Below are 56,164 nucleotides of genomic sequence, written 5' to 3' on the forward strand. Positions count from 1 at the left end.
CGAACGCCAGCAGCAGCTTCGCGACCACCGTGTGCCCACCCATCGCCCCGGCCAGCGACATCCAGCCCCGCGCCAACTCGGCGGTGACCAGCGCATAGCAGGGCATCGACACCGGGGCCTCGCCCCACGGCTCCGGGATCGCGAGCCCGTAGATCCCGAGCTCCTTCATCTGCTCGATGAGCTTCTCGGGGTACTCGTTCGCGTGCTCGAGGTCCCGGACGACGGGCTTCACCTCGCGGTCGACCCAGTCCCGCACCGTCTCGACGACGGCCCGCTCCTCGGTGCTCAACGTGCTCATGCTCGGACCCCTCGTCGCGCCTCTCAGGATTCTGCAGAATATAGAAGCCGGTGCCGCAGCCCGGCCAGGCCGTGCCGGTGTGAGACCGTCCACCCTGCCCCCGCCCGCGGACGTCCGCACCCGCTGGGCCCGGGCCGCCCCTCGACCGTGCGGCCCCGACCCGCGATCATGGCGGCGTTCCGGCGACCGGAGGTGCCCGTGCCCGAACCCCAGGCGGTCCTCGCCCCGCTGACCGAGAGCGCCGTGTTTCCCACGCTCGTGGTCGAGCCGGGCGGCGAGGCCGCCCGCCCGGCGCACCCTGCACCCCTTCCGCGAGCTCACCGGCGAGCGGCACCACGCGCCGGCCACCCCGGCGACCTGTTCCTGCACATCCGGGCCCGGCGCACCTACCTGCTTCGAGCTGGCCCGGCGGATCGTCGCGCTGTCGGAGCGTGCTCGAACAGCCCTGGAGTCCCGCTCAGTCCTGCGCGGCCGCGCCGGCGAACTGGGCCTGGTAGAGCCGGTGGTACGCGCCGCCCGCGGCGAGCAGCTCCTCGTGCGTGCCCTGCTCGACGATCGAGCCCTCCTCCATGACCAGGATCAGGTCCGCGTCGCGGATCGTGGAGAGCCGGTGGGCGATCACGAAGCTGGTGCGCTCGGCGCGCAGCGCCGCCATGGCCCGCTGCACCAGCAGCTCGGTGCGGGTGTCGACGGAGCTGGTGGCCTCGTCGAGGATCAGCAGCGAGGGATCGGCGAGGAAGGCCCGTGCGATCGTGATCAGCTGCTTCTCCCCCGCGCTGACGCCGGTGCCCTCCTCGTCGATCACCGTGTCGTAGCCCCCGGGCAGGCTGCGGACGAACCGGTCGACGTAGGTGGCGCGGGCCGCGGCGAGGATCTCCTCCTCGGTGGCGCCCGGGCGGCCGTAGGCGATGTTGTCCCGGATCGTGCCGTGGAAGAGCCACGTGTCCTGCAGGACCATGCCGATCCCGGAGCGCAGGTCGGCGCGCGCCATGCGGGCGGTGTCGACGCCGTCGAGCGTGATCCGGCCGGCGTCGAGCTCGTAGAACCGCAGCACCAGGTTCACCAGCGTGGTCTTGCCCGCGCCGGTGGGCCCGACGATCGCGACGGTCTGGCCGGGCTCGGCGACCAGCGAGAGGTCCGTGATCAGCGGGCGGTCGGGCTCGTACCGGAACGAGACGTGCTCGAACGCGACCCGGCCGCGGCGCTCGGTGCGCACCTCGGGCACCGCCGGGTCCGGGGTCTGCTCCTCGGCGTCGAGCAGCTCGAACACCCGCTCGGCCGACGCCACCCCGGACTGCAGCAGGTTGGCCATCGACGCGGCCTGGGTGAGCGGCTGGGTGAACTGCCGGGAGTACTGGACGAACGCCTGGACGTCCCCCAGCGTGAGCGAGCCCGAGGCCACCCGCAGCCCGCCGATCACGGCCACGAGCACGTAGTTCAGGTTCCCGACGAACATCATCGACGGCATGATGATCCCGGAGATGAACTGGGCCCGGAAGCTCGCGCCGAAGAGGTTCGCGTTCTTCTCCTCGAACTGCGCCTCGACCTCGGCCCGCCGGCCGAACACCCGCACCAGCTCGTGCCCGGTGAAGGCCTCCTCGATGTGCCCGTTGAGGATGCCGGTGTTGCGCCACTGCGCCACGAACTGCGTCTGTGAGCGCCGCCCGATGGCCCGGGTGAGCCAGATCGACACCGGCACGGTGATCAGCGCGATCAGCGCGAGCAGCGGCGAGATCACGAGCATCATGGCCAGCACGCCGACGATCGTGAGCAGCGAGGTCAGCAGCTGGCTCAACGTCTGCTGCAGCGACTGCTGCACGTTGTCGATGTCGTTGGTGACCCGGCTGAGCACCTCGCCGCGCTGCCGGCCGTCGAAGTACCGCAACGGCAGCCGGTGGATCTTGTCCTCGACCTCGCGGCGCAGCTGGAACACCGTGCGCTGCACGATCCCGTTGAGCAGGTAGCCCTGCGCGTAGGAGAACGCCGACGCCGCCAGGTAGATCGCGAGCACGGCGAGCAGCACCAGGCCGAGCGCACCGAAGTCGATCCCCTGCCCCGGCACGACGCCCTGGCTCTCGATGAGCGTGGCGACGGTGTCGTTGCCGGCCAGGCGCGCCTGCTCGGCGGCCTCGGCCGCGGTGAGCCCCGCGGGCAGCTGCGCGCCGATCACGCCCGCGAAGATCACGTCCGTGGCGTGCCCGAGGATCCGCGGCCCGACGACGTTGAGCGTCACGCTGATCACGCCCAGCGCGACGACGAGCAGCACGCCGAGCCGCTCCGGCGCGAGCCGGCCGATCAGCCGCCTGGCCGACGGCCCGAACGTCGCGGCCTTCTCGGCGGGCTGGCCGATGCCGGCCCAGGGCGGTCCGCCGCCGCGGCGCTGGGCGGCCATGCCGCGGGCGGCGGAGACGGTGTCCGCGTCCTGCCGGGGGCGGCCGCCGGGGGCGGTGGTGGTCACGCGGCCTCCTCGACACCGAGCTGGGACTCGACGATCTCGGCGTAGGTGGGGCAGTCCGCCAGCAGCTCCTCGTGCCGTCCGACGCCGACGACCACGCCGTCGTCGAGCACGACGATCCGGTCCGCCGCCGCCACCGTGGACACCCGCTGGGCCACGACCACCACGGTCGCCGCGGCCGTGACCGGGACCAGCGCGGCCCGCAGCCGGGCGTCCGTGGCGAGGTCGAGGGCGGAGAACGAGTCGTCGAACAGGTAGATCGGCGGCCGCTTGACCAGGGCCCGGGCGATGGCGAGCCGCTGCCGCTGACCGCCGGAGACGTTCGTGCCGCCCTGCGAGATCGGCGAGTCCAGACCCTCCGGCATGGCGCGCACGAAGTCCTCGGCCTGCGCGATCCGCAGTGCCTCCCACAGCTGCTCGTCCGTGGCCGCCGGGTCGCCGTACCGCAGGTTGCTCGCGACCGTGCCGGAGAACAGGTAGGGCTTCTGCGGCACCAGCCCGATCCGCCGCCAGAGCTCCTCGGGGTCGAGGTCGCGCACGTCGACCCCGTCGACCAGCACCGCGCCCTCGGTGACGTCGAACAGCCGCGGGACCAGCGAGAGCAGCGTGGTCTTGCCCGCGCCGGTGCTGCCGATGATCGCCGTGGTCTCTCCCGGCCGCGCGACCAGGTCGATCCCGCGCAGGACCGGCTCGGCCGCCCCGGGGTAGCGGAAGGTGGCCGCGCGGAACTCCAGCACGCCCTCGACGGCCTCCGGGACGACCGGCTGCGGCGGCGGCGAGACCGACGACTCCGTGTCGAGCACCTCGGTGATCCGCTCGGCGCAGACGGCGGCGCGCGGCACCATGATCGCCATGAACGTGGCCATCATGACGGCCATGAGGATCTGCAGCAGGTAGGCCAGGAACGCCGTGAGGGCCCCGATCTGCATCTCCCCCGCGTCGATCCGGATCGCCCCGAACCAGAGCACGGCCACGCTCGACGCGTTGAGCACCAGCATCACGATCGGGAAGATCAGCGCCTGGAGCCGGCCCGCGGCCGTGGCCACCGCCGTGACCTCGCGGTTGACCACGCCGAACCGGGCCCGCTCGTGCGGCTCGCGGACGAAGGCCCGCACCACGCGGATGCCGGTGATCTGCTCGCGGAGCACGCGGTTGACGGCGTCGATCCGCTCCTGCAGCAGCCGGAACTTCGGCACCATCCGCACCACGACCGCGCCGATGCTCAGGGCCAGCACGGGCACCGAGACCGCGACCAGCCACGACAGGCCGGCGTCCTCCTGCAGCGCCATGACCACGCCGCCGACGCACATGATCGGCGCCGACACGAGCATGGTGCAGCTCACCAGCACCAGCATCTGCACCTGTTGCACGTCGTTCGTGCTGCGGGTGATCAGCGACGGCGCCCCGAAGCGGTTCACCTCGCGCACCGAGAACTCGCCGACCCGGTGGAAGACGGCCGCCCGCACGTCCCGCCCGAAGCCCATCGCCGTGTGGGAGCCGAACCAGACCGCGGCGATCGAGCAGACGACCTGGATCAGCGAGACCACGAGCATCCAGCCGCCGGTGCCGAGGATGTGGCCGGTGTCGCCGCGGGCGATCCCGCGGTCGATGATGTCCGCGTTGAGGCTGGGCAGGTAGAGCGCCGCCATCGTCCCGATCAGCTGCAGGACGACGACGAGGGCGAGCGGCCTGCGGAAGGGTTGCAGGTACCGCCGCAGCAGGCGCAGCAACATGCGTCGACACACCCCTGTCGTGAGTGGCCCGCCGCGGGCGGACGTGTGGTGGGGAGGCCGACGATAGCCGCGGGGTCCGACGGTTCCGGCGGACGATCGTCGCGCCGTGCAACAGTAGTCCGTCCGGGGCAGCGGGCCGACCGGATTTCCCGACCATGGACTTCCGGACTACGTAGTTGTCGCACTGGCCGGGGCCGCCGGGCGGGCGGGACCCTCGGGGGCAGTGATCGGAACGGCGCTGATCGGGCACCGTTCGGGACCGGGGAGGTCGGATGCGTCGGCTCGTGGTGTGCTGCGACGGCACCTGGCAGAACGTCGCCGCGGACAGCAACGTGGCCCGGCTGCACCGGGCGCACCGCCCCGGGCCGGGCTCGCCGCCGGCGAAGTACGTGCCCGGCGTCGGCACGGCGTCGCTCGACCCGGTCGGCAACCTGCGGGCCGGGCTGACCGGCGCCGGCCTCGACCGGTCGATCACGGACGGGTACCGGTTCCTGGTCGACACCTACCGGCCCGGCGACCGGATCTCGCTGTTCGGCTTCAGCCGCGGCGCCTACACCGCGCGCAGCCTGAGCGGGATGGTCGGCCGGGTCGGCATCGTCGACGGGACCGGGCTCGACCCCGCCGCCCGCGACGACGCCGTCCGGCGCGCCTACCGGCGGTACCGGGACCTGCGGAACCATTCGGACGACCCGGACTGGAGCACGGGGCTCGTCCTGGCCTACGAGCCGGACGAGCCGACGTCGCCGATCGAGTTCGTGGGCGTCTGGGACACCGTCGGCGCGCTCGGCATCCCGGTCTACGTGGGGATCCCCGACCTGGTGCACTCCCGCGAGCACTACACGTTCCTCGACGTCACGCTGGACCGCCGGATCCCGGTCGCCCGGCACGCCGTGTCGCTCGACGAGCTCCGCGGCCCGTTCCGCCCCACGCTGTGGGACCCGCCCGCGCCGGGGCAGGACATGAAGCAGGTCTGGTTCCCGGGCGACCACGGGGACGTCGGCGGCGGGTACCGCGAGAAGGGGCTCAGCGACACCGCGCTGGCCTGGATGGCGGCCGAGGCCGCGCACCTGACCTTCGACCTGGCGGCGGTGACCGGGTTCGCCCCGTCGGCCACGGCGCCGTCGCACACGATGGCGGACGGGCTGGTGGGCGCGGCACTGGAGATCGCCTTCCAGCCGCGCCCGCGGACCGTGCCGCGGGTCGACGCGGCCCGGCCCGAGCCTGCCGTGTCGGACGTGGCGCTGCAGCGGCAGGCCGCGCAGGGCTACCGCAGCACGACGACCCTCGCCGCCGGGCAGTCGGCCCGGCTCACCGTCCCCGCGGACTGCGCATGGACCGCGACCGGCCTGTGGCTGGAGAAGGGCGAGTACCGGTTCACCGCGGAGGGCCGCTGGACGAGCGCGGGGCGGTCGTGCGGGCCGGAGGGCGGCCCGGGGCGTTCCGGGGCGCTGGGCGGGGTGTTCTCCGGGCTGGAGCGGGTCCTGCGGCGGGTGTCGGGCAACGACCGCGCGGAGCTCGCCTTCACCCGCCGGCACGACGACCTGCCGTGGCTCTGCCTGGTCGGGTCGGTGGCGGACGCCCCGAGCCCGGACGCCGACGACACGGTGATCGCGATCGGGGCGGGCACGACGGCCGAGGTCCCGGCCGAGGGCTACCTGTACGCCTACCCGAACGACGCCCTGGGCTGCTACGGCAACAACTCCGGCGAGATCACGGTCGAGGTGGAGCGGCTGTCCTGATCGGACGGGCGCGCTACCGTGCCTCCTCGTGACCGACATCGACCTCACCGCGCGGGCCGCGGCGACCGGCGGCTCCCCCACCCTCCGCGGGTACCTGGCGACACCGGAGGGCGAGGGGCCGTGGCCGGGCGTGGTCGTGGTGCACGAGGCCTTCGGGCTCGACGACGAGATGCGCCGGCACGCCGACCGGCTCGCCGCCCGGGGCTACCTGGCGCTGGCGCCGGACCTGTTCAGCGCGGGCGGCGCCCGGAAGTGCCTGGTCTCGACCTTCCGCGCCCTGTTCTCCGGTCGGGGTCGCGCGTTCGCCGACATCGAGGCCGCCCGGGCCGAGCTGACCGCGCGGGACGACTGCACCGGCAAGGTCGGTGTGATCGGCTTCTGCATGGGCGGCGGGTTCGCGCTGCTCACGGCCTCGCGGGGGTTCGACGCGTCCTCGGTCAACTACGGCCAGCTGCCCAAGGACCTCGACGCCGCGGTGGCCGGGGCGTGCCCGATCGTGGGCAGCTTCGGGGCGAAGGACATCTCGCTCAAGGGCGCCGCCGGGAAGCTGGAGGCGGCCCTGACCCGGGCCGGTGTGCCGCACGACGTCGCCGAGTACCCGGCCGCCAACCACTCGTTCCTCAACGAGCGGCAGAACGGGCCCCGCGCCCTGCGCCCGCTGCTGCGGGTCACGGGCATGGGGCCCGAGCCGGAGAGCGCCGCCGACGCGTGGCGGCGCATCGACGCCTTCTTCCGGCAGCACCTGGCTTGATCAGGCGGCGGCGAAGGAGCGCTTGGACAGGCCCCACCAGAACCCGTCGATCGTCGCCTCGCGCGGCGCCTCGGGATCGGTGGAGGCGCCGAGGGTCACGAAGAGCGGGGTGAAGTGCTCGACGGTCGGGTGCGCGTAGGGCATGCCGGGCGCCTTGGCGCGGTAGGCCGCCAGCTCGTCGACGTCGCCGCGGCGCAGGGCCTCCGCGGCCCACGCGTCGAACTGGCGCGACCATCCGGGCGCGGCGCCGCCGGTGATCGCCTGGCGGGTGAGGAAGGGCAGCCCGTGCGTGGTGAAGCCGGAGCCGATCACCAGCACGCCCTCCTCGCGCAGCGCGCGCAGCTTCCCGCCGAGGCCCAGCAAGGTCGTCGGGTCGGCGGTGGGCAGGCTCAGCTGCAGCACCGGGATGTCCGCCTCGGGGTACATGACCTTGAGCGGCACCCAGGCCCCGTGGTCGAGCCCGCGGCCGGTCTCGTGGACGTTCTCGCTGCTCAGCGCGCCGACGACCCGCCGGGCGAGCGCACTCGCCTCCGGGGTGTCGTAGCGCATCCGGTAGTACGTCGGGTCGAAGCCGCCGAAGTCGTAGACCGGAGTGACGTGCGCGGCGCTGCTGGAGATCGCGAGCGGTGCCTCCTCCCAGTGCGCCGACACGATGAGCACGGACTTCGGCCGCGGCATCGAGCGCGCCCAGCTGAACAGCTCCGCCATCCACGCCGGGTCCTCGAACAGCGGCGGGGCGCCGTGGCTCAGGTAGAGGGCGGGCAGCGGCCCGTCGGCCGGCGTCCACGCGGCGTGCTCGCCGGCCCGCGCGACCCGGGCGAGGTGCGTCTCGTAGGGGTGCACGGGCATCTCGCACTCCGTTCGTACCTTTTATTCAATGTTCAACTGAACTCTCAACCAAGATAGGTCGCGCCGGGACGACTGTCAAAGGCCGAGATCGGGAAGGCCTGGGGAGACAGCCGGGAGGAGGACGTATGCAGTACGTGAAGCTGGGATCGACCGGCCTGGACGTCTCGCGCATCTGTCTGGGGGCGATGAGCTTCGGCGAGCCCGGGCGCGGTCGGCACGACTGGACGCTCGGCGAGGACGACGCGCGACCGATCATCCTGCGCGCGTTCGAGGCCGGGGTGAACTTCGTCGACACCGCCAACGTGTACTCCGCGGGCGGCAGCGAGGAGATCCTCGGGAAGGTCCTGGCCGAGTACGGGCACCGGGACGAGATCGTGCTGGCCACCAAGGTCAACGGCCGGATGCGGCCCGGGCCCAACGGGCAGGGCCTGTCGCGCAAGGCGATCCTCAGCGAGCTCGACGCCAGCCTGCGCCGGCTCGGCGTGGACCACGTGGACCTCTACCAGATCCACCGGTGGGACCCGCACACGCCGATCGAGGTCACGATGGAGGCGCTGCACGACGTCGTGAAGGCGGGCAAGGCGCTGCACATCGGGGCGTCGTCGATGTGGGCCTGGCAGTTCGCGAAGGCCCAGCACACCGCCGAGCGGCACGGCTGGACGCCCTTCGCGACCATGCAGAACCACTACAACCTGCTCTACCGCGAGGAGGAGCGGGAGATGCTGCCGCTGTGCGTCGACCAGGGCGTCGGCGTGATCCCGTGGAGCCCGCTGGCCCGCGGGCGGCTGACCCGGGCCTGGGACGCGACCACGGCGCGCACCGAGACGGACGAGTTCGGCCGCAGCCTCTACCGGGACGAGGACCGCGAGATCGTGGACCGGGTCCTGGAGCTCGCGGAGCGCCGGGGGTTACTGCCGGCGCAGATCGGGCTGGCGTGGCTGCTGAGCAAGCCCACGGTGACCGCGCCGATCGTCGGGGCCACCAAGCGGCAGCACCTCGAGGACGCGCTCTCCGCCGTCGACGTCACGCTGTCGGCGGAGGAGGTCGCGTTCCTCGAGGAGCCGTACCGGCCGCACGAGGTGGCCGGCTTCGCGTGAGCGCTCACGCGGCGAGGGTGGCGTAGCGGCCGCGGTCGGCCACCAGCGCGTCGTGCGTCCCCCGCTCGACGACGCGGCCGTGGTCCAGCACGGCGATCTCGTCGGCGTCGCGGACCGTGGAGAGCCGGTGCGCGATGGTGATGGTGGTGCGGCCCTTCGCCAGCTCGGTGAAGGCGCGCTGAACCGCCCGCTCGGTCTCCGTGTCGAGGGCGCTGGTGGCCTCGTCGAGGACCAGCACCTTCGGGTCGCGCAGCAGCGTGCGGGCGATCGCGATCCGCTGCTTCTCGCCGCCGGAGAACCGGTACCCGCGGGAGCCGACGACCGTGTCGTAGCCCTCGGGCAGGCTCGCGATCAGGTCGTGGACTTGGGCGGCCCGGGCGGCGGCCTCGATCTCGGCGTCCGTGGCCTCGGGCCTGGCGTGCCGCAGGTTCTCCCGCACGGTGGAGTGCAGCAGGTAGGCCTCCTGGCTCACCACGCCGACGATCCGGGCGAGGTCGGCCAGGCGCAGGTCCCGGACGTCGACACCGTCGATCGTGATCCGTCCGGCATCGGGGTCGCGCAGCCGCGGGACCAGCGAGGCCAGGGTCGACTTGCCGGAGCCGGTCTCCCCCACCAGGGCGAGGGTGGTGCCGGCGGGCACGTCGAGGTTCACGCCCGCGACGGCCGCGGTGTCGCTGCCCGGGTAGGCGAAGGTCACGTCCTCGAAGCGGACGTGCCCGCGCACCCGGGCGGGGTCGACGGCGACGGGCTCGGCCGGGTCGTCGACCTCGACCGGCAGATCCAGGTACTCGAAGATCCGGGCGAACAGGGCCAGCGAGCCGACCAGCGAGACGCCGACGTCGAGCAGGCCCGTGAGCGGCCGGAACAGGCTGCCCTGCAGGCTCGTGAAGGCGATCAATGTGCCGACGGTCATCGCGCCCGCGGTGATCGGCAGGCCGGCGGACAGGTAGATCACCGCGGGGATCGCGGCGAAGATGATGCTCATCGTGGCCATCCGCCAGCGGCCGGCCAGCTGGCTGCGCAGCTCGAGGTCGACCAGCCGCTCGGACGACGCGGTGAAGCGGTCGACGAGGGCCGGGCCGGCGCCGAGGGTCTTGCTCAGCTGGATGCCGGAGATCGAGAGGCCCTCCTCGATCGTCACGTTGAGGTCGGCGAGCTCGCGCTGCTGGCGCGCGGTGATGCTGCGGCGCATCCGGGCGACACGGCGGGACAGCAGGATCGCGGGCGGCAGCACGAGCAGCGAGATCAGCGTGAGCTGCCAGGACAGGGCGACCATCGCGACCAGGGTGGCGACGGTCGTGGTCAGGTTCGACGCGATCGACGTGGCCGTGGAGGTGACCACGGACTGCATGCCGCCGATGTCGTTGGTGATGCGGGACTGCACCTCGCCGGTACGGGTGCGAGTGAAGAAGCCGAGCGACTGGCGCTGCAGGTGCGCGAAGACGTCCGTGCGCAGCCGGTGCATCACCTGCTGGCCGACCCGCGTCGAGATCCAGGTCTGGACCACACCGAAGGCGGCGGTCACGGCAGCGACGGCGACCATGCCGCCGACCAGCCAGGCCAGCAGCGGGACGTCGCGGTTCGGCAGGGCGACGTCGAGCACCTCGCGGAGCAGGAAGGGCGAGGCCATGCCCACCACGGACGAGGCGACGATGATCGCCACGACCAGCGCGAGCGGCCCGCGGTACGGGGTGAAGAGCCGGCCGATCCGGCGCAGCGAGACCTCGCGGGCCTGCTGCTTCTCCGCGGCCGACGGGGCGCGTCGGCCCGGGCGCTCGGGACGGTCCGGGCGGCCTGGGCGTGGTGTGTCTGCGGATCCAAGTGCGTGTCCCCTCTCGACGTTTGCTGAGGTTACCTCAACATGAGGGAACAACACGAACCGCTGGTACGGTATTCCCGTGAGCGAGGGGGAGGAGACGCTGGCCGAGGCCTTCTGGGCCGTCGCGCGCATGCTCCGGGGCCGCAACAAGGAGGCGCTGGCGCCGTGGGACGTCACGCCCTCGCAGTTCCGGGCCGTCGCCACGCTGGCCCGGCACGGCCGGATGCGCCTGTCGACCCTCGCCGAGCACCTGCGGATCGCCCCGCGCTCGGCCACCGAGGTGGTCGACGACCTGCAGGAACGCGGCCTCGCCGAGCGTACGCCGGACCCGGCGGACCGGCGGGCCACGCTCGTCGCGCTCACCGCGAAGGGCGTCACGCTGGCCCACGAGGTCCGGGCGGCGCGGCAGGCCGAGTCCGAGAGCCTGTTCGCCGGGCTGGACGAGCGGGACCGCGCGGACCTCGCCCGGATCCTGCGGACGCTGCGCGCCGCGGGGCCGGACGAGGCGGGCCGGGCCGTGCCGTCCGGCCGGGGTGATGTGCAGCCGCGAGCCAGAACGGGAACCTCGACGCCGTGAACCGCTTCACCACGACCACCGAGTCGGAGGCCGTCGTCGCCGCCGAGCGCGGCGACATCTGGGCCGTCCTCACCGACCCGGAGCTGCTCCCCCGGCTCACCCCTCTGCTGACCAGCATCGAGACCGACGGCGACCGCTGGCGGTGGAGCATGATGCGGCTGGCCGTCCTCGGCGTGGGGATCCAGCCGACCTTCACCGAGCGGATGCGCTTCACCGACGGGCCCGAGGAGTCCCGCATCGACTTCACCCACGAGCCGCCCCCGGACACCCACGAGTTCACCGGCGCCGAGGGCTGGTACCGGCTGCGGGACGCCGGGGGCGGCACGCACCTGGCGATCCGGCTGACCCTGCACGTCGAGCTGCCGCTCTCCCGGCTCGCCTCCCCCGCCGTCGTCGGGCTGATGAACGTCACGCTGCAGCGCACCGGGGACCGGTTCGTCACCAACCTCCTGCGCCACCTCGACGCCGACGAGGTCCCGGGCAGCCGCGTCACCCGCTGATCCGCCCTGACCACGCCGGCGGCCCCCGACCACGCTGTCGGGGGGCCGCCGGGCCTACGGGAACGTCATGGGATCACGAGCGCATACCGCCCCGCGGTGTCGTCGAGGTCGCTCACGGCGAGGCCGAGGCCGGTCAGCCGCGGCGGGACGCCGTCGGACACCCAGCGGTCCAGTAGCAGCCGGACCTTGTCGGCCATCTGCGTGCGCAACATCGTGAAGGACTCCTCGGCGGTCACGGCGTCGTCGCAGGTCATGCCGACCCGGCCGAGCAGCAGCCACCAGGCCCAAGCCGCCGCGCCCGCGTTGGCCACGAAGTCCGGTACCACCGGGACGCCGCGGGCGGCGAGCATGGCCTCGGCCTCCGGCGTGGTGGCGGCGTTCGCGGCCTCGACGACGACCTTGGCGGCCACGTCGTAGCTGTTGTCCGGGGTGATCGCGTAGGAGATCGCGGCCGGCACGAAGACGTCGGCCGGCAGCCCGACGACCGCGGAGCGGGGCAGGCGGGCGACGCCGGCGGGCAGCCGGGTGCGGTCGATCTCGCCGAAGCCGTCCCGCAGCTCGAGCAGGGCCGGGACGTCGAGGCCGTCCGGGTCGTAGAGGGTGCCGGCGGCGTCGGCCATCGCGACCACCCGCATGCCGGCCTCGTGCAGGTACCAGGCCGCGGCGCCGCCCATGGTGCCGATGCCCTGGATCGCGACGGTGGTGCCCTCGACGGCCCAGCCGAAGGCGGAGGCGGCGCCGAGGCAGGCGTGCGCCACGCCGTAGCCGCCGATGACGTCGCCGAGCAGGCCTCCGGGGACGCGCGCGTCGAGGCCTCGGCGGACACGCTCGAGGGTCGCCGCGGGGTCGGCCGAGCGCGAGATGGCCGCGTGGTACGACTGGCCGAGCCCGATCCGCTCGAACACCTCGTCGATCAGGTGCTGCGGCACGCCGAGGTCCTCGGCGGTCACCCAGTGGCCGTCGATCCACGGGCGCATGGCCTGGCAGAAGCGCTCCAGCACGCCGATCGCGCGCGGATCCTTCGGGTCGAAGTCGATGCCGCCCTTGGCCCCGCCGACGGGCAGGTCGAAGGCGGCGGTCTTCGCGGCCATGCCCCGGGCCAGGTCCTCGACCTCGGCCAGGGTGCAGCCGGCGCGCATGCGGGTGCCGCCGGTCGCGATGCCGGACCGCAGCGTGTGCACGACGAGGTGGCCGCGGGCGCCGGTGACGGGGTCGGTCCACGTCACGCGCAGGTAGGGCTCGCGGTCCCGCGGGGCGGGAGCGGCGGCCGCGGGAAGGACTGCGGGCACCGGCGCGGCCGGCACCTCGATCGGCGTTCCCAGCGGCCCCATCGGCTCCTGCATCGTGGTCACGTCGGCGGACCTCCCGGTCTGCTGCTCGGGGCACGACGGACCGCGCCGGGCCCGTCGGGGCGGCGGCGTGAGGGTCGTGCCGGGGTGGCCGGCGATCTCCGCCGGTGCCCCCACTGTGCGGCAGCGGCGCGGCCGGCGTCCATCAAGGAATCGTGGAGGATCGCGTTCACGGTTCCTGCACGAGCGGAACCGCCCGCCTACGGTGGGCGCCGTGGAGCTCTCCCTGTCGCGCCTGCGCATGCTCCGGGAGCTGCACCGGCGGGGCACGGTCACCGCCGCGGCGGCGGCCCTGCACTACACCGCGTCGGCCGTGTCGCAGCAGCTCGCCCAGCTGGAACGGGACGTCGGCGGCACCCTCTTCGAGCGGCTCGGCCGCCGGGTGCAGCTCACCGAGCTGGGCATGGTCCTCGCCGAGCACGCCGAGGAGATCCTGGCCTCGGTGGAGCGCGCCGAGCTCGCCGTCGAGGAGGCCCAGCAGGCCCGGTCGGTGCGGCTGACCGCCGGGGTCTGGGCCTCGGTGGCCTCCGGCCTGCTGCCCGACGCGCTGGCCTCGCTCGCCGCCGAGCACCCCGGCATCCAGGTGCGGACCCGCGAGCTCGCGCCCGAGGAGACCGCCGGCGCGGTCCGGGACGGCGCCCTCGACTTCTCGTTCGTGATCGACTACTCCGGGCACCCCATGTCCTGGGATCCCGCGCTGACCCGGGAGGTCGTGGCCGTCGAGCGGCTGTACGCGGCGGTCCCGGCCGGCACCGTGCCGGGCGCGACGGTCACCCTCGGCGAGCTGGCCGACCAGCCGTGGATCCTCGCCGGACCGCGCTCGCACTTCGGCCGCGCGGTGCGCGTCGCCTGCCGCCGCGCCGGCTTCGACCCCGCCACCACCCACGAGGTCGAGGAACAGTTCACCGCGCTGGCCCTGGTCGCGGCCGGACTCGGCGTCACGCTGGTCTCGGACCTCGGGCTGGTGCAGCGCCCGCCCGGCACGGACGACGCGATCGACGTCGTCGCCCTCACCGAGCCCGTCATGCGCACCGTCTCGATCGCCTACCGGACCAGGGCCACCCGGCGGCCCGCGCTGCACCTGGTGATCGCGGCGGTCCGGGAGGCGGCCGCGGCGAAGGGGCTGGGGGCGGAGGCGAGCTTCGGGCTGCCCGCCACGGACGGCGCTGCGGACCCGCACGGTCCGCGGCTGCCGCTCCCCTGACCGTCAGCCCTGCAGCTGGGCCCAGACCTCCTGGTCGCGCTCGGCCGTCCAGATGACGGGGCGCTCGACGCCGGACAGCTCGTCCCACAGCCGCGAGACGTCGAACGGCAGGCAGTGCTCGAAGATCGGCCAGTGCCCGTAGTCGTCCACCAGCGCCGCGTGCGTGGCCTCGAACGCCTCCTTCAGCGTCCCGCCCCGCTCCTGCACCCCGCCGACCTCGCGGATCATCACCTGCAGGAACCCGCGGGTCTGCTCGATCGCCGCGTCGACGGCCGCGCGGCCCTGGGTGACCGCGCCGCGCCCGCCGACGAGCTGCTCGGCGCCCACCGCCCTGACCCGGTCGAGGGTGCCGCCCGCCCAGTCCCGGTGGAACGCGTCGCCGGTGTACAGCGCCGCCTCGGCCTCGACGAGGTCGCCGGCGAAGAGGATCCTCTGCCGCGGCAGCCAGGCGGTGATGTCGCCCTCGGTGTGCCCGCGCCCGTGGTACTGCAGCACCAGGTCACCCCGGTCGCCCCCGAGGTCGATCGTCAGCCGGTCGGCGAACGTGAGCGTCGGCCACGTCAGCCCCGGCACCGAGTCCGCCGCCTCGGCCAGCCGCGGCATCCGCGCGAACTCGCTGGCCCAGTCCTCCTTGCCGCGCTCGGCGATCAGGGCCCGCGTGGTCTCGTGCGCGACGATGATCTCCGCGTCGAACGCGCTGGCCCCCAGCACCCGCACGGCGTGGTAGTGCGAGAGCACGAGGTAGCGGATCGGCTTGTCGGTGTGCTCGCGCAGCCGGGTCAGCCACTTCCGCGCGGCCACGGGCGTGGCCAGGGCCTCGAAGCAGACGAGGAAGTCCTCCCCCTCGACCGCCCCGATGTTCGGGTCGCCCTCGGCCGTGAGCGCGTAGACGCCGTCGGCCAGGATCTCGAGCGTCTGCTCCTTCGCGGCCAGGTCGGCCGACGAGGCGAAGGGCTTGGCGGCCATGGTGTCCTCCTGCTCAGCTCGCGGTGACGAAGGCTTCGCGCTCGGCGGGCGTGCCCTCGCGCAGGGCCAGCACCGCGGCCAGCGTGACCAGGCACATCAGGAACATGTAGGCGGAGACCGACAGCGAGGTCCCGGTGACCGCGATCAGCCAGGTCGCCAGCAGGGGCGCGAACCCGCCGCCCAGGATGGCACCGAACGCGTAGGCGAACGAGACGCCGGAGTAGCGGACCGGCGCCGGGAACATCTCCGCGTAGGTCGCGGCCTGCTGCCCGTAGGTGAGGCCGAGGCCGAAGGCCAGCACCACGACCGCGACGATCAGCAGCCCGACCGAGCGGGTGTCGAAGAGCAGGAAGAACGGGAAGCACCACGCGGCCAGCGCGACGATCCCGATCAGGTAGGTGCGCCGGCGCCCCCAGGTGTCCGACCAGCGCCCCGCCATCAGCGTGAACACGCCCCAGGCCACGGCCCCGACCATGCCGACGACCAGCATCGTCGTGCTGGAGAGCCCGAGCTGGCGCGTGCCGTAGGAGGTGATGAACGCGATGAGGATGTAGCCGATCATGTTGTTGGCGACGAACAGCCCGATCGCCACGAGCAGCTCGCGGCGGTTCTTCCGCAGCACCTCGGCCAGCGGGGCGGACCGGCGCTCGCGACGGTCCCGCAGGTCCTCGAACACCGGGCTCTCCGAGACCCGCGCCCGCACCCAGAACCCGACGACGATCAGCACGATCGACAGCAGGAACGGGATCCGCCAGCCCCACGCCTGGAACTGCTCCGGGGTGGTCGTCGCCGACACGGCGAAGAAGACGAGGTTGGCCAGCAGCAGCCCGATCGGCACGCCGATCTGCGGATAGGCGCCGTAGTAGCCGCGCCGCCCGGGCGGGGCGTGCTCGACCGACATCATCGCGGCGCCGCCCCACTCGCCACCGGCGGAGAGGCCCTGCAGCATCCGCAGGGCGACCAGCAGGATCGGGGCCGCGACGCCGATCGAGGCGTACGAGGGCAGCAGGCCGACGCCGACCGTCGACAGGCCCATCAGCAGCAGCGTGCCGACCAGCACCGGCTTGCGGCCGAACCGGTCGCCGAGGTGCCCGGACACCACGCCGCCGATCGGGCGGGCGATGAAGGAGACGCCGATCGTCGCGAAGGAGGCGAGCAGGGCCGCGGTGCCGTCGAGGCCCGGGAAGAACTGCTTGCCGAACACCAGGCCGGCGGCCGAGGCGTAGACGAAGAAGTCGTACCACTCGATGGTCGTGCCGACGAGGCTCGCGCCGATCACCCGGCGCAGCTGGCTCGACGGCGGGTGGACCGCCGAGGCGGCCGATCCCGGGGTCTGCGTCATCGGAAGTCCCCTCGTTCCCGGCGCTGGGAAAACGGTCAAAGCCTTGACCGTGCGGAACGGTAACCCGTCCCGGGCCCGACGGCCAGGGGTCCGGCCCGGTTCAGCGCCGGTTGACCCACTCCGCGGCGTGGGCGGCGCCGGCGAGCTTGGCGAGCAGCCCGTTGAGGGCGGCGAGGTCCTCGGGGTCGAGCAGCCGGGCCCACTCGGACTCGCGGGCGTTGTGCCGCAGGAAGGTCTCCTCGATCGCCGCGGTGCCCTTCTCCGTGAGCGCGAGGACCACCGAGCGGCCGTCGGCCGAGCCGGGCGTGCGGTCGAGCAGGCCGGCGGCGCTGAGCGTGTTCGTCAGGGCGGAGACGGCGGCCCGGCTCATCCCGGACAGCTCGGCCGCCCGCCGGGACTCCTGCGGCCCGGCCACCCAGATCGTGAAGAGCAGGCGCCAGGCCGACCAGCTCCAGCCCGCGGGGCGGTGCACCGTCGACTCCAGGTCGTAGACCAGCCCGCTCGCGACCCGCGTGAGCAGCAGGACCATGGCCATCGCCGAGCGGTCGGTCCCCGGGAGCCGGCGCTGGGTCTCGTCGATGGCGATGCCGGCGAGGGACAGGAAGTCGCTGTCGGGCGGGGGGTCGACGGACACGGCCGGATCCTACGGCCGTCCACCGGGGAGCGGCCGGACGCCGCCCACCGGTCGACGAGCGAGTCCTGCACGGAGCCGTGGCCCTGGAACCCGCAGGAGCCGACCGACTCCTGCGAGTCGATCCGCACCACCCGACCGGCCCGGACCGCGGGCAGGCCCGCCCACAGCGGCGAGCCCTTTAGCTCGACGAACCCCCCGATCACCCGCTCGGCCTCCGCCCCCCGCCCCACCGCGGCCGCGGCGAGGAGGTCGACCTCGGGATCGCCCGCGCTACGGCCGCCCTGGGCGAGCTCGCCGCCGATCCCGGCAGGCCGGTCGGGGACGTCCTCGACGAGCTCACGCGCGGAGCCCCGCCGCCCCCGTGGCGCCGGGGTCAGGCGTCGCTGCTCGCCAGCAGGCGCTCGGCGGCCGCCCGCTCGCACTCCTGGACGCTCCCCGGCAGGGCGTCGCGCAGGGACCAGCGGGACACCGTGCCGTCCGGCCCGGTGAGCAGGCCGCGGGCCAGCGCGGCGTCGATCCGGCTGCGGACCTCGTCCTCGAGGTCGACGTCGCACGCGAACAGCACGCGCAGCCGCACCCGGCTGCCGGCCCGCGACGACGCGGTGTGGTGCGACGCGATCGGGCACGGCGGCTCGTGCTCCCAGGTCCCGCACAACGCGGCGGTGATCGCGGCGCCCGGGGCGGCCCGGTCGCCGTCCTCGGCGAGCTCGATCTCGGCGGTGTGCGCGAAGGCGGAACGCATGGCGCCAGCATGGCAGAAGATGTGTTCGCCGTCACACTCGCCCGGTTCGCGGCGGCAGCGAGCCGCCGTCCTACGGTCACCCGGTGACGCTCCCCCGCCCACGCGTCCGCGCCCGCACCGCCTGGACGGGGGCCGCGGTGCTGGTCGCGCTGCAGCTCGCCGTGCTCGCGGCCTGGCCCGGCGCGCACGCGCTGATGATCGACCTGCAGGTCTACCGGGCCGGCGGCGAGCACGTGCTGCACCACCAGCCGTTGTACGCCGGCGGGGTCCTGCTCGACCTGCCGTTCGTGTACCCGCCGGTGGCCGCGGTGCTGTTCGTGCCGTTGACGCTGCTCCCGCTGCCGCTGCTCAAGATCTTCTGGACCGCGCTCGGAGTGGTGCTGCTCGTGCTGGTGGTGCGGCGGTCGGCCGCACTGGTGGGGACCGTGCTGCCGGCCGGCACGGTCGCGCTGCTGGTGGCGACCGCGCTGTGGCTCGACCCGGTGCGGACGACGTTCTACCTCGGGCAGATCAACGTCGTGCTGCTCGCGCTGGTGTTGCTCGATCTCACCGGTCGCCCGTCGCGGTGGCGCGGCGCCGGGGTGGGGCTGGCCGCGGCGCTCAAGCTCACGCCGCTGCTGTTCGTGGTGTACCTGCTGCTCGTCGGGCGGCGACGGGAGGCGGCCGTCGCCGTCGGGACGTTCGTGGCGGCCACGGGGCTCGGGTTCGCCCTCGCGCCGGTCGAGTCGGTGCAGTACTGGGTGCGCGGGACGTTCGCGGCCGCGAACCGGATCTCGGACGTCGCCGCGACCAGCAACCACTCGCTCGACGGCCTGGTGGCCCGGGTTCTCGGCGAGAACGTGCCGGTCTACCTGGTGCTGGCCGCGCTGCTGACCGCCGCCGCACTGACCGTCGCGGTGCGGGCCCACCGGCGCGGGGACGACCTGCTCGCGCTCGTCATGGTCGGCCTCGCCTCCGCAGCGGTCGCGCCCTTCGCCTGGTCGCACCACTTCGTGTGGTGCGTCCCGCTGCTCGTGCTCCTGACCGTCCGGCACGCCCGGATCGGGCTCGCGGCGCTGCTGCTGGTGACCGCGGCCGTGGTCACGAGGCTGCCCGGGCCCGAGGTCGGCCCCATCCCCGCGACCGGCGCGATCTCCCTGCAGCCCGACGTCTACCTCGCCGGATTCGTCCTCGTCCTCGCCGCGGCAGTTCTCCAGCCCCGACCGAATCGCATTATGGTTCCATAACGCCGATTCGACGCCGCAATTCGGACGTCATGGAACCATGATGCGGACCTTGCGAAACGGCACGCGCACACGGTCTTCCACCTGAAGAACTGTGCATGCGAGCATCGGCGGTGTGACCGCTCCCTGCACGCCGTCCGCGTCGCGCACCCGTTTCGACCGCACGGACCGCCGGCACCTCGCGGGGATGGCGGCGGTGATCCTGCTGCTCACGCTCGGCGGCTGGACGCTGCTGGCCGCGGTGGTCGCGCCGCAGCACCTCGCGCTGGCCTCGGGCGGCACGTTCGGGCTCGGCGTCGGCCTCACCGCCTACCTGCTCGGCATGCGGCACGCCTTCGACGCCGACCACGTCGCCGCGATCGACAACACCACCCGCAAGCTGGTCAGCGAGGGGAAACGGGCCCGCGGCGTCGGATTCTGGTTCTCCCTCGGCCACTCCTCGGTGGTGTTCGTGCTGGCGCTGCTGCTCGCCCTCGGCGTCCGCGCGCTGGCCGGAGAGCTGGGCGACGACTCGTCGTCGGTCAAGGAGACCCTCGGCCTGGTCGGCACCCTGGTCGGCGGCGGGTTCCTGGTCCTGATCGGGCTGCTCAACCTGCAGGCGATGATCGGCATCGCGCGGGTGTTCGCGCGGATGCGCACCGAGCCGCTCGACGACGAGGCCCTCGAGCGGCACCTCGCCTCCCGCGGCCTGCTGGCCCGGATCCTCGGCCGGGCCCTGCGGGCGGTGTCGAAGCCCTGGCACATGTACGTGGTCGGGTTCGTGTTCGGCATCGGGTTCGACACCGCCACCGAGGTCACGCTGCTCGTCCTCGCCGGTGGCGCCGCGGCGGCGCAGCTACCCTGGTACGCGATCCTGGTCATCCCGGTGCTGTTCGCCGCGGGGATGAGCCTGTTCGACACCGCCGACGGCGTGTTCATGTCCGCCGCCTATCAGTGGGCGTTCGTCACCCCGGTACGCAAGGTCTTCTACAACCTCACCGTCACGGCGCTGTCGGTGGTCGTGGCGCTGGTGATCGGGCTGATCGAGCTGCTGCAGCTGCTCGGCGAGAAGCTGCACGTCACGACGGGGCCGCTGGCCACGCTGGCCGCGCTCGACCTCGAGGTGGTGGGGTACCTCGTCGTCGCCCTCTTCGTGGTCACCTGGCTCGGGGCGCTCGCGGTCTGGCGCTACGGGCGGATCGAGCAGCGCTGGGCCGTGGCGGACTGATCTCCCGCCGTCGGTTCCGGTAGAACCTCCGCATGCAGCGCACCGCGGTCGTGACCGGAGCGGGATCGGGGCTGGGCCGGGTCATCGGCCGCGCCCTCCTGGAGGACGGCTGGGCGGTCGCCCTGGCGGGGCGGCGGCCCGAGCCGCTGGCGGAGACCGCCGAGGGGTTCGCCGACGCGCTCGCCGTACCCACGGACGTCGCCGACGAGGAGTCGGTCGCGGCGCTGTTCCGCGCGGCCGTCGGGGCGTGGGGCCGGGTGGACCTGCTGGTCAACAACGCCGGCACGTTCGGCCCCACCGGCACGCCCGACGAGATCGAGGTCGCCGCCTGGCGCGCGGCCGTCGACACCAACCTCACCGGCTCGTTCCTCTGCGCCCGGGCGGCGTTCGCGGTGATGCGCGAGCAGGACCCGCAGGGCGGCCGGATCGTCAACAACGGCTCGATCTCGGCGCACGTGCCGCGCCCCGGCAGCGCGGCCTACACGGCCACCAAGCACGCGATCACCGGCCTGACCCGGTCGATCTCGCTCGACGGCCGCGCCTACAACATCGCCTGCGGGCAGATCGACATCGGCAACGCGGCCACGGACATGACAGCGGGGATCGCCACGGGGGCGCGCCAGGCGGACGGCTCGGTGCGACCGGAGCCGACCTTCGACGCCGGGCACGTCGCCGACGCCGTCCGCTACATGGCGAACCTCCCGCTCGACGCGAACGTCCAGTTCCTCACCCTCACGGCCACGACCATGCCGTTCATCGGGCGGGGCTGATCACAGGTCGCACGGTTCCGCATTAGGGTCGGTGCATACCTTCCGGAAGGAGATCCCGATGAAGACGCGACTGAACTGCCCGTGCGGCGAGCAGATCCAGGGCACGGACGAGGACGACCTCGTCGCCAAGACCCAGGCCCACCTCAAGGAGAAGCACCCGGGCCACGAGTACTCGCGCGACGAGATCCTCTTCATCGCGTACTGAGACTCAGCTCAGTCGTCGGCCTGCCACGGGGCGAAGGGCGGCAGCGCGCTGGCCCGGCCGGTGAACTCCGCCGGCCGCTTCTCCAGGAACGCGCGCACGCCCTCCTTCCCGTCGGCGATCGACGTGTAGAACATCGCGAGCGAGTCGACGCGGTGCGCCTCGACCGGGTGCGGCGCCGCGCTGTTGCGGTACATCATCTGCCGCATCAGCGCCGTGGCCACCGGCGAGTGCCCGTCGACGAACTTGCGGGCGAGCGCGTACGCCGTGTCCAGCAGCTGGTCGGCGGGCACGACGGACCGGAGCAGGCCGCCGTCGAGCGCCTCCTGCGCGCTCAGGATGTCGGCCGAGTAGACCCACTCCAGCGCCCTGCTGATCCCGACGATCCGGGGAAGGAACCAGGTGGAGGCTGCCTCCGGCACGATCCCGAGCCGGCCGAACACGAAGCCGATCCGGGCGTTGTCCGAGGCCAGCCGCACGTCCATCGGCAGGGTCATCGTCGCCCCGATACCCACCGCGGCGCCGTTGATCGCGGCGATCACGGGCTTGGTGCAGCGGTAGACGGCGAGCGAGACCTGCCCGCCGGTGTCGCGCACACCGTCGACGATCTCCGGGTCCTCGAAGCGCTCCTGCAGGTCCCGCAGCGTCGGCTGCTGCGACTCGTCGAGGCCGAACACGTTGCCCTCCGACGACAGGTCCATGCCCGCGCAGAACGCCCGGCCGGCCCCCGTCACGACGATCGCGCCCACCTCGTCGTCGGCGCTCGCCCGGTCGTAGGCCGCGATCAGCTCCTCCGCCATGGTCACGGTGAAGGAGTTGAGCTTGTCCGGCCGGTTCAGGGTGAGCGTGAGAATGCCGTCGCGCACCGTGTAGTCGAGGGTCTCGTACGTCATGCCCCGATCATCCCTCCCCCGTGCGTGCCGACTGCCCCTCTAGGGGCAGTTGCCACGCACGACCCCGGGCGACCTGCGGTAACACCGCGGCGCGCCGGGGCGACACCGGCAACGTGACCGACAGCGCGCGCAGGCCCCACCGACCTGGCCCGCTGGGTTGGGCGGGAGCGCTGTGCGTCGGCCTCGGCGTGGCCGCCGCCTACCTCGGGTTCGCCACGCTGACCTGGACCTCCACGGCGATCGCGGTGCTCCTGGTGGTGGTCGCGGCAGGGGTGCTGGCGCTGTCGGTGGTCGCGCAGCCGGGCCCGATGCGCGCCGCGGCGATGCGGGCGGGACTCTCCTGGGCCGCCTACGTCGCCGCCCTGTTCGGCTGGCGGGTGCCGGTGACGGGCCCGGACTTCGCGCTCGGCGGCGCGGTCGTCGCAGCGGTGTTGGTGGTCGCCGTGGCCGTGGTGCGGCGGCGGCCCGGGCTGGCGGGCGCGGTCCTGGCCGTGGCCGTGCTGGTCGGGCTCGCGCTCGCGATCGGTGTGGCCCTCCGGGAGCTCGCGCTCGGCGGGCCGGTGGGCGGCGCGGCGCTGGTCGTGGCCGGGTGCGCGGCGGCGGTGACCTACGTGGCGGTGACGCCTGTGCTCGGCGGTCGGTCGTCCGACGCCTGATCACGCCGCCTGATCACGCCGTTCGGCTTGCGCCGCCCCGTCACGGAGCGGTGAGGAAGCGGTCGATCACCGGTGCCAGCTCGTGGGACTCGGTGAGCAGCGCCAGGTGCCCGCCGCGGTACACGTGCAGGTGCGAGTCGGGGATGCCGTGGCGCAGGACCCTGGCGTTGACCAGCGGGATGATCGGGTCGTCGTCCCCGGAGACGATCAGCGTCCGCGCCGCGATCAGGCGCAGGACCGGCAGCGTGGTCCAGCCCGCGCCGGCGAGGAGCTGGTAGAGGTAGCCGCGCTCGTAGCCCGCGGGGTCGCCGTCGTCGGACGACTGCAGGAGGCGGGCGGCACGCTCGGGGTGCGTGCGCATCGAGCCGCCGTAGATCTCACCGGCGACCTGCGCGGCGTAGGCGGGGTCGCGGTAGCGCCGCGGGGTCAGCATCTTGCTCAGCACCGCGGGCCGGGCCGGCACCATCAGCGAACCGGTGCCGGTGGCGACCAGCACCAGGCGGCGGACCCAGTCCCGTCCGGTGAGCGCGGACTGCTGGGCGAGCCCGCCACCCCAGGAGTAGCCCAGGACGTCGACCTTCCCGTAGCCCAGCTCACGCACGAGCTTGCCGACGGTCAGCGCGAAGGTCGCCATGTGGTACGGCATCCGGGGCCGCGGCGATCCGCCGACGCCCGGGACGTCGAACCGGATCACCTCCAGCTCACGGGGCAGCGCCTCGACGAACGGCTCGAGCATCTCGAGGCGGGCGCCGATGCCGTTGAGCAGCAGTAACGGGGTTCGGGAGGGGTTGCCGCGACGGATCGCGACGCGGAGCGTGCGCCCTCCGACGGTGCGGGTGGTCACCTCGCCGAGGGTGCCGGTCATGCGACCAGTCTGGCCGATCTCCCGGTCAGCGTCCCGCGGACATGGCCCTCACCACGAGGGCCTCGAGGATCTCCGGGTGGGACTCGGGTGCCCGGACCTCGACCACGACCTCGCCGTCCTCGCGGTGCACCGCGAACCGCACGAAGGCGCAGCCGGGGTCCGTCGTCAGCAGCCGGCGGGCGTCGGCCTCGACCTCGTCCGAGCCGTCGAACGCGAGCAGGAGCAGGCCCGGGGCCATGCGCTCGGCGTCGCGCAGGGCGTCGGCGAACAGGTCGTCGAGGGTGCGCGCCCTGGCCGGCGCGGTGGCGAGCATCGTCATGCTGATCCCAACGCCGCCGCGCCCCCGGGTCATCCCGCGACGCGGACCGTACCCCCGGTGCGGAGGCTCTCCGCGGCTGCGTCGGCGAGGACGAGCGCGGCCCGGCCGTCGGCGAAGCTCGGCGAAGGCGCGGTGCCGGACTCGACGGCCGTCACGAAGTGGTCGAGCTCGAGGGCGTACGCGGCGCTGTACCGCTCGAGGAAGAAGTTCTGGTACGGCGCGGCGGCCTCGCTGCGGTCCGCGCCGGCGTAACGCACGCTCGTCGGCAGCTGGTTCTGCGCAGTGAGCATGCCGGTCGCGCCGAACGCCTCCACGCGCTGGTCGTAGCCGAACACGCAGCGCCGAGAGTTGGTGATCTGCGCGAGCGCCCCGTCGGTCGAGCGCAGCACCACGACGGCGGAGTCGATGTCCCCGGCCTCGGCGATGTACGGCTCGATCAGGTTGGCGCCCATGGCCTGCACCTCGACGACCTCGCCCAGCAGGAAGCGGGCCATGTCGAAGTCGTGGATCGTCATGTCGCGGAACAGCCCGCCGGAGGTCTCGATGTACGCCTTCGGCGCCGGGGCGGGGTCCCGGCTGGTGATCACGAGCTGCTCGAGACGGCCGATCTCGCCCGCCGCGACCCGGTCGCGGATCTCGCGGAACGACGGGTCGAAGCGGCGGTTGAAGCCCACCATGACGATCGGGGACAGCGCGCCGATCTCGGCCCAGCAGGCGTCGACGCGCGCGAGGTCGAGGTCGATCGGCTTCTCGCACATCACGGCCTTGCCGGCCCGGACCGCGGCGGTCAGCAGGTCGACGTGGGTGGGGGTCGGCGAGGCGACGATCGCCGCGTCGACGGACTCGTCGGCCAGCACCGCGGCGACGTCCGAGCTCGCCTCGGCCCCGTACTGCCCGGCCAGCTCCTTGGCGGCCGCCTCCATCGGGTCGCACACCCACGCGAGCTCGGCCCGGGGGTGGGCGGCGACGGCGGCGGCGTGCACCCGCCCGATCCGGCCGCATCCGAACAGGGCCACTCGCAGCATGAGAGCTCCTTCGCACCGTGGCGCCGGTGGGCGCGGGCGTGGTTTAGATCGATCTAAGTGGTGCGGGGAGAGTGTGGGGCCGGGCGGCGAGGTGCGTCAAGTCCCGGCGGCGGCAGACCGGGGCCCTCGGCCCGCGCGGCCTCGACCGCGTCCGCCGGGTCCTCAGACTGCTTCGTCACAAGCACGCCCGCTGGCCCCTCGGACCACGACCACCACGTTCATCTCGACTCAGCCCCGAAGAACGGCCGTCGCAAGCTCTGGGCACGCTCGGCCGCGCCGGGCCGGAAACGCGCCGCCCTCCCACACTCCCTTCGAACGCTTCACATCCTGTCGACGGGGTGCGCCGCAGATCTTCGAGGTGTGCCGCGGCGCTGCAGCGGGTGTGAGGCGGTCGTGCGGGTGTGCGGCGGGCCGAGCGGGTGCGAGCCGCCCTGGCAGGATGCGCGCACGGCTAGCGAACCCTCGGATCCCCTCACACCCCCGGCTTCCCCGTCGTCCCCCGCACCACGAGGTGGGGGCGGAGGCGGATGCGGCGGGGGGCCGGCGTCTCCTCCCCCTCCACCCGCTCCAGCACGCAGCCGACGGCGAGGCGGGCGATCTCCGCCGTGTCCTGCGCGACCGTCGTGAGGTCGACGTGGGCGAGGCGGGAGAGCTGGCTGTCGTCGTAGCCGATCACCGAGACCCGGCCGGGCACGTCGATCCCCTGCCGGCGCAGGGCGTCGAGCACGCCGACGGCGCACTGGTCGTTGTTCGCGAGGATGGCGGTGGGCAGGTCCGGGAGCAGCTCCGACACCGCCGCGGCCCCGGAGACCTCGGTGTTGTCGCCGGGCAGGATCCGCGCGGCCAGCCCGTGCCGGAGCATCGCGTCCCGGTAGCCCTGCCGCCGCTCCTCCGCGCCCGGCTGCTCGCCGCCGTCGACGTGGACGATCGCCCGGTGCCCCAGCCCGACGAGGTGGTCGACCGCGGCCGCGACCCCCTCGTCGTCGGCGCTCTCCACGGCGTCGACCTGCGCGGAACCCGCGCCGACCCGCCCGACGTCGACGACCGGCAGCCGCGCCGCGAGCCCCTCCAGCTCGGCCGGGCCGTACCGCCCCGCCAGCAGCACCAGCGCCTCGCAGCGCGACGCGAGCAACGCCTCGACGGCCCGCTCCTGCCGCCGGACGGGCGAGACGGCGCCGAGCACCACGGTGTAGCCGCGTTCCTCGGCGGCCGGGTAGAGGCCGTCGAGCAGGTCGGCGTGGAAGGCGTCCCGCGCGGTGAAGACCACGCCGAGGAGCCGGCTGCGGCGCCGGCGCAGCACCTGGGCCGTGGGGTCGGGCACGTAGCCGAGCTCGGCCGCCGCGGCCCGCACGCGTTCGCGGGAGGCGGCGCTCGGCCCCCGCTCCTCGCGGATCACCAGGGAGGCGGTCGCCCGGGAGACCCCGGCCCGCGCCGCGACGTCCTTCAGCGTGGGGCGGCGGCCCGCCATCAGCGACCTCCCCCGGGACGGCTCGCGGCGACCCTACCCGGCGGGATCGAGTTCCCTGGCGAACCAGTGCTGGGCGTAGGGGTTGTCGTTGAAGGGCGGGACCTCGCGGTATCCCGCCGACCGGTAGAGCGCGATCGCCTCGACGAGCGTCCCGTTCGTGTCGAGCCGCGTCGCACGCAGCCCGTGCACGCGCGCCCGCTCCTCGATCTCGGCCAGCAGCCGCCGGGCCAGACCGAGACCCCGCGCCGCGGGCGCCACCCACATCCGCTTGATCTCCGCGACGTCGGGACGGAACCGCACGCCGACGCACCCCACCGGCTCGCCGTCGAGCATCGCGACCAGGAACTCCCCCTTCGGCGGGGTGAACTCGGCGGCCCCGGCGGCCGGGCCGACCGTCGGGTCGAAGCCCCCGTCGAACCGTTCGGCGAGCTCGTTGGCGTAGGCGCGCAGGCACTCCTGCGCCTCCGGCCGGGTCGGCGGCGTGACCGCGACCCGCACCGTGGAGGCGACGAGCAGGCGCTCGACCTCGGCCGTCGCGGCGATCAGCCGGTCGCGCTGCCGGGGGTTCAGCGGCTCGAGGATCGACGCGGCCAGCGCGTCCGACCGGCGGTCGAGCTCGACCCGCTCCGCCCGCCCCGCCGCGGTGAGCCGCGCGCGCCGCACCCGCCCGTCGGTCCCGTCGGCGTCGACGGTGACGAGCCCCGCCGCCTCCAACGCCCGCAGCATCCGGGAGAGGTACCCCGAGTCGAGGCCGAGCCGGGCGCGCAGGTCTCGCACCTCCGCCCCTTCCGGGCCGATCTCCCACAGCAGCCGCGCCTGGCCGAGCGGCCGGTCGCGACCGAGATAGCCCTCCTCGAGCGCACCGACCCGGCGCACGACCGCCCGGTGGAACCGGCGTACCGCAGCGACCTCGTCCATACCTCTGACCCTAGTCAGAAATCAGGGACAGCTCACCGTCGTTCAGCGTCAGCCGGGCCCGCCCTCCGGCCCGAAGCTCCTCGGCGAGCAGCAGCCGCGCCAGCCGCCGCTCCACCTCGCGCGCGACGACCCGGCGCAGCGGCCGCGCCCCGTACTCGGGCCGGTGGCCGAGCTCGGCCAGCCTGTCGAGCGCCTCAGGCTCCACCACGAGCTCGACGCCCTGCGCCGCCAGCCGCGCCCGGGTGCCGGCCAGCATCATCTCGGCGATCTCGCGGATCTCGGCCCGGTCGAGGGCCTCGAACAGCACGACGTCGTCGATCCGGTTGAGGAACTCCGGCCGCAGGTGCCGCCGCACCGCGAACATCAGCTGCTCCCGGATGGACTCCACCGGCCGGCCCGCCGCGGCCGCCGCGAGGATCTCCTCCGCGCCGAGGTTGCTGGTCATCACGATGATGCTGTGCCGGAAGTCGACGGTGCGGCCGCGGGCGTCGGTGAGCCGGCCCGCGTCGAGCACCTGCAGCAGCGTGGCGACGACGTCCGCGTGTGCCTTCTCGATCTCGTCGAGCAGCACCACCGTGTACGGGTCGCGGCGCACCGGCTCGGTCAGCTGGCCGGCCTCGTCGTGCCCGATGTACCCCGGCGGCGCGCCGATCAGCCTCGTCGCGGCCGCACGCTCGGCGTACTCGCTCATGTCGAGCCGGACCATGCGCTCGTCGGAACCGAAGAGCGCGGCGGCCAGGGCGCGGGCCAGCTCGGTCTTGCCGACGCCCGTCGGGCCGAGGAACAGGAACGAGCCCGACGGCCGGTCGGGGCTCGCCAGCCCGGCCCGCGCGCTGCGCACCGCGTCGGCGACGGCCTCGACCGCCCGGTGCTGCCCGACGACCCGGCGGTGCAGGTGCTCCTCCAGGTCCAGCAGCCGCCTCCGCTCGGAGGTGGTGAGGTCGGCGACCGGGATGCCGGTCCGGTCGGCGACGACCTCGGCGACCTCGCGCGCGGTGATCTCGGCGCGATCGCGCGGCCCGTTCTCCAGGACCAGCCGCTCGAGCTCGCGGTCGAGCATCGCGACGCGCTCGGAGTCCCCGGCGTCGGCGGCGACCTCGCGGGCCCGGACCAGCTCCTCGACGCGGTGGTCCGGTTGGTCGGAGCGGCCGCGCATCCCGGACCGCGCGGCCGCGCGGTCGATCAGGTCCACGGCCTTGTCCGGTAGGTACCGGTCCCGCAGGTACCGCACGGAGAGGGCGACGGCGGCGTCGATCGCGGCGTCGGTGATCCGGACCCGGTGATGCTCCTCGTACTTCGGCCGCAGCCCGCGCAGGATCTCCGCGGTGGCCTCGGGCGTCGGCTCCGGCACCCGCACGACCTCGAAGCGGCGCTCCAGGGCGGCGTCGCGCTCGATGTGGCGGCGGTGGTCCTCGGGCGTGGTCGCGCCGACGAGCTGCAGGTCGCCGCGGGCGAGCGCGGGCTTGAGGATGCTGGCTGCGTCCATGGCCTGGTCCTGCGCGGAGCCGGCCCCGACCACCAGGTGCAGCTCGTCGACGAACACCACCAGCGAGCGCCCGGCCGCCACGATCTCGTCGATCACCGCGGTGAGCCGCTCCTCGAACTCGCCGCGGTACTTGGTCCCGGCGACCATCCCGGCCAGGTCGAGCGCGACCACCCGGACGTCCCGCAGCGCCACCGGCACCCGGCCGGCCGCGACCCGCTGCGCCAGCCCCTCGACGATCGCCGTCTTGCCCGTGCCCGGCTCGCCGACCAGCACCGGGTTGTTCTTGGTGCGGCGCGCCAGCACCTCGACGACCTGGTCGATCTCGGCGTCCCGGCCGACGACCGGGTCCAGTCGGCCGGCCCGCGCCTCGGAGGTCAGGTCGCGGCCGTGCCGGTCCAGCCGCCGCGTCGAGGTCCGCCGGGGACGCTCGGGACCGCGCTGCTGCGCGCGGGGCTCGTCCTCCCGGTCGTCGTCGGGGAAGCCGAGGCCGTTGACGAGCCCGCGCAGCAGGTCCTCCAACGGGCCGAGCCCGCCACCGAACGGGTCCTGGGGTTGGGGCATCGCGCGCGACCTCCGGCTCGGCGACGTGTCCCTCCGTTGTACCCGCGCGGCCGCCGTCTCAGGCGGGTTCGCCGAGGCGGACCGGCAGCTCCGTCACACCGCGGACCAGGGTGCTGCGCCGGTGGGTGAGGTCCGAGGCGGCCAGGGCCATGTCCGGACGCGCGGTGAACAGGCTGCGCAGCGCCACCTCGCCCTCGATCCGGGCCAGCGGGGCGCCAAGGCAGTGGTGCAGGCCGTAGCCGAAGGCGAGGTGCCCGCGGTCGTCGCGGCTCACGTCGAGCCGGGCGGCGTCGGCGAACCGGGCGTCGTCGCGGTTGGCCGCGGCGATCCCCAGCATGACCACGGCGCCCTCGGGGATCGTCGTCCCCGCGACCTCGACGTCCTCGGCCGCGAACCGCACCGGCGCGTTGGTGACCGGCGAGTCCCAGCGCAGGAACTCCTCGACGGCGCTGGGCCACAGCTCCGGCTTGTCCGCCAGGATCTCGCGCTGCTCGGGGTGGGTGAGCAGGCCGAGGATGCCGTTGCCGATCAGGTTGACGGTGGTCTCGTGGCCGGCGATGAGCAGCAGCATCGCCATGGCGACGAGCTCCTCCTGCGACAGCGCGTCCCCGTCCTCGTCCGAGACCTGGGTGAGCGCACTGAGCAGGGCGTCGTCCGGCTCGGTGCGCTTGCGGTCGATCAGCCCCGCCAGGTACTCCGACAGCTTCTGGGAGGCGGCGAACTTCTCGTCCTGGGGCGATTCGTCGATCATGGTCGACGACCAGCGGCCGAAGTCGTCGCGGTCCTCCGCCGGCACCCCGAGCAGCTCGCAGATCACCCGGACCGGCAGCAGGAAGGCGTAGTGCGCCATCAGGTCCACGGTGCCGCCGGCGGGCAGGTCGGCCAGCAGGTCGTCGGCGATCTCCTGCACGCGGGGGCGCAGCCCGGCCATGCGCCGGGCGGTGAACGAGCGGCTGACGAGCTTGCGCAGCCGGGTGTGGTCCGGGGGGTCCAGCAGCAGCATCATCGGCGTGGGCGCGGCCGGCATCGCGGCGCGCTGGTCGGCCGGCAGGGTGTAGCGCCAGTCCTTGGAGAACCGCGCGTCGACGAACGCGGCCCGCGCGTCCTCGTACCGCGCGATGATCCACATCGGGCCGTCGGGCAGGTCGAGCCTGCGCACCGGCTCGTCCGCGCGTAGCTCGGCGTAGGCCGGGTAGGGATCGCTCCAGAACGGCCCGTCGAAGAGCTCGAGGCCGGAGGTGGTGGTCGGCGCCATGCGCCCATCGTGCCGCAAGAAGTCAGCGCGCGCTTACAAGCGTGACGGAGACACCTGCTCCGGCCGGACGGCGACGTCCGCGGGCACCTGGGTATCCGTCACGACGGCCGCGCCGAGCGCGGCCAGGGCGGGTGCCGACTCGATCCCGGAACCGCCCTGACCGGCGAAGAAGTGGAACCCGGGGAACTCCGGGCGAGGTCCGACGACCGGGTCCCGGTCCGGCGCGAAGGTCCGCAGGCCCGCCCACGAGGTGCGCACCGAGCGCAGGCCGAGGTGCAGCGCCTCCTCGACCCGCTCGAGGGCGAGGGCGACGTCGAGCTCGTCCGGACGGGCGTCGCCGGGCTCGGCGGGCGTCTCGTCGCCGGGCGAGAGCAGCAGGGTCTCGCCCTCCGGCTTGCAGTAGAAGCGCTCGGCGGCGTCGATCAGCATCGGCATCCCCGCGGGCAGCGTGCACGGGGAGATCGCGATCGTGCGGCGGTACGGGGTGAGGCCCGCTTTCGGCACCCCGGCGAAGGCGGCGACGATGTCCGCCCACGACCCGGCCGCGTCGACGACGTCGGGCGCGGTCCACGTGCCCGCCGGGGTCTCGACCCGCCACGCGTCTCCGGTCCGCGCGATCGCGGTGACCCGGGCGCCCTGCACGACCCGGCCGCCCCGGCGGCGCAGCCCGCGGACGTAGGCGCCGTGCAGGCCGATGGCGTCGGCGTCCGCGGCCGACTCGGTGATCGCGCCCGTGCGCACGTCCCGCAGGCCGGGGCAGGCCTTCGCGGTCTCGGCACCGGTCAGGGCGTGGGGACCGTCGGGTTCGGTGGCCCACTCGGTCAGCAGCTGCCGCAGCGCGCGCTCGCCGTCCTCGTCGGACGCCGCCCAGACGACGGTCAGCGGCCGCAGGAAGGGGGGCGCCTCCAGCTCCTCGGCGAGCGCGGCGAAGCGCGGCGCGCTCGCCCGGATGAGCGCGCGGAAGACGGCGGTGCCGTGGCCGGGGATGTAGGTCGCCGCCGAGCGGCCGGTCGAGTGCACCGCCAGCGACGACTCGGCCTCCAGCAGCAGCACCGAGCGGTGCGCGGCGATCTCGTAGGCCACCGAGGCACCGGCGATCCCGCCGCCGATCACGATCACGTCCGGGGAGCCGTCCACACGGGTCACCGTAATTCGGTCGCGCCGGACGGGAGGTGTCCCTAGGGTTTCGGCCATGGACCTCATCACCCTGTGAGACGGCGCGGCGGTTCTCCGCTCTGAGGCCGCCACCCGTTCCCGGCGCATCTCCGCGCCGACCGGTTCCTGTCCGTCCGGGCCGCCCCGCAGTGGCCGGACGTCCTCCCTCCTCGGATCGCGCGCGTGTTGCGGCCCGCGATCCCCGGATCCGCCCGTCGCTCCTGCGTCGAGCGCCGCGCAGTGATCCACGGGAGGACGCGCACACCGCCCCTCGGGGCGGCCCCTCATCTCCTCCAGGAGGTCCTCGTGCGAGTACGTGACACCTGCCAGACCCCGACCCAGCCCACCAACCGCGCCGCCCGCCGCGCCGCCGCCCGCGGGAAGACCCCGCAGGCCACCGGCTCGGACGCGCCGCGCACCCTCGCCCGGGTCGGCCGGGCGAGCACCACCCCGGTGCACTTCCGCACCGACTTCGCCGCACGTCGCAGCGGCTGAGACCGCGGCGGGGCCGGCCACTCCTGGGCGCCGGCCCCGCCGCAACCCACCCGTGGGGGGATCGCCGGAGGGGAGCGGGACCGCTCGAGCGGCCCCGCTCCCCTCCCATCGACCAGCCCGTCCCGCGAGTCGGGAGTTCCGGCACCGCGAGTCGGGAGTTCCGGCACCGCGAGTCGGGAGTTCCGGCACCGCGAGTCGCGCTCCAGCCCCGCGAGCCGCGCCCTGAACTCCCGCGAGTCGCGCCCCACCGCACACTCCGGGGCCTCGACGACCTGCGGTGTCCCGACCGTTGTCGCGACGCCCGTGCACCGCAACCGACTACGCTCGGCCCGTGCCGGACGTCTGGTGGGCCCGCCCCGTCGACCCCTCGTCGGCGCCGCAGCTCGTCGCGCTGCTCGACGCCCACGAGCGCACCCGGCTCGCGGCCTTCCGTCGCCCCGTCGACCAGGCTCGCTACCTCGCCGCGCACGCCCTCACCCGGCTATTGCTGGGGGCGCGGCTCGACACAGACCCCACGGGGATCGCGCTCGACCGGACCTGCCGCTGCGGCAAGCCCCACGGCAAGCCCCGCCTGGCCACCGGCGCCGCGCCGGCCTTCTCCCTGACGCACTCCGGGGACTTCGTGGGCGTCGCGCTGAGCGACGACGGACCCGTCGGCCTCGACGTCGAGGAGGTCCGCGCCCTCTCCGACCTCGACCGCCTCGCCGAGCACGCCCTCTCCCCCGTCGAGCGCACCCGCCCGCCGGCCGACGCCCGGGCGTTCCTCACGATCTGGACCCGCAAGGAAGCGCTGCTCAAGGCCACCGGCGAGGGTCTCGCGAGCCCCATGGACGCGATCACCCTCGGCCCCACTGGCGCCGTCGAGGCCTGGACGGACGGGCCCGGCGCGGCCTGGGTCGTCGACCTCGAGGCGGGCCCGGACCATCCGGCCGCGGTGGCCGGACTCGGCGCCGTCGCCCCGGAGGTCCGGGTCCACGACGGCGCCGCCCTGCTCCGCTGACCAGAAGCCGTCTCTCCCGACCCGCCACCGGCGCCCACGCCGTCCCCGCCGGCGTTGCCGGGGCACCCGAATACGCCCCGGGAGGAAGGCAGCCCCGGCTGCCTTACCGGGAGCCGACGTGGATCACCGGACCCGGCGGCGCCGGGTTGAGAGACACGGCCTCAGTCGACCGGCCGCCAGGGTCGCGGCGGCAGCGTCGGCAGCCCGGACGGCGAGCACTGCCCGCCGCGCTCCCCCGCCACCCGGAACACCAGCCAGCCCACCAGGGCCGCGAGCACCGACCCCGTCAGGATGCCGATCTTGGCCTCGCTGATGAGGAGCTCGTCGTCGAGCGCCAGCTCGGTCACGAACAGGGCGACCGTGAACCCGATGCCGGACAGCCCGGCCCCGCCGAAGAGCTGGCCCCAGCGCAGGGTGTCCGGGACGCGCCCGATGCCGGTGCGCAGCGCCACCCACGTGCCGAGCGTGACGCCGATCGGCTTGCCCAGCACGAGCCCGACGATGATGCCCCAGGTCAGCGGCGAGGCGAACGCGGCGGTGAGGGTCTCGCGGTCGAGCACCACGCCGGCGTTGGCCAGCACGAACAGCGGCACGATCACGTAGCTCGACCAGGGCTGGATCTTCAGCTGCAGCCGCTCGTTGGGCGAGACCGCCTCCGTGACCGCGGCCTGCGCGGCGAGGGCGCGTTCGGGCGTCGGGTCGAGGATGAACGTCTTCCCGACGATCAGCGCGCGCTTCATGTCCTGCCGCCGCGGCGCGTAGGCGTTGACGAGCAGGCCCAACGCCACCCCGACGACGCTCGGGTGCACGCCCGACGCCAGCACGGCGACCCACATGACCACGCCGATGACCGCGTAGAAGGGCGTCCGCCAGAACCGGACGAACCGCAGCCCGAGGAGCGCGGCGAAGAGCAGGATCGCGAGGAACAGCGCGAGGACGTCGACCTGCTCGGTGTAGAAGACGGCGATGGCGATGACGGCGCCGATGTCGTCGACGATCGCCAGCGCGAGCAGGAACACCCGCAGCTGGTCGGGGCACCGCGGCCCGACGAGCGCGAGCACGCCGAGCAGCACCGCGGTGTCGGTGGAGATCGTGATGCCCCACGCGTTCTGGGCGACGGTGCCGGCGTTGAAGGCGAGGAAGACGAGCGCGGGGATCACCAGCCCGCCGACCGCCGCGGCCGCCGGCGCCGCGACCGCCCGGAAGCCGCGCAGCTCGCCGAGGGTCATCTCGCGCGCGATCTCCAAGCCGACGCTGAAGAAGAACAGCACCATCAGGCCGTCGTTGACCCAGTGCCGCAGGTCCAGGCTCAGCGACCACTCGCCGAGGTTCATGGCCAACTGGGTGTGCCAGAACGTCTCGTAGCCCAGCGGGAGGTTCGCCCAGAGCAGGGCGATCACGGCGGCGGAGATCAGCATCACCGCCGAGCCGGACTCGGTGCGGAGGAACTGCCGCGCGGCGCGGGAGAGCTCCCCGCGCTCGGATAGGGTCGTCACGGCCACCGGATCATCCTGCCCGGAGGCCCGACGCGGACGCGAGGAGGTGGGCGAAATCGGGCAGCTCGATCCGCCGCTCGGGGCGTACGACCACGTCGCCGGACGGATCGACGCGCCGTTGGCGCTGGTGGAGTACGGCGATTTCGAGTGCCCGTACTGTCGCGCCGCCGCACCGGTGATCGAGGAGGTGCGGGAGCGGCTCGGCGCGGAGCTGCGGTTCGCCTTCCGGCACTTCCCCCTGCACGAGCTGCACCCGCACGCGCTGGCCGCGGCCACGGCGGCGGAGATGGCGGCGCTCGAGGGTCGGTTCTGGCCGATGCACGACAGCCTCTACGCGCCCGGCCCGCCCCGCCTCACCCAGGCCGACCTGCGCGACCACGCCGTCGAGGCCGGGGTGAACCCGGACCGGGTGGTCTGGCCCGCGACCCGGCTGGTCGAGGACCGGGTGGAGGCGGACTTCAACTCCGGCGTGCGCAGCGGGGTGCGCGGCACGCCCACGCTGTTCGTCAACGGCGAGCAGTACCGCGGGGAGGTCAGCGTGGACCGGTTGGTCGCCGCCCTCACCTCGGTCCCTTCCGACTCCTGAGTCGTCCGACGGCGGGCGGGCCTTGGTCGCGCACCGCGGCGGCCCCGACCCCTGATCGCCGTTCGGGACCGGAGAGCGACACGTCCGGCCGTCCGGCCCGGCGATCACCGCGCCCCGTGCCGCCCGGACTTCGCCCGGCATCGTCGCAGCCGGTGATCATCACCCTGCGCCGAGTAGGCGGCCGCCGTGGTCGGGTGGCCGGGAGGCTTCTACCCTGAGTCGCGTGACCGCGCCGCCCGACTCCCCGCTCCGGGGCCTCCACGCGGCCGCGACCCTGCCCGCGACCCTGCCCCCGACCGGCGACCCGCCGGCCACCCACGTCCTGGCGCCGGGCGAGCCGTTCACCGTCCCGGCCGCCGGGTCCCTCGTGTTGTGCGGGGTGCTCGACGGCGCCCTCGCCGAGCCGGACCTCGCCCGGGGTGGCGCCGTGCTGGCCCGCCGCAGCGCGCCGACCCGGGCCGGACGCCGCGGCGCCCGGCTGCTGATCTGCACCTACGCGGGCGCCGCCGGCGGGCTGCCGGACCTCGCCGTGGTGTCCGACGGCGTGTGCCCGGACCTGCTCGCGCGGGTGGCCGCGGACGGTCCGCCCCTCCTGCGGGAACGCCTGCTCACGGCCACCCTGGCCTGCTGGTTCGCCCGTCCTCACGGTACGGAACCGACCTGGTCGGCCGATCCGGTCGTCGGGCCCGCCCTCGCCGCGGTCGACGCGGACCCGGCGCGCCCGTGGACGGTCGCGGCCCTCGCGGCCGAGGCCGGCGTCGCCGCGACCGACTTCGCCGCGCGGTTCCGCACGGTGGTGGGCGTCGCCCCGCTGGCGCACCTCCGGCAGCGCCGGATGCGGCTGGCCGCGGAGTACCTCGCCGAGCCCTCGGCCACGGTCGCCGCGGTCGCCCGCCGGGTCGGGTACGCCGACCCGTTCTCGTTCAGCGCGGTGTTCACACAGGAGCGCGGGGTCTCGCCGGCCGAGGTCCGCGGATCGCGGGTCTGACGCACCGGTCCGTCGGTCCCGACCGTCACAATGGCGGGGTGAGCCGGTGGGTCCTGCATCTCGACATGGATGCGTTCTTCGCGTCCGTCGAGCAGCTCACCCGGCCGACGCTCGCGGACCGGCCGGTCCTGGTCGGCGGCACCGGCGGCCGGGGCGTCGTCGCGGGGGCCAGCTACCAGGCGCGGGTGTTCGGCGCGCGGTCGGCGATGCCGATGGGGCAGGCGCGCCGGCGCTGCCCGCACGCCACCGTCCTGCCGCCGCGGTTCCCCCTGTACAAGGTGATCTCCGAGGAGGTCATGGCGGTCCTGCGCGAGGCCGCACCGGTACTGGAGCCGGTGTCGGTCGACGAGGCCTTCCTCGAACCGCCCGCGCTCGCCGGTGCGTCCGCCGCCGAGGTCGAGGCCTTCTGCGTCGCGCTGCGGGCCGAGGTGCGGGCGCGCACCGGGCTGCCCGCGTCGGTCGGGGCGGGGTCGGGCAAGCAGGTGGCGAAGATCGCGTCGGAGCTGGCGAAGCCGGACGGGCTGAAGGTCGTCGCGCCCGAGGTCGAGCGGGAGGTGCTGGACCCGCTGCCGGTGCGGTCGCTGTGGGGCGTCGGTCCGGTGGCCGAGGCCGGGCTCCGCAAGGTCGGGATCGAGACGATCGGCGCCCTCGCCGCGATGGACGCCCGCGAGGTCGCCGGGGTCCTCGGCTCCGCGGTCGGCGCCGAGCTCCACCGGCTCGCCCGCGGGATCGACGAGCGCCCGGTCGCCCCGCGCGGCGCCGCCAAGCAGATCTCGGCCGAGACCACGTTCGAGCACGACCTCACCGCGATGGACGACGTCCTGCGCGAGGTCGGGCGCATGACGGCGGCGGCCCACCGCAGGCTCGTCGTCGACGGCCGGGCCGCCCGTACCGTCACGGTGAAGGCGCGCAACGCGGACTTCGAGACCCATACCCGCTCCGAGACCACGGCCTTCGCCTCCACCGACCTCGCCACGCTCACCGCGGTCGCGCAGCGCCTGGCCCGCACCGCGGTCCCCGAGGGCGGGGTGCGACTGGTCGGGGTGTCGCTGTCGGGGCTCGCGGAGAGCCCGCCGCCCGCGCTGTTCGAGGCCGTCCCGTCGGCGTCGGGCTGGACCACGGCCCCGCTCGCGGAGCCCGCGGACGACACCGGGGCGGACACGGTGCTCACCGTCGAGACCTCGGAGGAGGCGCACCCGGAACCGGGCACCGAGTTCGGGCCGCGCCCGGGCGGCCGGCACGGGCCGCGTGACCCGGCGAGCCCGTGGCGGGCGGGGGACGACGTCGCCCACGCCGAGCACGGGCACGGCTGGGTGCAGGGCGCGGGCCACGGGCGGGTCACCGTCCGGTTCGAGACGCGGGCGACCGGGCCCGGTCCGGCGCGGACCTTCGCCGCGGACGACCCGGCGCTCTCCTTCGCCGACCCGGTCGAGAGCTGGCGGCTGCCCTCACCGGCCCACTGACGAGCGCAGGACGATGGTCGACGGCGATCACGAGTGGAGCCCGATCAGCCCGGCGGACCGGACCGTGCCCTGGTCGCGCCCAGGGGCGGCCGGGTGACGAATTGCAGTCGGACGGAGATCCGTGGAGCCGTCGCCGAGGTCATCGCCCGGCCATGACGGGGCGGTCGATCCAGGTCCTCGGCTTCGCGGCCAGGAGGAGAAGGAACACGGCCGCGCAGCCGACCGCGAGGATCAGGGCGGTGAACCATGGCGTGGTCTCACCGGCGGCCCGCGCCGCGATCAGGTAGGGGATCAGGGTCAGCACGCCCAGCCCGGATGCGGTGAGGGCGGTGGTCCGCCACCAGGTGCTGCGCCGGAACAACCCCCAGGTGGCGACGGTGAATCCCGCGAGCGTCAGGAGCGCGAGGACCTGGGCCAGGCTCCACCAGAAGCCGGTGGTGTCCAGGCCCGCGGTCGCGAAGGCGGGGGTGAGCCAGAGGAAGGTGGTGCCCAACAGGAACAGTGCGACTCCTCCGGCGTTGCGGATCGTGATCATGGTGAGCCGACCTCCAGATCGCCGTCCTGCTTTCGGGCGAGTCATCGCCGTGCCCACCGTGCGCTCACCACGGCCAGGCGGGGAGGGGCCGGTGGCCCGGAGAGCGACGCCGTTCGGCACCGCCGGACATCGGCGCGGCAGCGGCGCGGCAGCGGCGGAACGGGACCGTCGGTCCGTGGCGGGCGGGGGCGTTCGGCTATGGCCGTCCGCGCTGCCGAGGCCTTAGCGTCGCGTGCCGCGTGCACCCGCCCGGACACGCTCCGTTGTTCGCGAGCCGCCCGTCGACGGCCGCGTCCGGTGCGCGCCCGCGGTGGCCGTGCCGACACGGGTGGACGCAACGGCGGAGGTGCGGGATGGGTGTGCCGCGGTTGAGCCTGGGCGAGCCGGCCACCGTCTGGGCCGACGAGCCGTCGGCGCCGTTCCAGATCGCTCTGGCGGGCGTGTTCGATGCCGGTCCCCTCCGGCGGACGGACGGGACGGTCGACACCGAGCGGGTGCGCGCGGAACCGGCCCGTCGGGCTCAACAGGTCCCGGCGCTGCGGAGACGGGTCGTCGTGCCGGGCCGGGGACGGGGAGGCCGTTCTGGATCGACGACGCCGATCCGAAAACCCGAGAGGCAGATCGGGGTGGTGTCGCTGCCGCCGGGCGAGGAGTTCCTCTCCTGGTCCGCGCGGCAGATCGTGCGCCATCTGGGCGTGTGCGGTGCCCTCTGGCGCGCCGAGGTGGTCGACGGGCTCGGTGAGGAGCCCCTACGCCCCCTGGCTCCCCTGTTGCGGCACCACCTGCAACGGACATGGACCCGCAACCTCGACGCCGTCAGGGCCCAGCTGGACGACCGGGAGACAGGAGACGACCATGCGAGTCGCAGTGGTGTTCGAAAGCCTGTACGGCAACACCCATGAGGTCGCCGAGGCGGTCGCTGCAGGCGTCGCTGACGCCCGGCCCGACGCCCAGGTCGAGCTGCTCCGGGTCGGCGACGCCAACCCGCAACGGGCAGCGGCCGCGGACCTGCTGATCGTCGGCGGGCCCACGCACATGCGCGGCATGACCACCGGGCTGAGCCGGAAGATGGGCGTGTCGGCGGAGCAGAAGAAGGACCCCGAGGAACGCCACGACCTCGAGCCCGGCGCCGAAGGCCCGGGCGTCCGGGACTGGTTCCACGAGCTGCCGGAGGCCGGTGACCATCGACCTGCCGCCGCCTTCGACACGCGCATCGGCGCTCGCATGGCCGGCGGTGCCGCCCCGGGTATCGCCCGACGGCTCCGACACCACGGATACGAGGTCATCGCCGACCCCGAGCCCTTCTACGTGCAGGACAACGGCGAGGGCCCACTCAAGGAAGGGGAGACCGACCGCGCACGCGCCTGGGCCGCCGGTCTGGTCCGGCAGGCGGTGACCATTGTCGGGAGCCCGACACGGACCGGTGCGCCGACTGACCGATGAGCCAGGAGGGGCATGCCGGAGCGTGACGAGCAGCACGATGACCGGGAAGGCGACGGCGAACAGGCCGTGCGCGACGACCACCGCCGGCGGAGGTGCCGCACGAAGTACTCCAGCCGTCGATCGTCACGTCGTGGCGGGCTGCCGCCTGGCGCTTGTGGTGGCCGCGGTGCTGGTCACCCTCCGCGCCCTGTGCCGAGGCACGGCGCCGAGCGGCCCTGCCCGTCGGTCTCTCCGGCCCTAACGACCCACGGTGCCGAGGTGTGCAGTACGGCGACGACGACCGCCTCGTCCCGAGCCACGGCGTCGATGCTCCGCGAGGAGGAGCGACATGGCCGAGAAGACGATCCCGAACCCGGACACGGGCCGACGGACTCCGAGCACCCCCAGGCAGGTGTGGAACTTCACCCGGCACTTCCTGGAGATGTGCATCGCCATGTGCGTTGGCGGCGGCGCACTGAACATCCTGGTCTTCGTCGTCGGCCCGGCACAGCTCGGCTACCCGGATCTGCGTACGACGGCGCCGATGCTGGCGCTGCTCGTCATCGCCTGCCTGTACACCCTGCCGATGGCGGCGTGGATGCGGTTCCGCGGGATGGCCTGGCGACCGCTCCTGGAGATGTCCGGCGCCACCGTCGCCCTTGCCGTCGTGCTCATCGTCCTGGCGGCCCTCGGCGTCCTGTCCTCGGAGGATCTGCACCGATGGGCGCTGGGATTCTGCGGCCCGGCGTGTGTGCTCATGCTGCCGGTCATGCTGCTCCGCCTCGACATGTACACCGGCCGGAGCGGCGAGCGCACGCATCGGCGGGCGTCTCCGGCGTCCATCGTGTGACGCAGGGCTTCCAGGTCGCGGTCCCGAAGTCCGCGACAGCTCCGGCGCGCTGCGCAGCGGGCCCCGCGGTGCGGCGGATCCATGGGCACGACGCCGTGCACGACCAACCGCTGTTCCCGGACGCCGTGACCCGAGGTGACCGCCCGCGCCGGTCGGCGCGCCGGCTCGTCGGCTCCTCACGCGTCCTTGTCCGCCACCCCCGCGGCGTCGAAGGTGGCCACGTCGGCGAGCGCCCGCGCCGCCCCCTGCACCACCGGCAGGGCGAGCAGCGCGCCCGTGCCCTCCCCCAGCCGCATCCCGAGGTCGAGCAGCGGGTCGAGGCCGAGGTGCGCCATCGCGATCCGGTGCCCCGGCTCGGCGGAGCGGTGCCCGGCGACGCAGGCCGCCACGGCGTCGGGAGCCAGGACCGAGGCCACGAGCGCGGCCGCCCCCGCGTTGACGCCGTCCAGCAGCACCGGGACGCGCAGCGCGGCGGCGCCGAGGACGAACCCGGCGATGCCGGCGTGCTCGAGCCCCCCGAACGCGGCGAGCAGCCCGAGCCCGTCAGCCGGGTCCGGCGAGTGCAGAGCCAGCGCCTGCCGGACGACCTCGGTCTTCCGGACGAGCGTCTCGTCGTCGATCCCGGTCCCTCGCCCGGTCGCCCCGGCCGGGTCCGCCCCGGTGACGGCGCAGATCAGCGCGGCCGCGGCGGTGGTGTTGGCGATGCCCATGTCGCCGGTGATCAGGCACCGGTTGCCGGCGGCGACCAGGTCCCGCGCCACCTCGATGCCGGCCTCGACCGCCCGACGGGCCTGGTCACGGGTCAGCGCCGGACCGGCCGTCATGTCCGCGGTGCCCGCGGCGACCCGGCGCGGGAGCAGGCCGGGCACGGGGTCGAGGGGCGCCGCGACGCCGACGTCGACCACCTGGACCTCGGCGCCGAGCTGGCGGGCGAACGCGTTGACCACGGCCCCGCCGGCCAGGAAGTTCCCGACCATCTGTGCCGTGACCTCCTGAGGCCACGGGGTCACGCCCTGCGCGTGGACGCCGTGGTCCCCGGCGAAGACGGCGACGGCCGCGGGCTCGGGCACCGCCGGCGGGCACTGCCCCGCGATCCCGGCCAGCCGCACCGCGAGGTCCTCGACCCGGCCGAGCGAGCCGCGCGGCTTGGTCATCCGGTCGAGCCGGTCCCGCGCCTCCGCCTCGGCGGCGGCGTCGGCGGGCCGGATCGCGGCCCCGGTCTCGTCGAGCAGGGTCATCGCCACCTCCCCGGGCAGCGCCCGGTCTCCGTACCGCTCCTGGTGCACCGCCCACCGCAGCGGGCGGCGGCGGGCCCAGCCCGCGCTCGCCAGTTCCGGCTCCGGCGCGAACTCCCGCACGTGCCCGACGCACAGGTACGCCACCACCTCGACGTGCGCGGGCAGTCCGAGCAGGTCGGCGAGGGCGCGCAGGCCGGCGTCGTCGAAGAAGCTGACCCAGCCGACGCCGAGGCCCTCGGCCCGCGCGGCCAGCCACAGGTTCTGCACCGCCGAGGCCGTGGAGTGCGCGGCCATCTCGGGCCGCCCGTACCGGCCGAGGACGTGCCGGCCGCCGCGCGTGGGATCCGAGGTGACGACGACGTTGACCGGGGTGTCGAGCACCGCCTCCACCTTGAGCGCGCCGAAGGCCGCCGCCCGGGCGCGCGGCAGGGAGGCGGCGAACGCGGCCCGCTGCGCCGCGACCAGCTCGGCCACGCGCTCGCGGGTCGCCCGGTCCCGCACCACGACGAAGTCCCAGGGCTGCGAGAACCCCACGCTCGGCGCGGCGTGCGCGGCCTCGAGCACGCGGCGGAGCGCCGCATCCGAGACCGGCTCGTCCGGCAGGAATCCCGTCCGGATGTCCCGACGACCGTGGACGACCTCGTAGAAGTCCCCCGTCACCCCGCTCACCAGGGCATCGGGCTCAGCCGCGGCGGGACGAGCGAGACGCCGGGCCGCGCGACCGCCTCGATCCCGGCGACGCGCAGGCCGTCGAGCAGCGCCCGGCAGCCCGGGTTCGAGGCGGGGTCACCGGGCACGGCGAGCACCACGCGCGTCGCTCCCAGACCGATCACGTCGGCGACGGCGGCGGCCGCCCCGGCCAGGTCCGGCAGGCGTTCGACGCGCCAGGCCTCGGCGTAGAACAGGACCGTCGACTCGACGTCCGGGGTGGTGAGCACGGCATCGGCGGCGGCGAGCAGGTCGGCGCCCTCGGCCGCGTCCGGGTCACCCCCGCCGGCACCGAGGACCGTCACGGTGGGGGTGCGCGCAGCGGTGTCGCGACCGTCGCCGGTCATCCTGGCCTCCTCGAGGGTCCGCGCCCTCATCGTCGAAACCTGCGACGGCGGCGAGTGTCCTGGCTCCCGGATCGACGCGCGTCCCCGGCCTTCCCACCCCCGCGGGGCAGTGGCCATCGGGCGGGGACGCGCTCCCCGGTCACAGTGGCGGGACCGCACCGGATTCACACCGGCTTCCTCCACTGCCGTCGCCCACGACGACACCATGCCGCGGGCGGAGAAGCAAGCGGCCGGGCGTCACACCCGGTCGACCGGTGAGGCCCCATACCGCACCGGCCCGTCGCGCTGCGTGATCACCCCCTGGTCGGGGGGCCTTCCGAAGTGCGGTACTGTGGTCGGCGTCGGAGCGAACAGCCCGGCGGTCCCGGGAGACCGGGTGCAGATGCGGACGTAGCGCAGTTGGTAGCGCATCACCTTGCCAAGGTGAGGGTCGCGGGTTCGAGTCCCGTCGTCCGCTCCACGACCTCCTAGCGGTGCGGAGCCAGGTCCTCCGCCCGCGCCCACCTCCCGCGTCCGACCGGCCGCAGCTCGACGACCGTGCCGTTGGCCGGGACCTCCCGGGGCGCCTCGTCGACCCCCAGCCCGCAGGCGGCGGCGACGAGGGCCCGCAGGGTCTCGCCGTGGGTGACCAGCACGACCGATCGCGCCGCAGGTAGGGCGCGCAGGACCCGACCGGCCCGCGCGTGCAGCTCCCGGCCCGTCTCGCCGCCGGGCGGGGCCCAGTCCGGCTCCGCACCGGCCAGCACCCCGGCGCACTCGGCGGCCGGGCGGCCCTCCCAGTCGCCGTGCGACTGTTCGCGCAGGCCTGGGCACGCGCGCACCGGCAGGCCGAGGACCCGGCCGACCACTGCCGCCGTCTCGGCCGCCCGGCGCTGCGGGCTCGTGAGGACCAGCGCGCCGGTGCCGACCTGCAGCGCCTCCGCCGCGGCGCGCGCCTGCGCCCGGCCCCGCGCCGTCAGCCCGACGTGCGCGGTGCGGCCCTGCAGCAGCCCCGCGGCGTTCCACGTGCTCTCGCCGTGCCGGACCAGGTGCAGCACCGGCGGGGTGCTCACCGCTGGGCCGCGAGCCCCGCGACCGGCCCGATCACGACGATCGCCGGCGGGCTGATCTCCTGCTCCTTGACCTGCACCGCGACCGTGCCGAGGGTGGCGCGCAGCGTGCGCTGGATGCGGGTGGTGCCGTCCTGGATCACGCCGACCGGGGTGTCCGCGGGCCGGCCGTACTCGATCAGCGCGGCGGCGAACTGCGCGATCCGCTCCACGGCCATCATCAGCACGACCGTGCCGCGCATCCGGCCGAGCGCCTGCCAGTCGACGAGGCTGCGCGGGTCGTCCGGCGCGACGTGCCCGGACACCACGACGATCTCGTGCGCGACCCCGCGGTGGCTGACCGGGATCCCCGCGACGGCCGGCGCGGCGAAGGCGCTGGTGATGCCGGGGACGACCGTGACGGGCACGCCGGCCTCGGCGCAGGCCTGGACCTCCTCGAACCCGCGCCCGTAGACGAACGGGTCGCCGCCCTTGAGCCGCACCACGAACTTGCCGGCCCTCGCGTGTTCGATCAGCAGCTCGTTGATCCGCTGCTGCGCCATCGCGCGGCCGTACGGGATCTTGGACGCGTCGATGACCTCGACGTCCGGGCCCAGCTCCTCGATCAGGTCCCGCGGGCCGAGCCGGTCGGCCACCACGACGTCCGCCCGGGAGAGCAGCCGCCGCCCGCGGACGGTGATCAGCTCGGGGTCGCCAGGACCGCCGCCGACCAGCGCGACGCCCGGCAGCACCGGGTCGGCCGAGTCGGACACCACGCCCGCCTGCAGGGCCTCGACCAGCGCGGTCCGGACCGCGGCCGAACGACGGTGCGCACCCTTGGCGAGGACACCGACGGTCAGGCCGTCGTACTCCCCGGTCGCGGGGGTGACGGCGGTGCCGAGGCGACCGTCGTCGGCGCGCACGCAGAAGACCCGGCGGCGCTCGGCCTCGGCGCCGACCGCGGCGTTGACCTCGTGGTCGTCCGTGCAGGCGATGGCGTACCAGGCGCCGTCCAGGTCGCCCTCGGAGTAGCGGCGCGCGGTCCAGGTGATCTCGCGGGCCGAGGCCATGCCCTCGACGGCCGGGGTCACCGCGGGCGAGACGACCTCGACGAGCGCCCCCGACGCGATCAGCCGGGAGACCCGGCGCTGCGCGACCTGGCCTCCCCCGACGACGACCACCTTGCGCCCGGCGAGCTCGAGGCCGACGAGGTACTGGTCGTGCTGGGTCACGTGCAGGTCCTTCCGCGGATCGCCCCGGCGGGCTGGTCGTGGGCCGGCGCGCGCCCCGGAGAGAAGGTCGCGGGACGCACCCGGTGTCGCCCCGGGTTCCCTGTCGCCGACCGCGGAAGCATAACGAGCCGACGATCGGAGCTGAACGGTCCCGGACGGGGGTCGCCTAACCCGATGGAGAGTTCCCGCTGGTCAGGGACATGTGCTCGACGCGCGCGGCGGCGACCGTCACATCCCCCACGATCGTCTTGGGCACGACGAGCTGCGGCTGCGCACCGAGCTCGGAGGCCACCAGGAGGGCCGCGGCCTCGGCGACGGACGGCGTGCCGACCGCTTCGCCGACCCGCACGCTGCCCGGCACGGCGACTCCCGCCAGCGCGTCGGCGGGCCGCACCTCGAGCCCCGCGGGCGCGATCGCGTCGAGGATGCCCCGCTCCCCCGCCTTTGCCTCGACCGACGCGTAGACGACGTCGGCCTCCGCACCGACGACGTCCCGCACGACCTCCAACGCGGCCCGCACCGCCGCCCCCGACACCCCGCGCCGGGCCCCGATGCCGACCACCACCCGTGAGCGGCGACTGCCCCTAGAGGGGCAGTCGCCGCTCACGACCCGACCTGAGCTGCGGGAACGTGCGCGGTCAGGAAACGGCTCACCGAGCCGGGCGTGCCGGCGGGGTGGGTGTGCAGGAACGACGCGTGCACCCCGCCCCCGACGAAGCCCTCCGGCTCCCCGCCGCGCCAGCCCCACGCCGGCGCCGCACCGGCCCGCGGCGTGACCGCACAGTGGTGGAACTCGTGCCCGCTGACCCGCTCCCCCGCGGCGAAGCCCGTCGAGTCGCTCAGCGCCACGGCGTCGCGGTAGCCGAGGGTGAGCCGGCCGGTCATCGCGGCGGCGGCGTCGAGGACCCCGACCAGCGGGACGCCGTCGAGCTCCCGGCACAGGTAGAGCAGCCCGCCGCACTCCGCGCGGATCGGCGCCCCCGCGGTCGCGAGCGCGCGGATCGCCGCGAGCAGACCGGCGTTGGCGCCGAGGTCCGCGACGTGCTCCTCCGGGAACCCGCCGGGCAGGACGAGCCCGCCGATGCCCGCGGGCAGGGTCTCGTCGCGCAGCGGGTCGACGAGCACGACCTCGGATCCCGCCGCCTCCAGCAGCTCGACGTGTTCGGCGTAGCCGAAGGAGAAGGCCGCGCCACCCAGCACCGCGGTCCGCATGCCCGGCTCGGCCCGGAACCCGCCCAGTTCGCCGGCCGGGTCCCACACCGGCCCCGCCGGCAGCGGCTCCGCGACCCGGACCACCGCGTCGAGGTCGACGTGCTCGGCCACCAGGGCCGCCATCGCGTCGACCGCCGCGGTCGCCGCCGCACCGTGCTCGACGGCCGTCACCAGGCCGAGGTGGCGCGACGGCACGGCCAGCTCCGCGTGCCGCGGCAGGACGCCGAGCACCGGCAGCCCGATCTCGTCGCACGCCGCCCGGAGCACCTCCTCGTGCCGCGGCGACCCGACCCGATTGAGGATCACCCCGGCGATGCGCGTGGTCGGGTCGAAGCTGCGGAAGCCGTGCAGGAGCGCCGCGACCGACCGCGACTGCCCCCGGCAGTCCACGACGAGCACCACGGGCGCGCCGACCATGGCCGCGACCTGGGCCGTCGAGCCGTACCCGTCGGCGACCCGGCCGTCGAACAGCCCCATGACGCCCTCGATCACCGCGACCTCGCAGCCGGCGGCGCCGTGCCGGACCAGCGGCCCGATGCGCTGCTCGCCGACGAGGACGGGGTCGAGGTTCCGGCCGCGACGTCCGGCGGCGAGCGTGTGGTAGCCGGGGTCGATGTAGTCCGGCCCGATCTTGAACGGCGCGACGGCGGTCCCCCGTCGGGCCAGGGCGGCCATCAGGCCGGTGGCGACCGTCGTCTTCCCGGACCCCGACGCCGGGGCCGCGACGACGAGCGCGCGGGCTACCACTCGATCCCCCGCTGCCCCTTCTGCCCGGCGTCCATCGGGTGCTTGATCTTGGTCGTCTGCATGACGAGGTCGGCGGCCTCGATCAGCTCGGGCGGCGCGTCCCGGCCGGTGATGATCACGTGCTGGCGGCCCTCGCGCGCGGCGAGCACCTCGACGACCTCGTGCACGTCCACCCAGCCCCACTTCAGCGGGTAGGTGAACTCGTCGAGCACGTAGACCTCGTGGACCTGGTTCTCGATCCGGCGGCGGATCTCCCGCCAGCCCTCGAGCGCCGCGGCGGCGTGGTCCTCCTCGCTGCCGGCCTTGCGGCTCCAGCTCCAGCCCGAGCCCATCTTGTGCCACTCGACCGGCCCGCCCTCGCCGGTCTGCTCGTGCAGCCGGCCGAGCGCGCGGAAGGCCTCCTCCTCGCCGACCTTCCACTTCGCCGACTTGACGAACTGGAACACGCCGATCGACCAGCCCTGGTTCCAGCCGCGCAGGGCGAGCCCGAAGGCCGCCGTCGACTTGCCCTTCATCTCGCCGGTGTGCACCACGAGCAGCGGACGGTTGCGGCGCTGGCGGGTGGTGAGCCCGTCCTGCGGAACGGTGGAGACCTGGCCCTGGGGCATCGTCGTCCTCCCTGGTCAGTGGTGGTCGTGAGTGCCTACTGCCCCTCTAGGGGCACTAGGCACTCACGGCGGAGGTGAGATCGGCGACGGTGAGCTCGTCGACCGTGATCACGGGGGCGCCGGCGGCCGCGGCGACCTGCCCGGCGAGGCCGAGCTTCACGAAGCCGGACTCGCAGTCGACCACCACGGTGTGCACGCCGTCGGCGGCGAGCAGGCCGGCGGCGCGGCGGGCGTCGGCGACGGGGTCGCCGCCGGGGCGGGTCGCGACCGTGGCCCGCCCGTCCGTGAGCAGGACGACGAGCGGGCGCCGCCGCGGGTCCCGCACCCGTTCGGCGGCGAGGGTGCGGCGGGCGAGCAGCAGGCCGTCGGCGAGCGGGGTGCGGCCGCCGGTGCGCATCGCGGCCATCCGGACCTGGGCGGTCGGGACGCTCGTGGTCGGCGGGAGGACGAGCTCGGCGCCGGCGGAGCGGAAGGTCACCAGGCCGACCTTGTCCCTGCGCTGGTAGGCGTCGCGGAGCAGCGCGAGGACGGCGCCGGAGACCGTGGCCATCCGCTTGCGGGCGGCCATCGACCCGGAGGCGTCGACCACGAACAGCACGAGGTTCCCCTCGCGCCCCTCGCGCAGCGCCGCCCGCATGTCGGCGCGCTGCAGCAGGAGGCCGGGGCCGCGGCGGCCGCGCTCGTGCTGGAACGGGGCCGCGGCGGCGATCGTGGCGGGGAGGTGCAGGTCCGCGGCCCGGCGCGGGGTGGCGTCCGAGGGCCGGACGACGCGTCCGGTGTCGGTCCGGGCGCGCGAGCGGCGGCCGGGCGCGCCGTCGCCCACCCCGGGCACGGTGAACCGCCGCGCCGCGACCCGGCTCAGGCGAGCCGGGGCGCCGACGGGCATCGCGCTGCCGGCGCCCATGGCCTCCGGCCGGTCCTGCGGGGCCTCGACCGCCTCGACCGCCTCGCCGGGCTCGCGCGGCGGGGCCGGCGGCGTGTGCGACTCGGGTCCGGCCCGGCCCGCGCCGCCGCTCGACGGGGTGGGTCCGCTGCGGGTGGGATCCGCGCCGGCCCGGGACTCCGCGTCGGGGCCGCCGTCGGCCTCGTCCGGCGCGCCGCCGCCCGGGTCGTCGTCGGGGTCGGTCGGGTCCGGCGGGTCGGTCGGGTTCGGCGGGTCGGTCGGGTCGGTCGGGCCCTCGGGTCCCAGGTCCTCCTCGGCGTCCCGCAGGGCCTCGTCGAGGTCCTTCTCGTCGATCCCGGGCTCGTCGAAGGGGTCCCGCCGGCGCCGGTGCGGCAGCGCCAGGCGCGCCGCGACCCGCACGTCGTCCTCGGCGACGGCATCGGCGCCCCGCCAGGCGGCGTGCGCGACCGCGGTCCGGGCGATGACGAGGTCGGCCCGCATGCCGTCGACGTCGAACCGGGCGCACACGAACGCGATCCGGCGCAGCTCACGGTCGCTCAGCCGCACGGCCTCGACCCGGTCCCGTGCGGCGACGATCCGTTCCGCGACCTCGGCGTCCGCCGCGGCCCAGGTTCCGGCGAACCCGGCCGGGTCGGCCTCGAACGCCATCCGCCGCCGGACGACCTCGACGCGGGTGTCGACCTCCCGTGCCGCCCGCACCTCCACGGTCAGCCCGAACCGGTCGAGCAGCTGCGGCCGCAGCTCGCCCTCCTCCGGGTTCATCGTGCCGACCAGCAGGAACCGCGCCGCGTGCGAGACCGAGACGCCGTCCCGCTCGACGTGCGCGCGGCCCATGGCGGCGGCGTCGAGCAGCAGGTCGACGAGGTGGTCGTGGAGCAGGTTGACCTCGTCGACGTAGAGCACGCCGCGGTGCGCGTCGGCCAGCAGCCCGGGCTGGTAGGCGCGGGTGCCCTCGGACAGCGCCTTCTCCAGGTCGAGCGAGCCGACCAGCCGGTCCTCGGTGGTGCCCACGGGGAGCTCGACGAGCCGGGCCGGCCGGGTCGTGGAGCCGCCGGCGTGCGGGGCGTCGGGGCAGGACGGGTCGGGGGCGGCCGGGTCGCAGCCGAAGCGGCAGCCCGCCACGACGTCGAGCGCGGGGAGCAGGGCGGCGAGCGCGCGCACGGCCGTCGACTTGGCGGTGCCCTTCTCCCCGCGCACCAGCACCCCGCCGACGCCGGGGTGCACGGCGTTGAGGACCAGGGCCAGGCGCAGGTCGTCGTGCCCGACGACCGCCGAGAAGGGAAATGCCGTACCGCTCACCGGCGCGACTCTGCCAGACCGGTCGCCAGCACCGGGAGATCCACGGGGGCACCGTGACTGATCACATGTTCAAGTGCGGCCGTGTCCAGGTGCTGCTCGACGAGGTCCGCCAGCAGGTCGAGCTGGGCGGTCCGCTCCGCCGCGAACGACGTGTCCGGGGCCGGGCGGAACCCGGTCCGACCTGACTGTTCGGCCAGCCGCGACAGCAGGAGGCGGCGGAACGCGTCGTTCTCCAGCAGGCCGTGCCAGTGGGTGCCGAGCACGGCGCCGGCGTCGGACCCCTCGCCGTCGAGCAGCTGGGGGTCGCCCGACCGCACGACGCGGCCGTGGTGGATCTCGTAGCCGCGCACCGGCACGCCGAGCGCGGTGCCGGTGGGGGTGCCGAGGTGCTTCTCGTGGTCGAAGGCGATCTCCAGGTCGAGCAGCCCGAGCCCGGCGACGTCGGCGCCCTCCGGCACCTCCACGCCCGGATCGGTGATCCGGCGGCCCAGCATCTGGTACCCGCCGCAGATCCCGAGGACCGGCTTGTTCTCCTCGGCGTGCGCGGCGATCGCGTCGGCCAGGCCCGTGGCCCGCAGCCAGGCCAGGTCCGAGACGGTCGCCTTGGACCCCGGTAGCACGACGACGTCCGCGTCGAGGATCCGCGACGGCTCGGTCACGTACCGGACCGCGACGCCGGGTTCGCAGGCCAGGGCCTCGGCGTCGGTCGCGTTGGAGATCCGCGGCAGCCGGACCACGGCGACGCGCAGCCACTGCTCGCCGAGCGGCGGGGCCGGGCGGCCGAGCACCCCGTCGGCGACGGCGGACAGGGAGTCCTCGGCGTCGAGCCACAGGCGGTCCGACCAGGGGACGACGCCGAGCGTCGACCGCCCCGTCAGCGCCCGGAGCTGCTCCAGTCCCGGGGCCAGCAGCGCGGGGTCCCCGCGGAACTTGTTGATCACGAACCCGGCGATCCGGGCCTGGTCGGCCGGGTCGAGGACGGCGACGGTGCCGAACAGGTGCGCGAGCACGCCGCCGCGGTCGATGTCCCCCACCACGATCACCGGCAGGTCCGCGGCCTGGGCCAGGCCCATGTTGGCGAGGTCGGTGGCCCGCAGGTTGATCTCGGCGGGCGAGCCGGCCCCCTCGCAGACCACGACGTCGAACCGGGACCGCAGCTCGGTCAGGGTGTCCGTGACGACCTCGAGCAGCGCGGCGGTCCGGGTCCGGTAGGACAGGGCGGAGACGTGCCCGTCCGCCCGTCCCCGGACCACCACCTGCGAGATCCGGTCGCTGCCCGGCTTGAGCAGCACGGGGTTGAACGCGACGCTCGGCTCCAGGCCGCAGGCGTGCGCCTGCATCGCCTGGGCCCGGCCGATCTCCCCGCCGTCGACGGTGACGACGGAGTTGTTGCTCATGTTCTGGGCCTTGAACGGGGCGACGGACACCCCCCGCCGGCGCAGCCAGCGGCAGATGCCCGCCACCAGGGCGCTCTTGCCGGCGTCGGACGTCGTTCCCGCCACCAGCAGGGCGCCGCTCGGATCCACGCCGAGCAGTCTCCGTCAGAAGAGGCGGCAGAGGCCCGGCGGGGTGCTGCGGACGCCGAGGTTGCCGGTCCACGTGTTGGCGGTGCCGGCGGTCCCGGTGCCCTTGCTCTGGTCGGTGCAGTCGGACACGGCGTTCTGGAAGGAGCGGTTGCCGGTCACGGTGACGCCGGAGTTGGCCGCGCCCTCCAGCAGGATCCCGGTGCCGGTGCTCTGCGCGACGGTGTTGCCGCTGATCGTGCCGGAGGTCTGGTCGACGAGCCGGATGCCGTTGAGGCGGTTGACCACGGTGTTGGTGTTCACGGTCAGGCCCGTGTTCCTCACCGGGCTGAAGTCCTGCGTCACGGAGATGCCGTTCCTCGCCCCATCGGTGAGGACGTTGCCGGTGACCTTCACGTTCTTCGTCGCGCCGCCGACGAGGATGCCGGTGCCGACGCCCGTCGTGGCGGTGGGGCGCCGAACCACCTGGTTGTGCGCGACGACCAGGCCGTCGACGTTCGTGACCACGGCGAAGGTGGCGTCGTCGATGCTCTGGTTGCGCTCGATCCGCAGCCCGGTCGACCAGCTCGCCGGGTCGCCCGCGGTGTTCACGGCGGCCGCGGCGTCGCCGTCGTGGCCGGTGAAGAGGTTGTCGGAGATCGTCAGGTTGTTCGCCGTGCCGCAGCAGAGGAAGACGCCCGCCTGGCCGCCCTCCCCGTTGTTCTCGGCGAAGCGGTTGCGCGTCACCGCGCTGGCGACCTGGCCGTTCGAGTTCATGTTCACGCCGAAGCTGAAGCGCGTGATCACGTTGTTGGTGATCGTGATGCCGGAGCCACGGTTGACGGCGAGCACGCCACCCGTGGACGCGCCCTTGGTCTGGGTGGCGTTGCTGATCGTGAAGCCGTCGATGCGGACGTTCGAGACCCCGCCCGCGACCGTGAACCCGGAGCCGCCCTTGCCGTCGACCACGGACTCGGCCCTGAGGTCGGTCCGGCCGGTGCGGGCGTCGACGCCGGCCCGGGCGCCGAGGAGGGTGATCGGCTTGGTCAGCGTGATGGTGCCGGTGTAGGTCCCCGGGCAGACCTTCACGGTGGCCCCCGACGGTGCCGCGGCGACCACGGCGGCGAGGTCCTTCGTCGCAGTACCGCAGCCCACCGGGATGGCCCCGGGCGGGGTGACCTGCTCCGGAGCCGCCCCGACGGCGCCGGACTCCGCGGCGCCCGCCGTCCCCGCGCCGGCGATCGCGATCCCCACGGCGATCACCGCGACCAGCACCGGGCGGACCGCGCGGCCCCCGACCGTCCGCGGTGCCCCGCGCACAGCACTCCCCCTCATGAACGCCCCCTCCGACGTGACCCGGTCGCGGCCGGACGTAGCCGCGCCCCTCGGGATGCGCGAAGGATGGCGGCGGGTGAGCACGGCGGCGTCGACCTCCACCGGCTCGGGTGACACGTGCCAGCGCACCGGGTGACGGCGGCCACCGCCGGCGACCGGACGGCGTCCCGATCGGTGCCGGGCGGGCGCGACCGGCGACGAGGCGGCGGGACCCGCCCTCCGTGGGGCGCCTAACGTAGGGGCATGCGCTTCCTGCTGCGCCCGGGCTGGATCGCCTTCGTGGTGGTGGTCATCGGCTTCGCCGTGGCGTGCTACACGCTGCTGGCCCCCTGGCAGTTCGGCCGCGAGGAGCAGCGTCAGGCGCAGCAGCACGCGATCGACACCGCCAACAGCACCCCGCCGGTCCCGTTCGCCCAGCTGGTCCCCGGCACCGAGGTCGACCCGGGCGACGAGTGGCGTCAGGTCACGCTCGCCGGCACCTACCTGCCGCAGGCCGAGGTGCTGGTCCGGCTGCGGTTCGTCGACGGCAAGCCCGCCTCCGAGGTCCTGACGCCCGTCCGGCTCGACGACGGCCGCACCGTCGCCGTCGACCGCGGCTCGATCACCACCGACGACGGCCAGGCCGTCCCCGACTTCCCCGCCGCCCCCGCGGGCCCGGTCACCCTGACCGGGCGGCTGCGCGTGAACGAGACCGACACCAGCGGCCGCGCCCCGGCCACCGAGGGCGGCCACCTGCAGATCTACGCCGTCGACTCCCGGCAGCTGGCCGCGGCGACGGGGACGCAGGACATGGTCGAGGGGTACCTGCAGCTCGGCGCGGGCCAGCCGGGCGTCCTCACCCCGATCCCGGTCACGCCCGCGACCACCGCGGCCCCGTTCACCAACGGCTCGTACGCCCTGCAGTGGCTGACCTTCGGCGCCATCGCGATCATCGCGCTGGGGTACTTCATCCGGCTCGAGGTGCTGCAGCGGCGCGGGAGGCGGGAGACGAAGGCGAGCCTGCGCGACGCCCTCTCGGGCCGCGACCTCGACCCCTCCGTCGACGACGACCCCGCCCCCCGCCGCGACCGACCGGACACGGGCGACCGCGACACCCCCGCCCCCCACTGACTCGCGCCCGAGAAGGAGCCGAGGGCAGGATCCGGCCACTGATCGAGCCGTCAGCTCCTGATGATCACCGTCGGGGCGACAGTCCCGCCACCGCCACCGCTGCCCCCGCGGCGAGCAGCCCGACACAGCGGGAGAGGCGCGCGGCGCGCACGAGGTCGCCGGCGACGGGAGCGGGGCCGCGACCGAGGGTGGGCCGGTCCTCCGCGCCGTAGGCGTACTCCGTCCGCCCACCCAGCCGCACGCCCAACGCCCCCGCCGCGGCGGCCTCGACCGGGCCGGCGTTGGGGCTGGGGTGCTCGCGGGCGTCGCGCCGCCAGGCGGCCAGGGCGGCGCCGGGCCGGCCCCCGACCAGCGGGGCCGCGGCCGCCGTGAGCAGCGCGGCGAGCCGGGCCGGCAGCAGGTTGGCGAGGTCGTCGAGCCGGGCCGAGGCCCAGCCGAAGCGGGTGTAGCGGGGCGAGCGGTACCCCACCATCGCGTCGAGGGTGTTGACGGCCCGGTACCCCAGCAGGCCGGGCACGCCCGCCACCGCACCCCAGAACAGGGGCGCCACGACGGCGTCGGACGTGTTCTCCGCCAACGACTCCACGCCCGCCCGCGCCATCCCGGCCGCGTCGAGCAGCGCGGGGTCGCGGGCGCACAGGTGCGGGATCCGGGCCCGGGCCGCGTCGAGGTCGCCCTGCTCCAGCGACCTCCCCAGCGCCGCCCCCTCGCGCACGAGCGAGGTGCCCCCCAGCACGGCCCAGGTCGCCGCCGCGGTCAGCAGCACCCTGCCCGTCCGCGACCGCGGACGACCGACCACCCCGGCGCCCACCGCTCCCCCGACCAGCAGCGCGGAGTAGGCCGCACCGGCCGCGCGGGAGTCGGCGTACAGGCGTCGTTCCAGCCCGGCGGCGACCCGGCCGAAGCCCGCCACGGGGTGTCCGCGCCGGGGGTCGGCGAGGACGAGGTCGGCCGCCACCCCCAACGCCAGGCCCCACGCCCGGTCCGGGCCGGGGCGGAGGAAGAGGCCGTGCCGCATGCCGGTCACCGTAGCCCGGGGGATGATCGGGGCATGCGCACGGACATCGACCCCGGCGAGCTGGGGCACGGCCGCTTCTACAAGGTGCTGACCAGCGTCGTCGTCCCCCGGCCCATCGCCTGGGTCTCGACCCGGTCGGCGGCGGGCGTCGACAACCTCGCCCCGCACTCCTTCTTCACGGTCTCGTGCGTGGACCCGCCCATGGTGCAGTTCACCTCGGTCGGGAAGAAGGACTCGCTGCGCAACGCCACCGAGACCGGCGAGTTCGTCGTCTGCCTCGCCTCCGAGTCCATGTTCGAGCGGATCAACGCCACGGGCACGAACTTCCCCGCCGAGATCTCCGAGTTCGCCGAGGTCGGGCTGACCGCGGAGCCGAGCGCGACCGTGGAGCCGCCGCGGGTGAAGGAGTCGCCCGTCGCGCTCGAGTGCCGCCTCGAGCAGGCCCTCGAGCTGGGCGACTCGACGGTCGTGATCGGCCGGGTCCTGCACGCCGCGATCGACGCCGACGTCTTCGAGACCGACGCCCGCGGCCACAGCCTCCCCGCGATCGAACGGCTGCGCCCGCTCGCCCGCCTGGGCCGCAACGAGTGGTCGACGATCGGCAAGGTCCTCGACATCACCCGCATCCCGTACGAGGAGTGGCCGGGCCACTACAGCCGCGAGGACTGAGCGGAGCTCGCGGAGCGAGCATCGACCCTGAGCGGAGCCTGCGGAGCGAGAACCGACCCTGAGCGGAGCCTGCGGAGCGAGCATCGACCCTGCGCGGAGCCTGCGGAGCGAGAATCGACCCTGAGCCGAACGTCCCTGGTCACGGCCCCGGCCGCCGCCTACCGTCGCCCCCGGCGGGCGGGGAGGGGGACACATGGGCCGGTGGGGTGTGCGGACGGTTGTGGGCGTGCTCGCCGCGGCCGCCGCGGTGGCGGGCTGCAGCGTCGGCGCCGGGCAGACGACGCGGGACCGGGCGGCGCTCGGGGGCCCGGTCA

Annotated in this window: 54 protein-coding genes, 1 tRNA gene and 1 riboswitch (1 of these 56 cut by a window edge); of the genes, 23 read left to right on the forward strand and 32 right to left on the reverse strand. The window is 74.7% G+C overall.

Features of this window, described 5'->3' with window-relative positions:
• The 3 genes from PKE99_RS17560 to PKE99_RS17570 form a co-directional block, all read right to left on the reverse strand.
• The coding region (locus tag PKE99_RS17560; protein WP_271214888.1) for an acyl-CoA dehydrogenase family protein at positions 1-298 on the reverse strand (298 nt) is incomplete at its 3' end.
• 457 nt (positions 299-755) lie between these two features.
• Positions 756-2,690 (reverse strand): ABC transporter ATP-binding protein, encoded by a 1,935-nt coding sequence (locus PKE99_RS17565; protein WP_081924349.1) that lies wholly within the window; start codon positions 2,688-2,690, stop codon positions 756-758.
• 62 nt (positions 2,691-2,752) lie between these two features.
• On the reverse strand, positions 2,753-4,486 hold the full coding sequence (locus PKE99_RS17570; protein WP_037048256.1) for an ABC transporter ATP-binding protein: 1,734 nt from the start codon (positions 4,484-4,486) through the stop codon (positions 2,753-2,755).
• A 272-nt stretch (positions 4,487-4,758) separates the two neighbouring features.
• On the opposite strand from PKE99_RS17570, the gene PKE99_RS17575 reads away from it, so the two are divergent.
• Both PKE99_RS17575 and PKE99_RS17580 read left to right on the forward strand, forming a co-directional pair.
• Positions 4,759-6,225, forward strand: coding sequence for a T6SS phospholipase effector Tle1-like catalytic domain-containing protein (locus PKE99_RS17575; protein WP_037048254.1), 1,467 nt, complete (start codon positions 4,759-4,761; stop codon positions 6,223-6,225).
• A 37-nt stretch (positions 6,226-6,262) separates the two neighbouring features.
• Positions 6,263-6,976 carry a dienelactone hydrolase family protein gene (locus PKE99_RS17580; protein WP_197040722.1) on the forward strand — a complete coding sequence of 238 codons (714 nt, stop codon included), beginning with the start codon at positions 6,263-6,265 and terminating at the stop codon, positions 6,974-6,976.
• On the opposite strand, the gene PKE99_RS17585 is transcribed toward PKE99_RS17580, so the two are convergent.
• Positions 6,977-7,825: a dioxygenase family protein gene (locus PKE99_RS17585; RefSeq protein ID WP_037048250.1), complete on the reverse strand. Its 849-nt coding sequence runs from the start codon at positions 7,823-7,825 to the stop codon at positions 6,977-6,979.
• 125 nt (positions 7,826-7,950) lie between these two features.
• Here PKE99_RS17585 and PKE99_RS17590 point away from each other — a divergent pair, with 125 nt between their 5' ends.
• Entirely contained in the window at positions 7,951-8,922 is a 972-nt protein-coding gene (locus tag PKE99_RS17590; RefSeq protein WP_037048246.1) for an aldo/keto reductase, read from the forward strand.
• A 4-nt stretch (positions 8,923-8,926) separates the two neighbouring features.
• Here the strand turns inward: PKE99_RS17590 and PKE99_RS17595 are convergent, their stop codons facing one another.
• Entirely contained in the window at positions 8,927-10,585 is a 1,659-nt protein-coding gene (locus tag PKE99_RS17595; RefSeq protein ID WP_269323031.1) for an ABC transporter ATP-binding protein, read from the reverse strand.
• Positions 10,586-10,820: 235 nt separating this feature from the next.
• Here PKE99_RS17595 and PKE99_RS17600 point away from each other — a divergent pair, with 235 nt between their 5' ends.
• Positions 10,821-11,318 carry a MarR family winged helix-turn-helix transcriptional regulator gene (locus PKE99_RS17600; RefSeq protein WP_063739803.1) on the forward strand — a complete coding sequence of 166 codons (498 nt, stop codon included), beginning with the start codon at positions 10,821-10,823 and terminating at the stop codon, positions 11,316-11,318.
• Entirely contained in the window at positions 11,315-11,818 is a 504-nt protein-coding gene (locus tag PKE99_RS17605) for an SRPBCC family protein (protein ID WP_037048242.1), read from the forward strand. The genes PKE99_RS17600 and PKE99_RS17605 overlap by 4 nt, the downstream gene beginning before the upstream one ends.
• Positions 11,819-11,883: 65 nt before the next feature.
• Here PKE99_RS17605 and PKE99_RS17610 read toward each other — a convergent pair whose 3' ends face one another.
• On the reverse strand, positions 11,884-13,170 hold the full coding sequence (locus PKE99_RS17610; protein ID WP_231498293.1) for a Glu/Leu/Phe/Val dehydrogenase dimerization domain-containing protein: 1,287 nt from the start codon (positions 13,168-13,170) through the stop codon (positions 11,884-11,886).
• Between the two features lie 211 nt (positions 13,171-13,381).
• Here PKE99_RS17610 and PKE99_RS17615 point away from each other — a divergent pair, with 211 nt between their 5' ends.
• Positions 13,382-14,371 (forward strand): LysR family transcriptional regulator, encoded by a 990-nt coding sequence (locus PKE99_RS17615; RefSeq protein WP_051737747.1) that lies wholly within the window; start codon positions 13,382-13,384, stop codon positions 14,369-14,371.
• 3 nt (positions 14,372-14,374) lie between these two features.
• On the opposite strand, the gene PKE99_RS17620 is transcribed toward PKE99_RS17615, so the two are convergent.
• From PKE99_RS17620 to PKE99_RS17635, 4 genes are all read right to left on the reverse strand, one after another.
• Entirely contained in the window at positions 14,375-15,337 is a 963-nt protein-coding gene (locus PKE99_RS17620) for an MBL fold metallo-hydrolase (protein WP_271214889.1), read from the reverse strand.
• A 13-nt stretch (positions 15,338-15,350) separates the two neighbouring features.
• A complete protein-coding gene (locus PKE99_RS17625) occupies positions 15,351-16,679 on the reverse strand; it encodes an MFS transporter (RefSeq protein ID WP_037048240.1) in 1,329 nt (442 codons plus the stop codon).
• 100 nt (positions 16,680-16,779) lie between these two features.
• Positions 16,780-17,313, reverse strand: a complete 534-nt coding sequence (locus PKE99_RS17630) for a MarR family winged helix-turn-helix transcriptional regulator (RefSeq protein ID WP_037048237.1) — start codon at positions 17,311-17,313, stop codon at positions 16,780-16,782.
• Positions 17,314-17,686: 373 nt separating this feature from the next.
• Entirely contained in the window at positions 17,687-18,055 is a 369-nt protein-coding gene (locus PKE99_RS17635; RefSeq protein ID WP_037048235.1) for a hypothetical protein, read from the reverse strand.
• An 83-nt stretch (positions 18,056-18,138) separates the two neighbouring features.
• Here PKE99_RS17635 and PKE99_RS17640 point away from each other — a divergent pair, with 83 nt between their 5' ends.
• From PKE99_RS17640 to PKE99_RS17655, 4 genes are all read left to right on the forward strand, one after another.
• Entirely contained in the window at positions 18,139-19,281 is a 1,143-nt protein-coding gene (locus tag PKE99_RS17640; protein ID WP_051737736.1) for a glycosyltransferase 87 family protein, read from the forward strand.
• Positions 19,282-19,465: 184 nt separating this feature from the next.
• Positions 19,466-20,485, forward strand: coding sequence for a Nickel transporter NicT (nicT, locus tag PKE99_RS17645; protein ID WP_081924346.1), 1,020 nt, complete (start codon positions 19,466-19,468; stop codon positions 20,483-20,485).
• A 32-nt stretch (positions 20,486-20,517) separates the two neighbouring features.
• Positions 20,518-21,255, forward strand: a complete 738-nt coding sequence (locus tag PKE99_RS17650; protein WP_037048232.1) for an SDR family oxidoreductase — start codon at positions 20,518-20,520, stop codon at positions 21,253-21,255.
• A gap of 58 nt (positions 21,256-21,313) precedes the next feature.
• Entirely contained in the window at positions 21,314-21,460 is a 147-nt protein-coding gene (locus PKE99_RS17655; RefSeq protein WP_063739802.1) for a DUF1059 domain-containing protein, read from the forward strand.
• A gap of 8 nt (positions 21,461-21,468) precedes the next feature.
• Here PKE99_RS17655 and PKE99_RS17660 read toward each other — a convergent pair whose 3' ends face one another.
• Positions 21,469-22,350, reverse strand: coding sequence for a crotonase/enoyl-CoA hydratase family protein (locus PKE99_RS17660; protein WP_037048230.1), 882 nt, complete (start codon positions 22,348-22,350; stop codon positions 21,469-21,471).
• A gap of 113 nt (positions 22,351-22,463) precedes the next feature.
• Between PKE99_RS17660 and PKE99_RS17665 the strand changes: the two genes are divergently transcribed.
• Positions 22,464-23,006, forward strand: coding sequence for a hypothetical protein (locus tag PKE99_RS17665; protein ID WP_156067724.1), 543 nt, complete (start codon positions 22,464-22,466; stop codon positions 23,004-23,006).
• A 40-nt stretch (positions 23,007-23,046) separates the two neighbouring features.
• Here the strand turns inward: PKE99_RS17665 and phaZ are convergent, their stop codons facing one another.
• From phaZ to PKE99_RS17705, 8 genes are all read right to left on the reverse strand, one after another.
• The gene (gene phaZ / locus PKE99_RS17670; RefSeq protein ID WP_051737735.1) at positions 23,047-23,871 is read right to left on the reverse strand and encodes a poly(3-hydroxyalkanoate) depolymerase; all 825 of its coding nucleotides are present in this window, start codon (positions 23,869-23,871) and stop codon (positions 23,047-23,049) included.
• Between the two features lie 25 nt (positions 23,872-23,896).
• Entirely contained in the window at positions 23,897-24,190 is a 294-nt protein-coding gene (locus tag PKE99_RS17675) for a hypothetical protein (protein WP_037048226.1), read from the reverse strand.
• A 29-nt stretch (positions 24,191-24,219) separates the two neighbouring features.
• The gene (iolG, locus tag PKE99_RS17680) at positions 24,220-25,215 is read right to left on the reverse strand and encodes an inositol 2-dehydrogenase (RefSeq protein WP_037048223.1); all 996 of its coding nucleotides are present in this window, start codon (positions 25,213-25,215) and stop codon (positions 24,220-24,222) included.
• A 472-nt stretch (positions 25,216-25,687) separates the two neighbouring features.
• Positions 25,688-26,683, reverse strand: a complete 996-nt coding sequence (locus PKE99_RS17685) for a LacI family DNA-binding transcriptional regulator (protein ID WP_037048220.1) — start codon at positions 26,681-26,683, stop codon at positions 25,688-25,690.
• Between the two features lie 33 nt (positions 26,684-26,716).
• A complete protein-coding gene (locus tag PKE99_RS17690) occupies positions 26,717-27,601 on the reverse strand; it encodes a bifunctional helix-turn-helix transcriptional regulator/GNAT family N-acetyltransferase (protein WP_037048217.1) in 885 nt (294 codons plus the stop codon).
• A 10-nt stretch (positions 27,602-27,611) separates the two neighbouring features.
• Positions 27,612-29,648: an ATP-dependent Clp protease ATP-binding subunit gene (locus PKE99_RS17695; protein ID WP_051737734.1), complete on the reverse strand. Its 2,037-nt coding sequence runs from the start codon at positions 29,646-29,648 to the stop codon at positions 27,612-27,614.
• A 58-nt stretch (positions 29,649-29,706) separates the two neighbouring features.
• Entirely contained in the window at positions 29,707-30,903 is a 1,197-nt protein-coding gene (locus tag PKE99_RS17700) for a cytochrome P450 family protein (RefSeq protein WP_037048214.1), read from the reverse strand.
• Between the two features lie 33 nt (positions 30,904-30,936).
• Positions 30,937-32,040 carry an NAD(P)/FAD-dependent oxidoreductase gene (locus tag PKE99_RS17705; RefSeq protein ID WP_051737733.1) on the reverse strand — a complete coding sequence of 368 codons (1,104 nt, stop codon included), beginning with the start codon at positions 32,038-32,040 and terminating at the stop codon, positions 30,937-30,939.
• Between the two features lie 324 nt (positions 32,041-32,364).
• Here PKE99_RS17705 and PKE99_RS17710 point away from each other — a divergent pair, with 324 nt between their 5' ends.
• Together PKE99_RS17710 and PKE99_RS17715 are read left to right on the forward strand one after the other, a co-directional pair.
• Positions 32,365-32,553 (forward strand): hypothetical protein, encoded by a 189-nt coding sequence (locus tag PKE99_RS17710; RefSeq protein WP_037048210.1) that lies wholly within the window; start codon positions 32,365-32,367, stop codon positions 32,551-32,553.
• A gap of 331 nt (positions 32,554-32,884) precedes the next feature.
• Positions 32,885-33,553 carry a 4'-phosphopantetheinyl transferase family protein gene (locus tag PKE99_RS17715; RefSeq protein ID WP_037048208.1) on the forward strand — a complete coding sequence of 223 codons (669 nt, stop codon included), beginning with the start codon at positions 32,885-32,887 and terminating at the stop codon, positions 33,551-33,553.
• 161 nt (positions 33,554-33,714) lie between these two features.
• Here the strand turns inward: PKE99_RS17715 and nhaA are convergent, their stop codons facing one another.
• Positions 33,715-35,049, reverse strand: a complete 1,335-nt coding sequence (gene nhaA / locus PKE99_RS17720; protein WP_231498292.1) for a Na+/H+ antiporter NhaA — start codon at positions 35,047-35,049, stop codon at positions 33,715-33,717.
• Between the two features lie 46 nt (positions 35,050-35,095).
• On the opposite strand from nhaA, the gene PKE99_RS17725 reads away from it, so the two are divergent.
• From PKE99_RS17725 to PKE99_RS17735, 3 genes are all read left to right on the forward strand, one after another.
• Positions 35,096-35,635: a DsbA family protein gene (locus PKE99_RS17725; RefSeq protein WP_231498291.1), complete on the forward strand. Its 540-nt coding sequence runs from the start codon at positions 35,096-35,098 to the stop codon at positions 35,633-35,635.
• 223 nt (positions 35,636-35,858) lie between these two features.
• Positions 35,859-36,623, forward strand: coding sequence for a helix-turn-helix transcriptional regulator (locus PKE99_RS17730; RefSeq protein ID WP_051737732.1), 765 nt, complete (start codon positions 35,859-35,861; stop codon positions 36,621-36,623).
• A gap of 38 nt (positions 36,624-36,661) precedes the next feature.
• On the forward strand, positions 36,662-38,086 hold the full coding sequence (locus PKE99_RS17735; protein WP_081924332.1) for a DNA polymerase IV: 1,425 nt from the start codon (positions 36,662-36,664) through the stop codon (positions 38,084-38,086).
• Positions 38,087-38,225: 139 nt separating this feature from the next.
• Here the strand turns inward: PKE99_RS17735 and PKE99_RS17740 are convergent, their stop codons facing one another.
• Positions 38,226-38,621 (reverse strand): hypothetical protein, encoded by a 396-nt coding sequence (locus PKE99_RS17740; RefSeq protein ID WP_037048204.1) that lies wholly within the window; start codon positions 38,619-38,621, stop codon positions 38,226-38,228.
• 353 nt (positions 38,622-38,974) lie between these two features.
• Between PKE99_RS17740 and PKE99_RS17745 the strand changes: the two genes are divergently transcribed.
• The 3 genes from PKE99_RS17745 (at position 38,975) to PKE99_RS17755 (ending at position 40,893) form a co-directional block, all read left to right on the forward strand.
• Positions 38,975-39,523 carry a hypothetical protein gene (locus tag PKE99_RS17745; RefSeq protein ID WP_051737731.1) on the forward strand — a complete coding sequence of 183 codons (549 nt, stop codon included), beginning with the start codon at positions 38,975-38,977 and terminating at the stop codon, positions 39,521-39,523.
• Positions 39,477-40,064, forward strand: a complete 588-nt coding sequence (locus PKE99_RS17750) for a hypothetical protein (RefSeq protein ID WP_037048202.1) — start codon at positions 39,477-39,479, stop codon at positions 40,062-40,064. The genes PKE99_RS17745 and PKE99_RS17750 overlap by 47 nt, the downstream gene beginning before the upstream one ends.
• A 328-nt stretch (positions 40,065-40,392) precedes the next feature.
• Positions 40,393-40,893, forward strand: a complete 501-nt coding sequence (locus tag PKE99_RS17755) for a DUF7937 domain-containing protein (RefSeq protein WP_051737729.1) — start codon at positions 40,393-40,395, stop codon at positions 40,891-40,893.
• 176 nt (positions 40,894-41,069) lie between these two features.
• Here PKE99_RS17755 and cobT read toward each other — a convergent pair whose 3' ends face one another.
• The gene (gene cobT, locus PKE99_RS17760) at positions 41,070-42,800 is read right to left on the reverse strand and encodes a nicotinate-nucleotide--dimethylbenzimidazole phosphoribosyltransferase (RefSeq protein ID WP_231498290.1); all 1,731 of its coding nucleotides are present in this window, start codon (positions 42,798-42,800) and stop codon (positions 41,070-41,072) included.
• On the reverse strand, positions 42,797-43,186 hold the full coding sequence (locus tag PKE99_RS17765; RefSeq protein WP_037048196.1) for a hypothetical protein: 390 nt from the start codon (positions 43,184-43,186) through the stop codon (positions 42,797-42,799). Before PKE99_RS17765 ends, cobT begins: the two co-directional genes overlap by 4 nt.
• A 32-nt stretch (positions 43,187-43,218) precedes the next feature.
• Positions 43,219-43,411: riboswitch (cobalamin riboswitch) on the reverse strand.
• Positions 43,412-43,570: 159 nt separating this feature from the next.
• On the opposite strand from PKE99_RS17765, the gene PKE99_RS17770 reads away from it, so the two are divergent.
• Positions 43,571-43,646, forward strand: a tRNA-Gly gene (locus tag PKE99_RS17770).
• 7 nt (positions 43,647-43,653) lie between these two features.
• On the opposite strand, the gene PKE99_RS17775 is transcribed toward PKE99_RS17770, so the two are convergent.
• From PKE99_RS17775 to PKE99_RS17810, 8 genes are all read right to left on the reverse strand, one after another.
• Positions 43,654-44,238, reverse strand: coding sequence for a histidine phosphatase family protein (locus tag PKE99_RS17775; RefSeq protein WP_051737728.1), 585 nt, complete (start codon positions 44,236-44,238; stop codon positions 43,654-43,656).
• On the reverse strand, positions 44,235-45,446 hold the full coding sequence (gene cobA / locus PKE99_RS17780; RefSeq protein ID WP_197040714.1) for a uroporphyrinogen-III C-methyltransferase: 1,212 nt from the start codon (positions 45,444-45,446) through the stop codon (positions 44,235-44,237). Before cobA ends, PKE99_RS17775 begins: the two co-directional genes overlap by 4 nt.
• Positions 45,447-45,612: 166 nt before the next feature.
• The gene (locus PKE99_RS17785; protein ID WP_156067722.1) at positions 45,613-46,053 is read right to left on the reverse strand and encodes a cobalamin biosynthesis protein; all 441 of its coding nucleotides are present in this window, start codon (positions 46,051-46,053) and stop codon (positions 45,613-45,615) included.
• A complete protein-coding gene (locus PKE99_RS17790) occupies positions 46,050-47,405 on the reverse strand; it encodes a cobyrinic acid a,c-diamide synthase CobB (RefSeq protein WP_037048184.1) in 1,356 nt (451 codons plus the stop codon). Before PKE99_RS17790 ends, PKE99_RS17785 begins: the two co-directional genes overlap by 4 nt.
• Entirely contained in the window at positions 47,399-48,013 is a 615-nt protein-coding gene (gene cobO / locus PKE99_RS17795) for a cob(I)yrinic acid a,c-diamide adenosyltransferase (protein ID WP_037048182.1), read from the reverse strand. The genes PKE99_RS17790 and cobO overlap by 7 nt, the downstream gene beginning before the upstream one ends.
• A 55-nt stretch (positions 48,014-48,068) precedes the next feature.
• Positions 48,069-50,216 (reverse strand): putative cobaltochelatase, encoded by a 2,148-nt coding sequence (locus tag PKE99_RS17800; RefSeq protein ID WP_037048179.1) that lies wholly within the window; start codon positions 50,214-50,216, stop codon positions 48,069-48,071.
• A complete protein-coding gene (locus PKE99_RS17805) occupies positions 50,213-51,742 on the reverse strand; it encodes a cobyric acid synthase (RefSeq protein WP_197040713.1) in 1,530 nt (509 codons plus the stop codon). Before PKE99_RS17805 ends, PKE99_RS17800 begins: the two co-directional genes overlap by 4 nt.
• A 15-nt stretch (positions 51,743-51,757) precedes the next feature.
• Positions 51,758-53,053 (reverse strand): right-handed parallel beta-helix repeat-containing protein, encoded by a 1,296-nt coding sequence (locus PKE99_RS17810; protein ID WP_156067721.1) that lies wholly within the window; start codon positions 53,051-53,053, stop codon positions 51,758-51,760.
• Between the two features lie 243 nt (positions 53,054-53,296).
• On the opposite strand from PKE99_RS17810, the gene PKE99_RS17815 reads away from it, so the two are divergent.
• The gene (locus tag PKE99_RS17815) at positions 53,297-54,163 is read left to right on the forward strand and encodes an SURF1 family cytochrome oxidase biogenesis protein (RefSeq protein WP_037048172.1); all 867 of its coding nucleotides are present in this window, start codon (positions 53,297-53,299) and stop codon (positions 54,161-54,163) included.
• Positions 54,164-54,227: 64 nt separating this feature from the next.
• Here the strand turns inward: PKE99_RS17815 and PKE99_RS17820 are convergent, their stop codons facing one another.
• A complete protein-coding gene (locus PKE99_RS17820) occupies positions 54,228-55,181 on the reverse strand; it encodes a cobalamin biosynthesis protein (protein ID WP_037048351.1) in 954 nt (317 codons plus the stop codon).
• A gap of 33 nt (positions 55,182-55,214) precedes the next feature.
• Between PKE99_RS17820 and PKE99_RS17825 the strand changes: the two genes are divergently transcribed.
• Positions 55,215-55,850: a flavin reductase family protein gene (locus tag PKE99_RS17825; protein ID WP_037048170.1), complete on the forward strand. Its 636-nt coding sequence runs from the start codon at positions 55,215-55,217 to the stop codon at positions 55,848-55,850.
• 226 nt (positions 55,851-56,076) lie between these two features.
• A protein-coding gene (locus tag PKE99_RS17830) for a DUF4097 family beta strand repeat-containing protein (protein WP_156067720.1) crosses the window boundary here: on the forward strand, positions 56,077-56,164 show its start. Its footprint extends 596 nt past the window's final position; only the first 88 of its 684 coding nucleotides appear in the window; it begins with the start codon at positions 56,077-56,079; its stop codon lies off the right edge, out of view.

Source organism: Pseudonocardia halophobica (assembly GCF_027922425.1).
GTDB classification, from domain to species: domain Bacteria; phylum Actinomycetota; class Actinomycetes; order Mycobacteriales; family Pseudonocardiaceae; genus Pseudonocardia; species Pseudonocardia halophobica.

Bases quoted from the DNA above. Each gene is read 5' to 3' on its own strand.
- PKE99_RS17565 (WP_081924349.1), bottom strand. From the start codon at position 2,690: ATGGCCGCCCAGCGCCGCGGCGGCGGACCGCCCTGGGCCGGCATCGGC.
- PKE99_RS17570 (WP_037048256.1), bottom strand. From the start codon at position 4,486: ATGTTGCTGCGCCTGCTGCGGCGGTACCTGCAACCCTTCCGCAGGCCG.
- PKE99_RS17575 (WP_037048254.1), top strand. From the start codon at position 4,759: ATGCGTCGGCTCGTGGTGTGCTGCGACGGCACCTGGCAGAACGTCGCC.
- PKE99_RS17585 (WP_037048250.1), bottom strand. From the start codon at position 7,825: ATGCCCGTGCACCCCTACGAGACGCACCTCGCCCGGGTCGCGCGGGCC.
- PKE99_RS17590 (WP_037048246.1), top strand. From the start codon at position 7,951: ATGCAGTACGTGAAGCTGGGATCGACCGGCCTGGACGTCTCGCGCATC.
- PKE99_RS17620 (WP_271214889.1), bottom strand. From the start codon at position 15,337: ATGGCCGCCAAGCCCTTCGCCTCGTCGGCCGACCTGGCCGCGAAGGAG.
- PKE99_RS17625 (WP_037048240.1), bottom strand. From the start codon at position 16,679: ATGACGCAGACCCCGGGATCGGCCGCCTCGGCGGTCCACCCGCCGTCG.
- PKE99_RS17635 (WP_037048235.1), bottom strand. From the start codon at position 18,055: ATGCGTTCCGCCTTCGCGCACACCGCCGAGATCGAGCTCGCCGAGGAC.
- nicT (WP_081924346.1), top strand. From the start codon at position 19,466: ATGGCGGCGGTGATCCTGCTGCTCACGCTCGGCGGCTGGACGCTGCTG.
- PKE99_RS17650 (WP_037048232.1), top strand. From the start codon at position 20,518: ATGCAGCGCACCGCGGTCGTGACCGGAGCGGGATCGGGGCTGGGCCGG.
- PKE99_RS17655 (WP_063739802.1), top strand. From the start codon at position 21,314: ATGAAGACGCGACTGAACTGCCCGTGCGGCGAGCAGATCCAGGGCACG.
- PKE99_RS17660 (WP_037048230.1), bottom strand. From the start codon at position 22,350: ATGACGTACGAGACCCTCGACTACACGGTGCGCGACGGCATTCTCACG.
- phaZ (WP_051737735.1), bottom strand. From the start codon at position 23,871: ATGACCGGCACCCTCGGCGAGGTGACCACCCGCACCGTCGGAGGGCGC.
- PKE99_RS17675 (WP_037048226.1), bottom strand. From the start codon at position 24,190: ATGACGATGCTCGCCACCGCGCCGGCCAGGGCGCGCACCCTCGACGAC.
- iolG (WP_037048223.1), bottom strand. From the start codon at position 25,215: ATGCTGCGAGTGGCCCTGTTCGGATGCGGCCGGATCGGGCGGGTGCAC.
- PKE99_RS17685 (WP_037048220.1), bottom strand. From the start codon at position 26,683: ATGGCGGGCCGCCGCCCCACGCTGAAGGACGTCGCGGCGCGGGCCGGG.
- PKE99_RS17690 (WP_037048217.1), bottom strand. From the start codon at position 27,601: ATGGACGAGGTCGCTGCGGTACGCCGGTTCCACCGGGCGGTCGTGCGC.
- PKE99_RS17695 (WP_051737734.1), bottom strand. From the start codon at position 29,648: ATGCCCCAACCCCAGGACCCGTTCGGTGGCGGGCTCGGCCCGTTGGAG.
- PKE99_RS17700 (WP_037048214.1), bottom strand. From the start codon at position 30,903: ATGGCGCCGACCACCACCTCCGGCCTCGAGCTCTTCGACGGGCCGTTC.
- PKE99_RS17740 (WP_037048204.1), bottom strand. From the start codon at position 38,621: ATGATCACGATCCGCAACGCCGGAGGAGTCGCACTGTTCCTGTTGGGC.
- PKE99_RS17745 (WP_051737731.1), top strand. From the start codon at position 38,975: ATGGGTGTGCCGCGGTTGAGCCTGGGCGAGCCGGCCACCGTCTGGGCC.
- PKE99_RS17750 (WP_037048202.1), top strand. From the start codon at position 39,477: ATGCGAGTCGCAGTGGTGTTCGAAAGCCTGTACGGCAACACCCATGAG.
- PKE99_RS17755 (WP_051737729.1), top strand. From the start codon at position 40,393: ATGGCCGAGAAGACGATCCCGAACCCGGACACGGGCCGACGGACTCCG.
- PKE99_RS17765 (WP_037048196.1), bottom strand. From the start codon at position 43,186: ATGACCGGCGACGGTCGCGACACCGCTGCGCGCACCCCCACCGTGACG.
- cobO (WP_037048182.1), bottom strand. From the start codon at position 48,013: ATGCCCCAGGGCCAGGTCTCCACCGTTCCGCAGGACGGGCTCACCACC.
- PKE99_RS17810 (WP_156067721.1), bottom strand. From the start codon at position 53,053: ATGAGGGGGAGTGCTGTGCGCGGGGCACCGCGGACGGTCGGGGGCCGC.
- PKE99_RS17815 (WP_037048172.1), top strand. From the start codon at position 53,297: ATGCGCTTCCTGCTGCGCCCGGGCTGGATCGCCTTCGTGGTGGTGGTC.
- PKE99_RS17820 (WP_037048351.1), bottom strand. From the start codon at position 55,181: ATGCGGCACGGCCTCTTCCTCCGCCCCGGCCCGGACCGGGCGTGGGGC.
- PKE99_RS17825 (WP_037048170.1), top strand. From the start codon at position 55,215: ATGCGCACGGACATCGACCCCGGCGAGCTGGGGCACGGCCGCTTCTAC.